Here is a 57,671-nt window from a genome sequence, read left to right as displayed (position 1 = left end):
AGACAAGAGAAAATCTTGGACCCTTTGAACCTGATCTAGTTCGTACTAGCGGAGGGAAGTGGAGCTGGACCTTGTCTTATTCATGATTGAATTGATAAGAAGGCCGCTCCATTTGGGGTGGCTTTTTCATTTATTCAACTGAAGAAGAGGAGGCTTTTTTTATGACATTTTCTACGCAATTAAGGAAAGAAGCAGAACCGTTATTTGAAGCCATTTATCAGCATCCGTTCGTCAGAGGCCTGGCAGCAGGAAAGCTGGAAAAGGAACAAATCATTCATTACGTCAAACAAGATGCAGAATACTTACAAGCATTCATTAAAATTTATGCAGCAGCGCTCAGCAGATGTACAGACAGAGAGGATATTGCGTTTTTTCATCAGCAGATTGCGTTTGTACTAGATAGTGAGACGCACCCTCATCAAAACCTTTGCCGAGTGGCAGGAGTAGCATATGATGAGCTCCAAGGTGCTTCTTTGGCTCCGAGTGCTCATCACTATATTCATCACATGCTGCAAGTTGCGCAAGAAGGCACGCTTGGTGAAGTCATCGCTGTCCTGCTTCCATGTCCTTGGACATATTGGGAAATAGGGAAACGAATGCTTACAGATGTGCAGCCGGACCCGTCACATCCGTTTTACGAGTGGATCACGTTTTATGGAGGATTAACCGATTCTGTCACAGGTGAGCTTTGCAAGCGGCTCGATCAATTGGCGGAAGCAGCAAGTGAGAAGGAAAAGGAAAAAATGAAACAGCATTTTATCTTAAGCTGCCAGCTCGAGTACAAGTTTTGGGAAATGGCCTTCACTGTTGAAGAGTGGCCAGTTCAACTGGAGGTGCATTCATCATGACATGGAAGATGAAAGAAGTCGTCCTTGCGGTGATTTTATCCGTTGCATGCGGTGTGATCTATTTAGGATGGTCCACGCTATACTTACCGATTACAGCACTTGTTGGCCCAGCAGGAGGCAACATCATGTTTGGAATATGGGTCATTGCCAGTCCAATCGTTGCATATATCATTCAAAAGCCGGGAGCTGCTCTGATTGCGGAAACAGCCGCCGCTGCTGTGGAATTATTGACAGGAAGCCACTTTGGACTTTCAGCTCTGCTGATTGGTGTATGCCAAGGGCTTGGGGCAGAAATCGCCTTTGCTCTTTTTGGTTATAAACGGTATCGCATGTGGACACTGATGCTCTCTGGTGCCTTTGCCGCTATCGGAGCGATGTCTTACAGTCTCGTGGCAAATGGCTTTGGATATTATACGCCTCAAGTTTTACTTATGACGCTTGTGACTCAAATCATTAGTGGAATGATACTTGGCGGCTGCCTTGCGAAAGTGGTGGTGGACGCACTATCCAAAACAGGTGTACTGAATCAATATGCCATCATGAAAGAAAAACGAAACAAAGGTGAACAGCATGAATTCATTTCTCGCGTGCAATGAACTCTCTGTCCGTTTTTATGAACAGCCTAAGCCCGTTTTGCATCAAATCTCCCTTACGATTCAAAAAGGGGAAAAGGTGCTTATTTTAGGACCGAGCGGAAGCGGGAAATCCACGCTCATTTCGGTTCTGGCTGGAATCATTCCAGAGCATGTGGAAGCAGACATGCAGGGTGAAGTGGTGCTGCAAAGACATACAGGCGTCATGTTTCAAGATCCAGACTCTCAGTTTTGTATGCACCGCGTCAATGAAGAAATTGCTTTTAGCTTAGAGAACCGTTCCGTCCCTCGTGAAGAGATGGATGACATCATTCAGCAGCTCATGCAAAAAGTCCAACTGAATGTCGATCCGCATACAGAGATTCACACTTTATCTGGCGGCATGAAGCAGCGATTGGCACTTGCTTGTCTACTCGCATTACAGCCGAATGTTCTATTCTTTGATGAACCGACCGCACAGCTTGACCCGGCAGGTAGAATGGACATATTTCAACTGCTGCAGCAGCTTGCAGCCGATCAGCATCAGACCATGATTGTTGTAGAGCATGTGCTTGATGGTGTCATCGAATGGATGGACCGGGTGATTTTATTAGATGATCAAGGCAGCATTTTAGCAGATGGAGCTCCAAATGATGTGCTCGCGGCATATGAGGAAGAAATGAAAGAGGCAGGAATTTGGCGGCCCAAATTATTTCCCGAGAAATGGTCCACGATCATTCAAGATCCATTTCATCCACTGGGTCAAACCTTTATGCAAACCTTTAAAGCACGAAAAGAGCAGCGAGAAAAAGTGCCATCAATCGAACGAAAGACAATGATTCGTACAGAAAATCTTCAATTAAGCTACGGGAAAAAAAGGATTATGAGTGATCTCCAGCTTGATATCAAATCAGGAGATTGGGTGGCGATCATTGGGGAAAATGGAAGTGGAAAAAGCACACTTCTCAAACATTTGGTTCGTTTAGAGCCAACGAAAAAAGGCCACATTTTCTTAAAAGATACACTCCTAAAAAAGTGGTCAGACCGAGAACTATATGAAAAAGCAGGCTTTGTGTTTCAAAACCCTGAGCTTCAATTCATACAAGACACAGTATTCGATGAAATTGCCTTTGGCGGCAGACAGCGAAACTGGCCAGAATCAGTCGTCCAAGAAAAAACGGTTCAGCTGCTGGAAGAGTTCGGTTTAGAGAAGCATGCAAAAGCACATCCCTTCACCTTAAGTTTAGGGCAAAAAAGAAGATTGAGTGTTGCCACGATGCTCCTCTTTGATCAAGATGTATTGCTGTTAGATGAACCGACTTTCGGGCAGGATGAAAAAACGGCGAAGGAATTAATGAGGCGTTTAAAAGAGCGTCAGCGCCAAGGCACTACCATTGTGATGGTCACACATGATATGGAGCTTGTCGATGAGTGTGCCGATCAAGTGCTTCTGTTTCATCAAGGGAAGCATGTGTATGATGGCACCCCTTATGATTTATTTTCAAATCAGGAACTTGTTGATACTTATCGGCTAAGAGCTCCTTTGCATTATCGCTATGTGGCAGAAAGAAAGGACGTGCTGACGATTGCAAAGTAATCACTCCTTTCTTTCTACTGTGAATCCAGTCATGAAATTACTCGCTCATCTGCTTGCGATGTGCTGTCTTATGGCGATTTCTGACCCTAAAACAACCTTTATCATTTGGCTGTTTGCTCTTGGCATTGGAGTTGTTTTAGGTGGATGGAATATGAAGTATCTCGTTACAAGGCTTGTCCCTTATCTGTTCTTTTTTATTCTCGTGTTCTGGATGATGGCGGCCTTCGGCAAGGGAGATCATACCGTTTGGAAGTGGGCGTGGTTTCATATCACAGAGGAGAGTTTAAGAAATGGGCTCACCATCGCTTTTAGAATGCTTGGATTTGTGACATTTGGTCTCCTTTTTACGTCCACAACAGATTTGACGGCATTTATGATGAGTCTGATTCACCAATGCCGAATGTCCCCAAAATGGGCGTATGGCATGCTTGCCGGCTTCCGGTTTATTCCGTTATTTCAAAGTGAATTAAAACAAATGAAAGCTGCACATAAAATCAGAGGCTACAAGCAAAAAAACAGCTGGAAAGCCTTTATGCGTTATGCTTTGCCCCTTTTTACACAAGGTGTACGAAAATCAGAGCGCTTAGCGATTGCGATGGAAGCCAGGGGCTTCACAGGGACGAAAGAGCGAACGTATTATCATAACATCAGCACCTCATGGATTGACTATATGTATCTTTTTCTCATCGGTATCAGTGTCTTCATGTGCATTTACTTTGTTTAAGAAACACCCACATTCTCTTGATAGAATGTGGGCTTTTTATATGTCTTAGGTCATTTGATTGATATTAGTGCACATTACAGGCTGTAATAGATCATATAACGAACCGATAAAGAAGGTGTACTGAGAAATAGAGAGGATGAACGTAAGCGAATGTCACAGAGAATTGATAACATAATAGACGCTTTACCAATCATTGGACTTGCTATGAGAGAGCAGCTAACCTTTTCTGTTTTAGGGAAAGAGAAGGTTCTTTATTATCAGCAGCATGGGAATATTGATTTAGGATTTAAAGCTGGTGATGCACTAGATGCTGGATTCCAAAACTTTGCGATGCTGAAAAATGGGAGAGAACCATCGTTTATCCAAATTCCAAAAGAAGTATACGGGATTCCAATGGATATCGTATCCGTTCCAATTACTGATGAATCAGGTCAAGTGGCTGCTGCCTTCTGTGTGGCCTATGACCAAACGAATCAACAACGATTAGATCACATCATGACGGAGAGCAACGAAGCTTCCGAAAAACTAGTCGCAATGGTACAGCAGGTTGCCGCACATTCAGAGGAACTACAAGCGACAAGTGAACAAATTCTACAAAATACGAAAACCACTGTCGAAAATTCCTCTAAAATCAATCAAGTGTCCAATCTCATCAAAGGTATCTCTGATCAAACGAACTTACTTGGACTCAACGCATCAATAGAAGCTGCAAGAGTAGGGGAAGCAGGAGCAGGTTTTGGAGTGGTCGCAACAGAAGTGAGAAAGCTGTCAACTCACGCGAAACAGGCGACGACTGATATTGAAACAGCCCTAAAAGATGTGCAGGGATCGATCAAAGGAATGGAAGAAGAAATTGCGCAAATTGTCGCTTCCTCTGAGCATCAGGCAGAGCTAGTAGGCACTTTCACAAAAATTATTGAAGGTCTTCACGAAACAAACGAAACGATGAAAGCATTAGCAAACGACTTAGTAAACTATCAAGTGAAATAAAAGAACGACAAAACCTCCAGCTGAATCGGAGGTTTTTTTATCATTTCAAGGTGAGAAACTTGTTAGGATTATGACCGTTTTATCACTGACAGGCAGGATACACTTCTGTATGATAGAAAAAGAGAGACTAGTTTTGTCATTAGACCTATTCATAAGGAGGAAGATCATCGTGACACAATCAGCGAAGCTGAAAGAAATACTTGCACCCTACCGTCCGTTGTTAGATGAAACGGAAAAACCAATGATTCAATTACAGATGAAACAAGGAAAAACAGGACCATACGACAGCAAAATAGCTGGTGATCCTTACTTCCCCAAAAACGACGAATATCCAGTTGACGGCGAAGGACATCCTATGAAACTTTTGGCACAAATTAATTTCGGCCAGCTGCCCAAGCTGAAGGATTATCCAGAAACAGGACTTATACAAGTTTTTATTTCTGTGCATGATGATCTTTATGGAATGAATATTGACCATAAAACAGAGCAAAAAGATTTTCGCATCAAATTTATTGAGGAACCTTTCTTGGCAGAAGAAGAGTTAATGACTGATTTTTCTTTTGTGAAAATTCCAGATGATTTTTATTTTCCTGTGACGAAGGAAGGCGCGATTACAGGTGAATTATCAAGCGAAACGATCAGTGTAGGAGATTTCCGCTTTGAAAAAGTCACAGGAAAGAACAGCTGGGACCTATTCGAAGATGCAGATGGTGTTAATGGCGATGAAGCAGATGCCCTGCTGGATGAATTCTATGAAACAGCGAGTGGCTTTGGTCACAAATTGGGCGGGTATCCAGGGTTTACACAAGAAGACCCGCGTACCTATGTAGATCAAGAACATACCGTTCTGTTATTGCAAATTGACTCAGATGATGAAGTAGATCTGATGTGGGGAGATTGCGGAATCGCCAACTTTTTTATCAAACCAGAAGATCTTAAACGAAAAAATTTCGAGAATGTCGTCTATAATTGGGACTGCTCTTGATTTTGTAAAATACACACTTTAAACACTCTTTTTAGAGTGTTTAAAGTGTGTATTTTTAGACTTTTTTGCCCCTATTTCGTCATTTTTGAGAGGTAATATGTCATTCTTTCTAGTTGACCGTATCAAAAAAAAATGTAAAATCATCTTAAAGTCCTCTTTTTTGAAAATAATAATAACATGACATATGAATCAACGATAAAATGCTCGAAAAAGCGGAATGTACTGGGGGGTATCAATTGATCATTTCTAAAGTAATCAATAATAATGTTGTCAGTGCATATGATGACGAGCAGCATGAGCTGGTCATTATGGGCAGAGGGATCGCGTTTCAAAAGAAAAGCGGAGACCCGATTGACGAAGAACGAATCGAAAAAGTATTTTCTATTCAAAATAAAGATATATCAGAAAAATTCAAAACCCTGCTTTATGATATTCCAATCGAGTATATGCAAGTGTGTGAGGCGATTATTGAGCATGCGAGAACAACCCTTAACAAAAATTTAAATGACAGCATCTATGTGACGCTGACGGATCATATCACCTTTGCCATTGAACGTCATCAAAAAGGAATGGACATCAAAAATGCCTTGCTCTGGGAAATCAAACGGCTGTATAAAGATGAGTTCAGATGCGGTTTAGAAGCTATTCGGATCATTGAGGACAAGCTGAGCATCCATCTTCCTGAGGATGAAGCCGGCTTTATTGCCATGCATATTGTCAATGCAGAGCTCAATGAAGAAATGCCAAACGTTATTCAAATCACCAAACTCATTCAAGACATTTTAAACATCGTTAAGTATCACTTTCAAATTGATTTGGACGAGGAATCATTAAATTATTTCCGTTTTGTTACGCATTTGAAGTTTTTTGGTCAGCGTCTGTTTAACGAAACACAGATGGAAAATCAAAACGAGTTTCTGTATGAAGTGGTAAAAGAGAAAAACACCGCAGCTTTTCAGTGCGCAGAAAAAATTAACGATTATGTTCAAAAAGAATACAACCGAAGTCTCATAGAAGATGAAATGCTATATTTAACTTTGCATATAGACAGAGTAATAAAAAGAAAATAAATTCAAAAAGAAAGCGTTGACATCACAAAATTAACATGATAATTTATAACTATAAACTAAATAACCACAATCTTTTAGGATTGTTACTGGTCAAGCAGGCAAAACCTAAATCATTGTCCCTATCTATGATAAGGCGTGATTTAGGTTTTTTTATATCTAAAGACTTATAAAAATTAAATAACGATCAATCGCTATGAAGGATTGTTACTGGTTAAGCAGGCAAAACCTAAATATCGATTAATGTCTGAATCGCTATTTCTCGGACATTAATGGATGTTTAGGTTTTTTCTATATCAAGATGAAATCAACGATTGGAGGGTAATACAATGAACCACAAACAAACAGCAAAAGAAGTGCTAGAACTTGTCGGCGGTGAAAAGAATGTTAAGCACGTCACGCATTGTATGACAAGACTTCGCTTCAACTTATACGATGAAAGCAAGGCAGATAAAGAGAAGCTGCAATCAACAGATGGCGTCATGGGCGTGAATCAAAGCGGAGGTCAATATCATGTCATTATCGGCAATGATGTCTCAAATGTCTATCAAGCGATGATTGCTGACTCAGGTCTATCATCTGATGTAAAGTCAAGCGGTACAGAAGAAGCGTCAAAGCAAAATGTGATATCAAAGCTTTTCGATTTTATCTCTGGTGTCTTCACACCGATTCTTCCAGCCATCGCTGGGGCCGGTATGATCAAAGGGATTTTGGCACTGATGCTCACATTCCAGTGGATATCAGATAAAAGCAGTACGTATGCGATTTTAACAGCCATTGGAGATGGAGCCTTTTACTTCTTACCGATTCTGCTTGCTGTAAGCGTAGCCAAAAAAATTGGCACAAATCAGTATATCGCGGCTGCCATTGCAGCAGCAGCACTGCACCCGCAGTTAACCGCTTTACTGGGCGCGGGAAATACAGAATTTCTAGGCTTGCCAGTGGTTGCCGTTGTGTACTCTTCATCGGTGATTCCAATTCTGCTCACCATCTGGCTTGGTTCATATGTTGAAAGATTCGCAGAAAAATATAGTCCGAAATCATTAAAAATCATCCTTGTTCCAACAGTCACACTTCTAGTCGTTGTACCAGTTATGCTCATCGCGGTTGGACCGCTTGGCGGGATTATCGGAAGTGGCCTTTCAGGTGGAATTGATTTATTGTTCAAACATGCAGGTCTTTTGGCCGGACTCTTGATCGGCGGCTTCATGTCACCATTGATCATTACGGGCATGCACTATGCACTGCTTCCAATCATGATCAACAACATTACGTTAAACGGTTTTGACTTCATTCTTCCAATGATGTTTGTAGCAAATATGGCACAAGCAGGCGCAGCATTCGGTGTCTTCTTAAGATCAAAAAACAAAACATTTAAATCATTGGCGATGTCTACAAGTATCACAGCATTAATGGGTATTACTGAACCTGCTATGTATGGTGTGAACATGCGATTGAAAAAACCGTTCCTTGCAGCCCTTATTGGTGCAGCAGCAGGCGGCGTGTTCATGTCAATCTTTAAAGTAAAATCATATGTGATATCTGGATCAGCAGGCCTTCCAGGTCTCCCAACATTCATTGGACCAACATTTGTCTACTCAATCATCGGCTTAGTAATCGCCTTTGTCGTAGCAACGATCATGACACTTGTTCTCGGATTCAAAGATGTACCAGTGAAAGATGATACAAAAGCAGACAAACCAGAAGAAAAGAAAGACACAGCAGCACTTCAAAATGAAGTGGTACAAAGCCCGCTTGAAGGTCAACTAAAGCTGCTCAATCAAGTAAATGATGCAACATTCTCTAATGAAATCATGGGTAAAGGTGCAGCCATTGTACCAACAGCTGGGCGTGTTGTAGCACCTTTCAACGGCAAGGTTGAAACCATTTTCCACACAAAACATGCCATTGGCTTGAAGAGTGAACAGGGTACAGAACTTCTCATTCATGTGGGGATTGACACGGTAAAACTTGACGGAAAGTATTTTACAAGTCATGTGCAGTCAGGTGATCTGATTCAAGCAGGAGATGTACTCATTGATTTTGATATCGAGGGCATTCAGCAAGAAGGCTATGATGTCACCACACCTGTAATTGTCACCAACACAAACGATTTTGCACAAGTTGATGCGAAAACAGATGGAACGATCACAGTGAAAGAGACACTGCTTACAGTCAGTGTAGAAGAAAAAGAGGAGGGTATTCAACATGAACAAGTTAGAAAAAACATTTCCTAAAGGTTTCTTATGGGGCGGCGCTGTTGCAGCCAACCAAGTTGAAGGCGCATATAATCAAGATGGAAAAGGCTTATCGACAGCTGATGTATCACCAAATGGTATTATGCACCCATTCGATGAATCAATGAAAGACCTTAACTTATATCATGATGCAATCGATTTCTACCATCGCTATAAAGAAGATATTGCACTCTTTGCAGAAATGGGATTCAAGTGCTTCAGATTATCCATTTCTTGGCCGCGTATTTTCCCAAATGGCGACGATGCGGAACCGAATGAAGCAGGCCTCGCTTTTTATGAAAAAGTATTTGATGAACTGCATAAGCATGGAATTGAGCCAGTTGTCACCATCTCTCACTATGAAATGCCGCTCGCACTTGTGAAAAACTACGGCGGATGGAGAAACCGTAAGCTTGTGGATCTTTATGAAACATACGCGAAAACATTGTTCACCCGCTTTAAAGACAAAGTAAAATATTGGATGACCTTCAATGAAATCAACGTTGTATTACATGCGCCTTTCACTGGCGGCGGACTTGTATTTGAAGAGGGTGATGACGAGAAAAGCATTCAATATCAAGCAGCGCATCACCAATTTGTTGCAAGTGCTTTGGCTGTCAAAGCAGGACACGAAATCATTCCTGATGCGAAAATCGGCTGTATGATTGCAGCGATGACAACTTATCCGTACAGCTCAAGACCAGAAGATATGTTTGCTGCAATTGAGCAAGACCGTAAAACATTATTCTTCTCAGATGTACAGGCAAGAGGTTATTACCCAGGTTACATGAAACGTTATTTCCTTGAAAATGACATCAACATCGAGTTCCAAGAAGGGGACGAAGATATTTTAAGAAACCATACAGTGGACTATATTGGCTTCAGCTATTATATGAGCTTTGTGACAAGTACAGATCCAGAGATTCTTGGACAAGTGACTGGCGGTAACTTATTTGAAGGTGTGAAAAACCCTTATCTAGAAGCAAGTGATTGGGGCTGGCAAATTGATCCGAAAGGACTTCGTACAACACTGAATCAGCTGTATGACCGCTACCAAAAGCCATTGTTTATCGTAGAAAATGGATTGGGTGCTGTCGATCAAGTAGAAGAAGACGGATCCATTCAAGACGATTACCGAATTGATTACCTCAGAAGCCATTTGCTAGAGGCGAGAGAAGCGATTGCAGACGGAGTTGACCTGATCGGTTATACAAGCTGGGGCCCAATTGACCTTGTCAGCGCATCAACGGCTGAAATGAAAAAACGCTACGGCTTCATTTATGTTGACCGTGATAATGAAGGAAACGGTACATTAGATAGAAAGAAAAAGAAAAGCTTTGACTGGTATAAACGAGTGATTGCGACGAATGGTGAACATTTGGATGCATAAAAGAAAAAGACAAACCGCCATACTGCGGTTTGTCTTTTTTTCGTCTCTGAGGGACTACGAAGTCCACACTTGATCTGCAATCTCAATCACATGACGCAGCTTTTCCCATTGCTGCTCTTCTGTTAACAGGTTGCCTTCCTCTGTTGAGGCGAATCCGCATTGTGGACTCAAACAAATTTGGTTAATGTCTACATATTGAGCCGCTTCCTCAATGCGTTTTTTAATCTGTTCAACTGGCTCAAGCTCTCCGTATTTTGAAGTGACAAGGCCTAGTACGATTTGAAGGTTTGGGTTCTTCACATATCGAAGGGGCTCAAATCCGCCAGAACGATCGTCGTCAAACTCTAAAAAGAGACCATCAAGATCTAAGCCGGCAAAAATTGTTTCTGCCGCTGCTTCGTAACCACCTTCAGCTGCCCATGTCGATTTAAAGTTACCTCGGCAAATATGCATGGTGATCACCAAATCCTCTGGGCGTTCGGCAACAGCTTCATTGATTGTCTTCGCAAACGATTCACGAAGTTCATCTTCTTCACGGCCAAAGGCTTTGATTTGTTCATGGCCTTTTTCAGAAAAGAACACTGCCCATGCCGTATCATCCAGCTGCAAGTAGCGGCAGCCTGCATCATAAAAAGCACGAATGGCTTTCTTATACGCTTGTGCCACATCATGGTGGAATTCCTCTAAGCTGTCATACACTCCTTCTTCAAGCTTTCCACGGAAAAAGAGCATATTCGGACTTGGAATCGTCATTTTAGCCGTATGATCACCAGCGATGCTGTGAAGGAAACGATAATCCTCCAGCATTGGATGATCTGTAAAATCGATCTTGCCTGTTACCTTGATACCTCTAGCTTTTGTCGTTGTGTTATGGAATTGAATGCCTTGATCTGCTTCAAATCCTTCAACTCCATCGAGTCCTTCAAGAAAGTCAAAATGCCACCATGCACGTCTGAATTCACCATCTGTGACAACCTCTAACCCAATTTCTTTTTGCTTCTCTACAATACGTGTAATTTCTTCGTTTTCAATTTGTCGGAGCTGCTCTGCTGTCAGCGTACCGTCTGCTTTTTGCTTGCGTGCTTCCTTGATGCGCTCTGAACGAAGTAAACTTCCTACTTGATCTGCGCGGAATGGCGGTTTCGTTGTTTTCTTTCCAATGGTTTGTACTTGTGTCATGCTGAATCCCTTCTTTCCTCAGGTTAAAAAATCAAATAAAAAAGCTCTTCCTTAGATAAGGAAGAGCATCATATACTGTGAGAACTCTGCCTTATCTTCAAACAAGCATTTGCTTGCTTAAGGAATTAGCACCATTCTGTTCCTAGGAACAGCGGTTGCCGGGTTTCACAGGGCCAGTCCCTCCACCACTCTTAATAAGGTTACCTTTTGATTCAATTTTCTTAATAAACACAATTATTCAACCTTTTCGAGGAAAAGTCAATGGTTTTATCGTTTAATTTTCAAAATGAACAAATCAAGGGAAACAAACCCGATGTGGAAAAATGAAGAATAATATGGAAAAAATACTTCTTTTGGTTCTTTTGTCATGGTATACTCATCTGGTAATAGACAAAAATGGGGGTTTTTACTATGACAATGAAAAAAGGCCTAACGATCAGCCTGCTCATTTTCTCACTGATTGTTTCCTTGTTTGCGCCAGTTGGATCTGCGGATGCCAAACAAGCAAAAAAAGCAAAAGTAAGCACACACTATTATAAAAAGAAAAAAACGTTCAAATATGCACAGGTGAAAAACCTCAGCAAGGCGCATATGAAAACCATCAATCGTGATTTAAAAGAAGATATTGCCTTCTCTTATTCTACGTACTTGTTTTTAAAGGACGAAGCGAAAAAGGAAGGCTACGGGAAGGTCACGTATGAGAGAACGTATAAAACGAAATTTAACAATGGTAAGAAACTGAGTATCTTAAACTATGATTACATGTATAACGGTGGAGCGCACGGAGACACAATGGTTTCCAGCATGAACTATGTGTTAACAAAGAAAAAAACAAAGCAGCTGTTCTTGACAGACGTTGTGAAAACAAAGAAAAAGCGTACGAAAGTAAGAGATTATATTTATAACTACACAAAGAAACATAAAAGCAAATTCTACGCGAACTTGAAAAAAAGCGACATTGAAATCAACTACAACACGCAGTATTACTTCACGAAAAAGGGAATTGCTGTTGTCTTTCAGCCATATGAAATTTCACCTTATTATGTTGGAATTCCTATGATTCAAGTTCCTGCTAAGGTATATAAATAAAAAGAAAAACGACCACTGAATCTGGTCGTTTTTTGCTGTTTATGCAAACAAAAAAGAGCCCCTCATGAGGCTCTTTTATTTGGATTTATACTTGTTTAGGTGCATCGTTTAGTGGGTGACGGCGTTTTCCGTTGTAGTGGCGGCGCATACGAAAGATTTCAAACTCCGAAAGCTCTGCGCTTTTTCTTTTTTGGGTGCGGTTATCTTTTTTGAAAGAGAATAGTAAGTAGCAGCAAAGTGAAGCGATAATCAATAAAATCATCATATGACATTCCTCCAATTCATCCTATTCTTTAAGTGTAGACAGGGTGAGTGATGTTTATAACTGAAAATAAGCAGCAGACTCGGTTTAGTTCTTAAGGTTCATTCGATCTGCTATTTTAGGTCTAAAATACTGGTTGTTTTTAACTATTATATTTCCAGTTATTGCACTCGTCAAGAAGAATTTTTTCTGGGGTTGTCTCTATTAGTACGAATAAGTGTCATAAAAGTTTCAGAAAATTGTAAACTTTTATTAAAAAACCGTTCCCGAACAGGAACGGTTGTAAACATGTCTATGCTTTTTCTTCAAATAAACGGGCAATTTCAACGATAACTTCAGTTGCTTTCACCATGTTTTCAACGGAAATAAATTCATATTTACCGTGGAAGTTTTCACCGCCGGTAAAGATGTTTGGCGTTGGAAGACCTTTATATGAAAGCTGGGAGCCATCTGTGCCGCCGCGTATTGGTTCAATGACCGGTGTTACTGAGCGATTTTCCATGGCTTCATGAGCAATGTCTACAATATGTTTTACCGGCTCAATTTTTTCTCTCATATTATAATATTGATCCTGAATGCTGAGGGTGATGCTGTTTTCTCCGTATGTGGCTTTTAAGTCATTAGCTATTTTTTCAAACAGGGCCTTGCGATTGTTGAATTTCTCTTTATCAAAATCACGGATAATATATTGCAGCTCAGCCTCTTCTACTTCCCCTACAAATTTCGTCAGGTGGAAAAAGCCTTCGTAGCCTTCTGTATACTCCGGAGATTCGTCAGAAGGAAGTTTGTTGTGAAAGAGCATCCCAATTTTCGCAGCGCTGACCATTTTGTCCTTTGCTGTTCCTGGGTGGACATTGTTTCCTTTAATGGATACTTTCGCGCCTGCTGCGTTGAAGCTTTCATATTGCAGCTCGCCAAGCGGTCCGCCGTCAATTGTGTACGCATAGGAAGCGCCAAAGGCATCAACATCAAACTTGTGCGGCCCTCTGCCAATCTCTTCATCTGGCGTAAAAGCGACACGGATTTTTCCATGCTTGATTTCTGGGTGTTCGATGAGGTAATGCATTGCGGTCATAATTTCTGCGATACCAGCTTTGTTATCTGCACCAAGCAGGGTTGTGCCATCTGTAGTGATCAGTGTATGTCCTTGGTACTTTTGTAAATTTGGAAACTGTTGTGGAGATAAAACGATATGTAGATCTTCATTTAAGGTAATGTCGCCGCCTTGATAGTTCTCATGAAGCTGCGGTTTTACATTTTTGCCGGTGAAGTCAGTGGCTGTGTCAATATGAGCCAGAAAGCCAATGGTCGGCACATCTTTGTCTGTGTTAGAAGGGATTGTACCCATGACATAGCCGTTTTCATCCATAGTCACTTCTTGAATTCCGATGGATTTCATTTCTTCAACAAGCTGTCTCGCCAGATTCAATTGTCCTTCAGTAGATGGGCAGCTTTCCTTTTCTGCATCCGACTGCGTATCTACCTTCACATAACTTGTGAAACGCTGAATCATTTCCTCTTTCATCTATACGTCACTCCTTTTGTAGAATACGTCCATTTTATCACGTCTTGAATGCGCTTCATAACAAGAAAGGCTTTCTCTGGCAATTAGAGAGGAAAAAGGCCTACTTTCATTAGGTAATGTGCTGAATGGTTCTTTAGGGTGATTTTTTTGGGTGTCTTTTTATTTATAATGAGGACATATAAAATCATCCATTTGTACGTTAAATTGGGAGAAAGGGGTGCGAAAGTTGGATTCTAGTCAAACGCTGGCACTCGCTCAAAAGTTTCAGGAAGCGGCTGATGAGATTCGGCAGTCCAAGCAGCTGCTGGAAAATCGGCTGAAGGCAGTAGGATCAGGCTGGCAGGGAGAAGCAAGGGATAAATTTGATCAAAGCTTTGAAGAAACAACGGCACGCTACGATCAATTTGAAAAAGATTTGCTTGAAACAAGTCAGGAACTGCGGGATGCAGCGGTCAAAATTGAGGAGCGTAAAGCTGAAATTGCCAGAATGGAAGAGCTTGAGCGAAAGAGACGAGAAGAACGGAGAGAAAGAAACCGAGAAGGGAGATGATGTGATGGCACGTGACATTGTGGTTGATCCAGATCAGCTGACTGGGCTGGCGAATGATTTTGTAGGCGAGCTGTCAGCCATTGAAACGAAGCACCGCGATTTACATAGTGAACTGGACGGGCTGATTTTAGGCTGCGATCCTCGGTATAGAAGCTGTTTTTCTGGTGTCGGGGATGCATGGGGAGCAGGACAGGCATTAATCAGCAAATTGAGCAGTGATGATATTGCCATTCGTCATGCAACGGATAAAATGGTCGAAGCAGATGATATATTGCGGAAATTGTACAGTATTTATGATCAATATGGTACACTCACGAGCTTAGCTGGTATCGTGATGATGCAGGCGAAATATTACGGGCTTGGGATGACGACTTTCATTAAAGAGAATGGCCGATATGCAGCGCAGCATTCAAAGCTGCTGCTTGATCTGACCAGCCGGGTAGAAGGAACGAGATTTGACCGGTTAGCAAGGATTTGGCTGAGTAAAAAAGAATTATTAAAACGATCGAACTGGCCGATGGCTGACTTGGTTCATAAGAAATTCACAAAATTTTATCCTGACGATACAGTTGCGTTCACAAACAGTGTTCGTGATTTTACAAAAGGAAGTATTAATTGGAAGGACACGGCTGCTATTAAGTCTGTTCTGAAAAATGGTGCAAGATTTGCGAAAGGAAATGCCATCATTGCAACAGTTGTCACTGGTGCAACTGAGACGGTTGGCTGTGGATTGAAAATTGCCGAGAACTATGCAGAATTCGGCGATCAGCCAGAAGTTCTTAAGCGTGAAAATGCAAAGGCTGTTGGAAATGCAGTGAACAATACGGTCTTTATCGCTGGCGGTTCTGTCGCAGGTGCCGTTGTCGGCGGTGCTCTTGGCAGCTTTGCAGGTCCGATTGGAACCGTTGTTGGCGGAGCCATTGGTTCAGCAGTAGGTGGATTTATTGGAGAAAAAGTCGCCAAGCTGACATCCGGTTTTGCTGAACAGATGGCAGTGAAATTAAAGGACCCGATTCATGCAGTCGTGGATAAAGGGAAAAAAGCATTCGAACTGGCGGGTCAAGGTGTGAAAGCAGTGAATGATACCATTGATCAGGCAAATCAGGTAATACATAAAGGGATAGAAAAAACAAAAGAAACCGCAGATTCGCTCATAAAGGGTGCAGGCGATTTCTTTAAGGGTGCATTTTCTTTTGGATAAGGAGAGATCAAGTTGGATCAGCTAAGTCTAAGTATTGAGGAACTCATCTTTAGTTTTTACAGTGAAGGCTATTTTGAACAAGGTATGTCCTTAAAGGAGGCTTATTATCCTGAAGTAGAGGACGAGCGCTTGGGGTTTTTATTTGAAATTGCGTGCCGCTCTTTGCTCGCAAAAGGTGTACTGGAATTTCGAAACAGACAATACCGTTATAAAACGGAATACCGTCATTTCATCCAGGCGATGAATGATGCCTCCCACACGATCAAGGCGTCTAGATTTGGAGATTTAGATGAAGAAGTCAGCACCTCTTTTCACACAACACAAGCGGGTGTATATGCGCATCATACGCTTTATGATCAACAAGTACATCAGATTCGCAAACTGGATGGCGATCAGCAGGCAGAGGAGCAAGTGACAGCCTTTTTCAACATACAGATGAATGATCACCCTGAACCTGTCATCAGCCTGCAGGCAGAGGAATTTGAAATGCTATTAGAACAAGCAAGCGAAGCGAAAAATGAGTGGCCATCCTTTCTGAATAAAGCGGAGAATCAAGAGCTCGTGAAGGCATTTGTTTCTGATGTACAGACGAGAAAAGGAAAGATGGACTCCCTCATGAAGGTCGTCTATGACAAAAATAATACGCCTGATGTGGAGTCCATGCTATTTGTGATTCCAGGTGAGAACCAATCGTGGCTTGTATCAGGAATAAAAGAAAATCAATTTCGCATTGAGACGGCTCATCGAGACGGGTTACGTTCTATATTCTAATGGAGAAAAGGAGAATGACACTTGAATCCAAGTGAAGTAATAGAAGTAAGGAGCAGACCTTTTTTAAGAGTATGGGCATTCTTAGCAACGGGCGGCTTCGGTATTATCGGTATTTGGTTATTTTCAGAAGCTCTTACATTTGAATCAAACTATACATTGTTTTTATTTTTAGGCGGACTATTAGGTATTGTCTATGGCTGGATCTCCTTTTTGATGATTTTGCCTGCTTTTACGAAGAGGGGAAATGTGATTTTTCACATTCAGCGCGGAGAGAATGGCGCTGTGCTGCACCGGGAGCGAATGATTCCTTTTCAAGATATTCAATCAATCGACATGCGCAGGCATCGTTACAGTATAAGAGGATTTCTTTTCATGGATGTGCTCATTCGGAAAGTAGATGGGAAATTGATCAAAATTCCGGCGTACAGCATTTTAGATGAAGAAGTATTTGAGCAGACCGTCAAACAGGAGATCTATCCATATTTACATCAGACAGCCCAAGAAAATTGGAGACAGCAGCATGGCCAAGGAGAAGAGAAGACCGACTAAGTTGTTTTTGTCAGAATTCCATAGGATGAGACGCCACTTTTTTGAAGAAATCGTGTATGATGTCAGTAAAGACTGAACACTCGAAAGAGGTGATGAGAGATGGATAAAGAGATGGTAATCGACCTCGTCACAGAACAAATGACACGGATTCGAAAAGAAAAGGATTATACGCAGGATCGTATGGCGGAGGTACTTGGTCTATCGAAACGGCATCTACAGCAGGTTGAAAAAAACAGGCTGCGTCTCAACTGGACGCAATCCGCGGCCGTATGTGCATTATTCAGAGATAGTGACATTTTGAAAGGCACCCTGGGGGATGACCCGCTCGAGATTTTGGAAGTTGTGGCACATGATGAATTGCATCTATCAGTAGAGCGTACGATTGGCGGCAAGGTTTGGTGGAGGACGTCTGTCAAAAAAGGCACGTTTCGCCTTCAGCAAAATGTACTTAGTCAGCATTACCGCATCTTAGATGAGGAGAACTATCGCTATTATAGTTCGTTTAATAAAGAAGAAGCGAAGCGGCGGCTAGAGGAATTAAGCCAGCTGTCTTCCCCATATTGAGATTGCAAAAGGAAAGAGAGGCATCTGTTTATAAGGTGCCTCTCTTTTCTGTGTTTATACTTTTAGAGTGTTTTTCGCCCGAATAAAGGCAACAAGCTGTTTGATTTCTTCTTCATTTAGGGGAACGCCGTCTACATAAATGGTTCCTTCTTTTGCTTCCGTCAGTTCAATTTTGATATCAGAGATTTTGCGTTGTATCTCTGGCTCGTCCGTTCTACCAAGTAAAAAATCAATGGACGTATCATACAAATCAGCCAGCAGCTTCACTGCTTCAAGCGAAGGTCGTCGGTACCCAGATTCGTAACCGGCATAGGTGCTTTTGGCGATACCTAGGCGATCTGCCGTATGCTGGAGAGACCATTTTTTCTTTTTTCTAAGGGTGGTTAAACGATCGAGTATCATACATGAACGCTCCTTTATTTACAACAACAGTATATCATATTTTGACATAGAATGTACGCGTTATGCGTAACAATTTCTTGATTAATTCGCGTTATGTGACTATAATGGCAATGAAGGTACGCGTAAAGCGTATATTATAGAATAGCACAAGCTAGCTTATAATATGTGTGACAAACGAAGTAATTTTACGAAAGAGGTGGACCTGTTGAAGAAATTATTGCTTTTAACGACTGGTGGGACGATTGCATCTGTAGAGAGTGAAAATGGTTTAGCTCCAGGTGTTAAAGCTGAGGATCTTTTGAGCTATTTAAACGAAATTAATGCAGAATATACAATGGACACAAAGTCCCTAATGAGTATAGATAGTACAAATATGCAGCCTGAATACTGGGTTGATATCGCAACAGCCATTTATGAGAATTATGATCAGTATGATGGGTTTGTCGTTACTCACGGAACCGATACAATGGCCTATACATCAGCAGCGCTGTCTTATATGCTGCAAAATCCTGATAAGCCGATCGTGATTACAGGTTCACAAATTCCGATTACTTTTAAGAAAACAGATGCGAAGAAAAACATCACAGATGCGATTCGCTTTGCATGTGACGGTGTTGGCGGCGTGTATGTCGTGTTTGATGGCAGGGTCATCCAAGGAACACGTGCGATCAAACTAAGAACGAAAAGCTACGATGCATTTGAAAGCATTAACTACCCATATATTGCATCAATTGAAAACCATCAAATTGAATACAATAGCAAAGTAAAAAGAACACCAATGAAACCGCTTAAATTAGATGCATCTTTGAACACAGATGTGTGTCTGTTAAAATTGCACCCAGGCCTGAAGCCCGAGTTTTTAGATGCAGTCAAAAGCATGTACAAAGGGGTTGTCATTGAAAGCTACGGCAGCGGCGGAATTCCTTTCGAAGGAAGAAACCTTTTAGAAAAGATTAACGAATTGCTGGAAGAAGGCATTTCTGTTGTCATCACCACTCAGTGTCTTGAAGAAGGAGAAGATATGAGTGTGTATGAGGTAGGACGCAAGATCAATCAAGAATTGGTGGCACGTTCAAGAAATATGAATACAGAAGCTATCGTGCCGAAATTGATGTGGGCACTAGGCAAAACAACAGATCCAAGAGAAGTCAAAAAGATTATGGAAACGCCAATCGCAGAAGATTTAGTTATTTAACTATTCTATAGAAAGCAGGTCATAAGAGATGGTTCAAGCAACTTATCGCTATGAGAAGGATTTTCTTGGTGAAAAAGAAATTCCAGCAGACGTGTATTATGGGGTTCAAACCCTTCGTGCAAAAGAGAATTTCCCGATTACAGGATATCGGATGCACGAGGAACTAATCAGAGCCTTTGCCATCGTGAAAAAAGCAGCAGCTCAAGCCAATATGGAAGTTGGACGTTTATATGAGGGAATTGGAAATGCCATCGTTCAAGCGTCTGATGAAGTCATTGAAGGCAAGCTGCACGAGTACTTTATTGTCGACCCAATTCAAGGCGGCGCAGGAACGTCCATGAATATGAATGCCAATGAAGTGATTGGAAACAGAGCACTAGAAATCATGGGACATCAAAAGGGAGAATACATCCATTTAAGCCCAAACACACATGTGAACATGTCGCAATCAACGAATGATTCATTCCCAACGGCGATCCACATTGCTGTGCTCAAGCAGTTAGATATTCTGCTTGAAACGATGCAAGTCATGCAGGACGTCTTTCAAAAGAAAGCGAAAGAATTCGATCATGTGATCAAAATGGGACGTACGCACCTTCAGGATGCTGTTCCAATCCGTTTGGGACAGGAATTTGAAGCTTACAGCCGCGTGCTGAGCCGTGATATTAAGCGGATCAACCAATCAAAACAGCATTTATATGAAGTCAATATGGGTGCAACAGCAGTTGGGACAGGCTTAAACGCAGATCCTCGTTATATTGAAATCGTGGTGAAGAAGCTCGCTGATATATCTGGTCTTCCTCTTGTAGGCGCAGAGCATCTCGTGGATGCAACGCAAAATACAGATGCTTACACAGAAGTATCCGCCGCTTTAAAAGTATGTATGATGAACATGTCTAAGATTGCCAATGACCTTCGCTTAATGGCATCTGGTCCGCGCGCAGGTCTTGCTGAAATCGCATTGCCAGCCCGCCAGCCTGGATCATCTATCATGCCTGGGAAAGTCAATCCAGTCATGGCAGAGCTCATTAACCAAATCGCATTCCAAGTCATTGGGAACGACCACACGATCTGTCTTGCTTCTGAAGCAGGCCAGCTTGAGTTAAATGTGATGGAACCTGTTCTGGTCTTTAACTTGCTTCAATCTATTAGTATAATGAATAACGGATTCCGCTCATTCACAGATCATTGCTTAGCGGACATTGAAGCAAATGAAATACGTTTGAAAGAATATGTAGAAAAAAGTGCAGGCGTGATCACTGCTGTGAACCCTCACTTAGGCTATGAAGCAGCCGCTAGAATTGCAAGAGAAGCCATTTTAACAGGACAATCGATCAGAGATCTTTGCTTGCAGTACGATGTTTTAACGGAAGAAGAACTTGATATTATCTTAAATCCATTCGAGATGACAAAGCCTGGCATTGCAGGTGCAGAGCTCCTAGAGCGATAATAATATCAAAAATTTTATTTTATTAATATGTGGAATTGCCTGTGAAAAAGAGAAAAACAGGCAATTCACTTTCTTTCGAATTGACACACTTTTTTCACAATATTTTGAAAACGCTTAACGCACGCACAAAGGGAGGAAACAACATTGAAATCACCACGTCTACCATCTATTTTAGAAGTCGTAGCTGTACTTGGCTTGTTTTTAGCGATTGTTTTATCTTTTACTCTTTACTTCAAATTAGATATTCAGTTAGCATTGTTTATCTCATGGTTTATGGTTATTGCTTTAGGTATTCGATTGGGGCATTCATACAAAGATCTTCAAAACGCCATTACAAAAGGGATATCAAATGGTCTAGAGGCTGTTTTGATTTTAATTGCTGTAGGTGCACTTGTTGGAACATGGATTGCCGGCGGAGTGGTACCCACATTAATTTATTATGGACTGGAATTTATTCATCCTAATATTTTCTTACTAGCTACACTGATTATCTGTTCCATTATGTCTGTTGCTACAGGAACATCATGGGGGACAGTTGGAACCGCAGGTATTGCCATGATAGCGATTGGTGAAGGTTTGGGAATTCCATTACCTATCGTGGCTGGTGCTGTTTTATCTGGAGCTTATTTTGGCGATAAGTTATCTCCTTTATCTGATAGTACTGTGCTTGCTTCCTCACTTTCAAAAGTGGACGTGCTCGCACATGTTAGAGCAATGATGGTCTTATCCATACCTGCATTTGTCATAACTGCTATTATGTTTACAATTACCGGGTTTATGTATGGCGGAAAAAATATTGATCAAGGAAAAGTAGAGTTTTTGAAACAAGCACTGCAAGATACATTCACGATTAATATTTGGATGATCATTCCGGCGCTTATTGTTGTGCTATTACTTGTCTTGAAAAAGCCTTCAATGCCTGTTATTGCGATTGGTGCGCTTCTTGGCGCAGTTTGGGCAATGGCATTCCAAGGAATGAATCCAGCCGATGCACTTGGTACAGCTTATAATGGTTTCTCTATTAATTCAGATGTAGAATTCTTAAATACATTGTTAAACCGCGGTGGTATCGTTAATATGTTAGGGTCTCTAGTGGTGATTATCCTGGGACTTGGCTTCGGTGGAGTACTTGAATATTTAGGCGTATTAAAAGTTATCGTCGCGACATTTGAGAAAAAATTACATAATGCAGGGAATGTAACGCTGTCTACACTCGTTGTTGCGTTCTTCGCCAATATCTTTGGCTGTGCGATGTATGTATCGTTAATCCTTACACCAAAAATTATGGAAAAGAGCTACGATAAATTAAAGTTAGACAGACGAGTTTTATCCAGAAACTCTGAGGTCGGTGGTACGCTTACGTCTGGTATGGTTCCATGGTCAGATAACGGTATTTACATGGCAGGAATTCTTGGCGTATCGACATTCTCTTATTTACCATTTATGTGGTTAAGCTTTGTCGCCATTGGTCTTGCGATCATTTACGGATATACGGGTAAATTCATTTGGTACGTGAAAGATCAACAAGAAAGAGAAGAATCGGCCTCATAAGCCGTTTGCAAAAGCCGCTCCTGAACGGGGGCGGCTTTGTTTGTCCTAGGACTGTGAGACTATATGTGGCATATAGCAAACGAACAGGAATTTAGACCTCCAATAAAAGAGGTCGAAAGGGGTGGTGTAAAGCAGAATGAAAGCATATTTATCCCATAAAAAGGGCACAAATCCCTATTCAAACATGAGTCTTTGAACCTTATAATAACAATATTGGAAAAAGTGCTATTCACCTTACGCTCGTTTAGAGGGACTCTAAGCAGCGTTTTTATTTTTGGACAGGAGGAGGAACCCATATGAGCTTATCGGATATGCTGTCTGCCCTTAACGGTGGCATTTCAAATAAAAAAGCAGAAATTGAAGAGAAAATTGCTCGACTCAAAAAGGCGAAAAGCAAGGTTGAACGTGAACAAGATGCGGCAGAAACAGATTTAAAGCAAATCAAGCAGCCAAAGCTTGGGACCTCTTGGAAAGGTGAGCGAAGCCAGGATTTCAAAACAGACCGAAATGAAGCACATGATGCGCTGCAAACAATCGTGAACGATAAATACCCACGCTACGTGAGCCGCATCGAATTCAAAATCAGTACATTAGAAGCAGAACAAGCTGCGTTATCCTTTGCCAGTTCCTTAGCTGGAGACGCCGCACGTCTTGCTGAAAAAGGAGAAGACGCAGTAGAGGACGCAAAACGCTTGATCTCAAAAGCATGGAGCAGCTTGTAAGAGAGCGTCATGCTGAACAAATCTGGAGGAAATCACAATGGGACAAATTAAGTTAAACTACCAAACAGTCATGGATAAACTAGATGAAGTCTCCCAAGCCGTAGAAGCTTTAGCGATGAAAAAAGCAGCAGATAAAGCGGGTGAAAACAGCCTTGAATTTGTAACTAAGTGGACGGCACGTGAAAGAGAAGTGAGCGAAATGGTCTCAAGCTTTAAAGAAGCCTTAATTAAAAATGTTCAGGATACACGTTCTAACGTGAAAACATTAAAAGAACAAGACGAAGCGATTGCTGCAAAATAATCAGCACACTCGCTTTTATTTATAGGTACATTTAACGCGGTGTATAATTATAGTCTTAAAGACTCATATTAAATAAGGGGTGTAAGACCTTGTATTATTCCGTTTTTCTTCCAAACGCGTCACTAAAAGGACACCTTTTCCCTATTTAAGGCTGAGGCTTTTCGCCTTATACTATACTTAATGAAAGCAAAACGATAGAAATGTCAGGATTGGAAAAATCATGTGATTCGATGGTTTCCAAAGGCGCTCAAGCCATGCTTTCGTATGAGGTCAGATAGAGGTGGATGACATGAGTTTATCCGAGATGCTGCACCATCTGCATATGGGAATTGAGAACAAACGTGCAGAATTTGACGAAATGATCTCTCGGTTAAAGACAGCCAAAAGCAATATTCAAACAGAGCAAGATCTTGCCCAGTCAGATATCAAAGAAATCAAGAAGCCTGCACTAGATTCGTCATGGAAAGGCGAGAGAGGGATCGACTTTCATCGCCATCGGAAAGACGCTTACAGCGTGATGCATGACATCGTCAACAATGAATATGAAAAATATATAACAGAGATTGATCAAAAAATCTTACACTTTGAATTGAAAAAAATGGAGCTTGCCGTAGCCAGTAATTTTGCAGGAAGAGCTCAGGACGTGATGGAAAAGGGCGAGGATTTTGCAAAGGATGTTAAACATTTGATTGAACGGGGCTGGAAAGCTCTTTAAAACCATAAATGAAACAGCCGACTCATAAAAGGGCGGCTGTTTTTTTGTTTAATCACATCCACCACCGCCGCTGTCACCTGAAACACTCCCACAGGAGGCATCAGAAGCGTGATGGGTATACGAATCAGTATAAGTGCTTGTCGTTGAGCTATGATGTGCAGAACGCTTAGCAGATACACGTTTATCCTTTGGTGTGAACAAGCTGGCAACGATGGCTCCTAAAGAAGCTAATATGATAATGACTACAAACATAAAAGTACCCATAATGCATCCCTCCTCTAGTTTCATATTCATACGAATGAGCCATATCAAGGTTCCCGATTTGAAAGAAATACTGGGCAAAGAGTTCTATTTTCGTTTATGATGATAGGCAAAAGTAAATGCCAAGGGAGGAGAGCCCATGCTATCTCTACGTCAGGAGGAGCTTTTGAAACGATTGATGCAAGCGGAGCAGGAACTGACAAGTGAAGAAATTGCCCGTGTGATCGGAGTCACATCACGAACTATTCGAACAGATATGAAAGCGCTTAAAGAGATCTTAGAAGAACATGGTGCCGCACTGCATATTAAACGCGGGGCAGGGTATACATTGAGCGTTGAAGATTATGGAGCATTTCGTACATTTTTGAAAACCTCACTGAGAGAAAGGAATGAGAAAAAGGAACCGTTCATTCCCAATCAGCCTGAGGACCGTGTGGCTTATCTATTGAAAAGGCTGCTTCTGTCAGAAGACTATATCAAATTAGAGGGATTGGCAGAGGAATTATTTGTGAGTGAATCTACAGTGAAAAATGATTTGAAAGCTGTCAGGCACTTGTTTTCATTGCATGGACTTTCTATATCGCACCGGCCTAAATATGGAATGCGTCTGACAGGCGATGAAATGAAATTAAGATATTGTATGGCAGAGCATGTGTTTCAGCAGGAGCACGCGAACGCTGCACTGTTACCTGAAGAAACTTATCAATTGATTCAGGACATCGTGCGTTCACGTACAAAAGCCACCGGACTTCATCTATCAGAAATCGGTTTAAGTAATTTAGTAACCCACATTGCTATCGCATGCAAACGAATTGAAGAAAAAAAGCTGGTCAAGATGCCAGAAGCGGAATTGAGAGAAATTCAAGTGCAGCCAGTTTTCCAGGTAGCTCAACAAATGGCTGAAGATATTCGCTGCGTATTATCGATTGATTTTCCGCTATCAGAAATGGCGTACATCGCGATTCACTTAATGGGGGCAAAGATGATGGCATATGGAGAGGCAGGCCATACGCTATTTCATTTGCTGGACGAAGATCATTTTCGTTTCACTCACCAATTGCTTGCTTATGTAGAGGAGCACATGTCACTTGATATTCAGTTTGATAAGGAGCTGATCGTTGGTTTAAGTCTTCATTTGCGTTCAGCCATTCATCGTTTTAGATACGATATGAACATCCGAAATCCTTATTTACCAGACATTAAAAGGTATTATCCCATTGCGTTTGAGGCGGGTGTTTATATGGGCAGATGGCTGAAGGAAAAAGAGGGTGTTGAGATTCCTGAGGATGAAATCGGATATTTGGCACTTCATATTGGGGCTGCAATCGAGCGGACAAAATCACAGCATGTGAGAAAGACATGTCTTATTGTGTGTGCGACGGGTGTCGCCAGCAGCCAGCTTCTTCTTCATAAACTCACGGCAGCTTTTAGCGGAAGGCTGGAGATCGCTGGAACTGCAAGTGTCGGGGAACTTCCTTCGTATGATTTAAGAAGCATTGATTTTATTATTAGTACCATTCCGCTTCAGAATACATTGCCGGTGCCAGTAATTGATGTACATACGATTCTAAGTGACGATGATATTGTACGGCTGAAACGATTTGTGAAGAATTCACAGGATACAGGAGTTTTGCGGTATGTGAGTCCGGCGCTGACATTTTTTCAGCAAGATCTCCAATCAAGGGAAGAGGTTCTTCAATTTTTTGTGAACGTTCTAAAGGAGCAGCATCGAATCCCAGACGAGTTTGAACAATTATTGCTAGAAAGAGAGCAAGTGTCACCCACATCTTTCGGTCATTTGGTTGCGATTCCTCATCCAATTAAGCCGGCAACAGATGACACATTTTGTGCGATCTGTACGTTGAAAAAGCCGGTGCTGTGGGGAGAAGATCGAGTACAAGTCGTATGCTTGTTAAGCATCCAGAAGACGTATCAAAAAGAATTACAGTCGCTTTATCAATTTCTTGTGAGGCTGACAGAACGGAAGGAAGTGGTGGAACAGCTCATCAAAGCCGCTTCATTTGAAGAACTGACAGCTGCGCTTCAAGTATTGGAGCATCCAAATGAAAAAACGCGGCACCCATTTCCGCATCTGTGAGGAAAAAGATTAGATGTTAATGAAAGCGCTTTTAAAATAACATCAAAAAGGAGGATGATCACGAGTTTTTGCAAAGGGGGAGACGGATCATGAGCTTCAAGGAGAAAGCGGCAGATGTCATGGGGCATGTGGCTTATCGCATCACCAACCAGAAATATATTATGGCGATTAAACAGGCATTTGTCACACTGATGCCGATCATCATTACAGGAGCTTTTGCTGTACTGGTGGCGAATATGATCATGAGCCCGGAAACAGGGCTTGCTCATTTTGAGATATTCAGGTTTTTAGCAGAGCTTCAGCCTATTATGAAGGCAATCAATTATGCCACACTGAACTTTTTAACCATTGGGGCTGTGTTCCTCATTGGGATTGAGCTTGGGAAAATCAACGGTCACAAGTCTCTGTTCCCAGGATTGATGGCATTGATTTCATTTATATCTGTTATTCCAACGACACTTCTTCTTGAAGTCGATGGATCGATGCGTGAGGTTGTTGACGTGTTGGCAAGACAATTTTCTGATCCAAAAAGCTTATTTTTAGGGATGATCATTGCGATCGTATCTGTGGAGATTTTTTGTAAGCTGACCGAGGTGAAATGGCTGCAAATCAAGATGCCGGATTCGGTTCCGTCGAATGTGGCAACGTCTTTTTCGTCACTTTTCCCATCGATCATTACAATTACAATCATTAGCTCATTTGGCTTTGCATTTCACCGGTTGACAGGCATTTATCTGCATGAAGCAGTGTATAACGTGGTGCAGCGTCCGTTAGAAAGTGTTGTACAGGGGCTGCCTGGGATTTTAACGTTGATGTTTGTGGCGCAATTTTTCTGGGTGATCGGCATTCATGGCAACCAGATGATTAAGCCGATCCGGGAGCCGCTCTTATTAGGATCGATTGCAGTGAATATGACAGCATTTCAAGAGGGAAAAGAGATCCCGAATATCATCACGATGCCGTTTTGGGATGTGTATATGAGCATCGGTGGTTCAGGTGTGACCATTGGTCTTTTGATTGCGATTTTTATTGCTGGGAGAAGGGAAGAGATGCGAAGCATTGCCAAGCTCTCATCTGGACCCGGACTGTTCAACATCAATGAACCCGTTATTTTTGGATTACCTGTGATGCTAAACCCTGTGATGGCGATCCCATTTATCGTCACGCCCCTTGTGACAGGTACGATTGGGTATATTGCGACGGCTACAGGATTCGCTGGAAAAGCGGTCGTGATGGTGCCATGGACGACACCGCCGCTTGTAAATGCATGGCTGTCCACCGCTGGCAGTATGGGCGCTGTCATCACACAGCTTATCTGTATTGTGGTTGCTGTTTTCATCTATTTACCGTTTGTTCTCTTGTCTAACCGCAAGCCAGAAGCAGCACCAGATTCAGAATAAACATTCAGACGAAGAAAAGGGAGGCGGCGACATGAACAGAATTGAGATTCCAAGTGATTTTATCCTAGGTGCTGCGGCTTCTGCTTGGCAGACCGAGGGATGGAAGGGAAAGCGGGCGCATCAGGACTCGTACATCGACTTATGGTATAAGGAAGGATATCACGTGTGGCACGAAGGCTATGGTCCTGCTGGTGCGACAAACTTTTACGAGCGCTACCCTGAAGATGTAGCCTTAATGAAAGAGATTGGGCTGACACATTACAGGACATCGATCAATTGGTCGAGGTTTCTCATAGATTACGAGAATGGGATAGTGGATGAGGCCTATGCTCGTTACATTGATGATCTGATCAATGAATTAATCGCAGCAGGTGTAGAGCCGATGTTTTGCTTAGAGCACTATGAACTTCCTGCTGTTTTGCTTGAGAAGTACGGCGGATGGTCATCAAAGCATGTTGTCGAGCTGTTTGTTCTCTATGCAGAAAAGGTGTTTGAACGCTACGGAGACCGAGTCAAGCATTGGTTTAGTTTTAATGAACCGATTGTTGTTCAGACACGTGTTTATCTAGATGCGATACGATATCCGTTTGAGCAAAATACGAAGAAATGGATGCAGTGGAACTATCATAAAGCGCTGGCAACAGCAAAAGTGGTGAAGCTGTTTCAGGAGATGGGTTTGAAGGAATCGGCAGGAGCCAAAATCGGCGTGATTCTCAATCCAGAAGTGACGTATGCAAGATCGTCTGCTCCCCATGACCAAGAAGCGGCACGTATGTATGACTTGTTTTTTAATCGAGTGTTCCTAGATCCTTTCATCAAAGGGGAGTATCCAGAGGAACTGATCGATGTGTTGAAAAAGCATGATATTCTTTTCGATTCCACAGAGGAAGAGCTTCAGATCATCAAGAATCATACGGTGGATGTTGTTGGGCTTAACTTGTACTATCCGCATCGTGTCAAGGCACCGAGTAAGGCTTGGAACGAAGGGACGCCTTTTCATCCATCCTATTATTACGATATGTTTGAGCTTCCAGGGAGAAAAATGAATCCTTTCAGAGGCTGGGAAATCTACCCGAAGATTGTCTATGATATGGGGATGAGAATAAAAGAAGAATACGGAAATATTGAGTGGTTTGTGGCCGAAAATGGCATGGGTGTAGAAAAGGAAGAACGGTTTAAAACTGAAGACGGTATCATTGATGATCAGTATCGCATTTCATTTATCAGCCAGCATTTGAAACGGGCACTTCAAGCGAAAGCAGAAGGATCAAATTGCACAGGCTATATGCTTTGGGCATTTACAGACAATGTATCGCCGATGAATGCCTTTAAAAACCGCTACGGATTAGTCGAAATCCAGCTGGAGAATGAACGAAATCGTCAGCTGAAAGCATCTGCGTATTGGTACCAGACATTAATCAAAACAAGGGAACTGCAGGTTGAAACAGAAGTCATTTATCAATAGGAGTGATGAGAAATGAAACGAATCATTCTCGCTTGTGCAGCAGGAATGTCAACGTCTATTGTGGTGTCCAAAATGAAGGCTGCCGCAGAAGCTAAAGGGCTGGATTACTATATTTATGCTATACCTGAAGGAGCCATTGCAGATGAACTAGAAGAGCATGGAGAGGATGTACAGGCGATTTTACTTGGACCGCAAGTAAGCTTTATGAAAAAAGCAGCTGAAAAAACGGCGGCACCCTATCAAATACCTGTCGATGTCGTCAATGTAAGATTATACGGAACAGCAAACGGAGAAAAAATTCTAGAGCATGCACTGAAACTAGCAAATGAATCTTGAATAATTGGAGGAGAAGCAGATGACGGTATTAGAGGAAATGCAGGGAGCAGCCTTTCAAATCATTGCCCATGCAGGCGAGGCAAGAAGTCATTATGTAGAAGCGATTCGTCTAGCAAGAGCGGATGATTTTGAAAAAGCGCAGCAGTTGATCGAAAAAGGGGAGGAAGCGTTTCGAAGCATCCACAACCTGCATCTGTCGCTGATTCAAAAAGAAGCGGCAGGTGAACAGCTTCCTTTTTCTTTACTGCTCATACACGCAGAAGATCAAATGCTCACAACAGAGACCATTCATCTGCTCGCCATTGAAATGATCGAAATGTGTAAAAAAATGAATACCCTGTCAAAATAGTTGTCAATGAATAACCAATTTCTGTTATAATCATTCGGTAGATAAAGAGAAAGCAGGATTGGTGAATGAAGAAAACATGTATGCTGATGACGATTGGTCTTATGCTGCTGCTCATTTCGGGCTGTATGGGAATGAAGGAGCAGGCGGGAGGAAGCCAGCAAGTCATCAAAGAGGAAAAGGGTCGAATACAAACAAAAGACATTCAGCAGAAAAAAGAAACGGCAGTGATAGAGACAAAAAACTGGATAAAGCAAAAGGAGCCGGTCGAGCTTCCGATTTTGATGTATCATAGTATCTCAAGCGGCAACTCGTTACGTGTGCCAAAGAGCGAATTTGCAGCTCATATGAAATGGCTGAAGGACAACGACTATGTCACACTGTCGCCAGAAGAGGTGTACCGCGTTTTCACAACAAATTCGATGCCAAGTAAGAAGAGTGTCCTCATTACATTTGATGATGGATATACGGATAACTATACAAAGGCATTTCCGATTTTAAAGCAGTATGAAATGAAAGCAACGATTTTCATGATTGAGCAATCCATTGGCCGTCCAAATCACTTAACGGATGAGCAAATGGACGAGATGATGGCACATGGGATATCGATTGAGAGTCATACGATTCATCATTTAGAGCTCAATCGATTATCAAAGCAGCAGCAGGAAGAGGAGTTAAAAGGATCAAAGACATTCTTCGATCAGCGATTTTCTCAGCGTACGAGAATGGTCAGCTATCCTGTCGGGCGCTATAATGAAGAGACGTTGAAGCTGGCGAAGGAAGCCGGATATCAAATGGCTGTCACCACTGAACCAGGACATGCGAAGAAGGAACAAGGCATGATGTCATTGCACCGCGTCCGTATTTCACCGGGACTTTCACCAGAAAGCTTTGGCAGGCTGGTAGAAGGGAAGTAACGATCAATGTTTCACATGAAACATTTTTCGACAAGTTTCACCAAAATGAATCACCGCCCATACACCTTGACATGATATGTCTTGGTTTCAACTGTTATTACAAGACACTTAGATAGACAGAACTTTCATTATCAGGGGAGTTCTGTTTTTTAAATTGTCATTCAAACCCTACATCGTAAGAAACACCTCAATGAAAAACTCAAAGATCAAGCCCGCCAATGAAGTAACAAGTAAATTTTCTCAGCATCGCAAAAACTTAAGACACACTATATAGAAAAACCAATTGAGAAAAGAAAGGGAGAGGAAATATGTCAAACTTTTTTGGAATCGACCATGTTCAACTAGCTGCCCCAAAAGGAAGTGAAGAGAAAGCTCGTTTGTTTTTTGGTGAAATTTTAGGGATGAAAGAAATACCTAAGCCTAGTAATTTAGCTAAACGCGGAGGTGTCTGGTTCCAATGCGGTCATCATCAGCTTCACATTGGCATTCAGGAACATTTTCAAGCTGCAAAGAAAGCTCATCCGGCTTTTCTTGTAAGGAGTCTATCGGAATTAAAAGAGGCATTATTGAAGTATCATATTCGTATAAGTGAAGATGAGCCATTGGAGGGAGCCAATCGGTTTTATGTAGAAGATCCTTTTGGGAATCGAATTGAGTTTTTAGAGAGAAGAGACTAGAAGACAAAAAGAAGGCTGTCGAGATTTTCTCGACAGCCTGTTTGTTATTGATAAACGGGATAGCCCGTCATTTTGATATCTTTTCCGAGTGGTTCCACGGTGAGTTGATCCAGTTCAATGGCATCACTCATGAGGCGTATGCCTTCGCCTCCGAAAAAGGAAGGGGAAAGTCGTCCTCCAATGAGCTTAGGCGCCATATAGATGACGAGTTTATCTACAAGCTGCTGCTCTAAGAATGAGGCGTTAATCTGGCCGCCGCCTTCAATCATGAGAGAGGAGATATTTTTTTCTCCCAGCACTTGAAGCACTTCTTTCAGGGGCACCCGCGTGTCGCTGTCTGTCATGAAGACACGGACGCCAGCTTCTTCTAAAGCCGCTCGTTTTTCCTTATCGGCTTGCTTTGTTGTAAAGATCCATGTAGGTGCCATCTGATCCGTGACGATCTTTGCTGTCAGTGGTGTTGACAGCTTAGAGTCTAAGACAATTCGAATCGGATTATTCCCATTTGGAATCCGCGCAGTTAATGAAGGATCATCGTGAATGACGGTTTGAGCACCGACCAAAATCGCATCATTGATACTGCGGATATGGTGAGCGTCATAACGGGATGTCTCAGATGTAATCCACTTGCTGTCAGACGTGGCAGAGGCGATTTTTCCATCTAAGGTAATGCCTGCTTTGAGCGTCACAAAAGGTGTTTTTTTTGTAATAAAGTGATTAAATACTTCATTCATCAGAATGGATTCTTGTTCAAGTACGCCCGTGATGACTTGAATGCCTGCGTCTTGTAAAATGGCAATCCCGCGGCCAGCGACAAGCGGATTCGGATCAAGTGCTGCCACGACAACAGTTTCGACGCCGGCTTTTACAAGTGCTTCCGCGCAAGGGCCTGTGCGTCCATGGTGGGAACAAGGCTCGAGGGTCACATAAATAGTGGCTCCTTTTGCTTTGTCTCCGGCCATGTTGAGTGCATGAATTTCAGCATGTGGTTCACCGGCTTTCATATGAGCACCGACTCCAACAATTTCATTCTCTCGCACAATCACAGCCCCGACGAGCGGGTTCGGAGATGTCTGACCTTTCATTGCCCGTGCATTATCAAGGGCTAGCTTCATATATCGCTCATGATGTGGCAATCGTACGCACCTCTTGCTCCGCCTTCATGTGACCTGAGCGGTTGATTTTTGTCTGCAAGTATTTTTCGTTAAATTCAGAGACATCTCCCCAAAGCGGAATGCGTCCAGAAAGAGATAAGCCTGCATGGCTGATCGCATCTGTCTTTTTCGGATTATTGGTAATGAGTCTGACTGGCTTTGTACGAAGTGTTTGAAGAACGGCAATGGCTTCTTCATATTGACGTGTGTCATCTTCAAAACCAAGTGCTTCGTTCGCTTCTACTGTATCGTAGCCGTTTTCTTGAAGAATATAAGCCATGGCTTTACTGAAAAGACCAATGCCGCGGCCTTCATGATTGGCTAAGTAAAACAGGGCTCCTGCCCCATTGTCCTCGATCATTCGCATAGACTGCTTCAATTGGAATCCGCAGTCGCAGCGCTTGCTTCCGAAAATATCGCCAGTGTGGCAAATGGAATGCATGCGGATAAGGGCTTCGTCAGCTTGCTCAAAATCCCCGTATACTAGAACGCTTGACTGCTGATGATCAGCAAGCTGGCGGGACGAGAGGCTTTCAATTAAAGCTTCATCTGACAATGGCTCTTTTCCATCGTCTTTTAACCATGAATACCAGTTGAACATGACGGTTCTGCCGTCTAAATTCACTGGCAGTTTAATGGGTCCAGTGATATATATATACCCGTCTTCTTGCTGAACTCGTTTGATTTTATCTTTTAATATGGCTGTTTTAAGCTCTGTGTGTTTGTCCATATTCTGCACCTTCTTTTTAGTCTGTTTCTTCAATCTGTAAACGAACGAGAACGCCAAATGGATCAACAAATTCGCTGCTTTTTCCTGTCGTGTTGACTTGAGTGCCTGCTTTTGTCAGGCGTTCGATGACGGATTGTCTGTCTGCTTCTTCTGGGAAAACCAGTGTATAGCTTCTAATTCCTGAAAAACGTGGATCAATGGCTCCTTTTCGTCCGCGTCCCCATGCATTAAATGCAAGGTGGTGGTGGTACACACCAGCAGCGATAAATAGGCTTGCTGGTGGAGCCATTCGGATATGAAAACCGAGCGTATGGACATAAAAGGAATCTGCTTCTTCTGGGTTGAGATGGAAATGCAAGTGTCCCATCACTGTACCCGCAGGGAGTCCTTCCCATGTGGTATCAGCGGCTTCCTGAAGGAGACCATCTCCATCAAGCGGTGCATTTCCGCCACCTTTCAGTTCTCCATGCTCACCTACCCAAATGTCCTCAGGACGGTCAGCATAAATTTCTACGCCAATGCCGTCAGGATCACTTAAATAAATGGCTTCACTGAAAAAGTGATCGCTTGCTCCAATTAAAGGATAGCCTTTTTTGATCACATGTGCCAGCCATGTGCCCAGGTTTTTTCTGGTAGGTAATAAAACCGCAAAGTGATAAAGTCCTGGCTCATGATCAGGCTTCTCTTTGAGCTGTGCATCTTCTTTTAACAAAAGAATCGGTTCCTTTGCATTGCTGCCAAGTGTCACCGTGGAATCTGTTTTTTCTAATATAGTAAATCCTAAAATGTCTGTATAAAAAGGTAAAGAACGATCAAAGCTGGACACATGTAATTCTGTCACACCCAACCTTAGCTGCTCAATTGTCTTCAAGCTCGGTCATCTCCTTCATGATATATGCATCGGCATGTTCAAATGTTTTTGAAAATCTATAAAAAATGAATACCTTGTTACTTTTAGTAACTAAACTATATAATAGTTAGTGACTTATTTCAAGTAATTAATTGTGTTATAATGAAAAAAAGAGAAAAAAGCAGGAGGGAGTAAGATATGGCTCAAGTAGATGGCTGCCCAATTACAGATGCCATGGAGATTCTAGGCAAGAAGTGGGTCATTCTCATCATCAATCAGCTTCTGACAGGGCCTAAGCGTTTTTGTCAGCTTGAAAATGAAATGAACATCAGCGGAAGATTACTATCAGAAAGGCTGAAGGATTTAGAAGCTGAGGGACTTGTTGAGAAAAAAGTATATCCCGACATTCCAGTGCGGATAGAATACGAATTAACAGTGCAAGGGAAGAAAATTGAACCGATTATTCGTGAAATGTATGCTTGGTCTTTAGATCGTAAAAACAGCAAAATAGAGGAACATGTTCCTTCTTAATCGATTTCGATCAGTGTGTCTGATCGAAATTTTTTTGTGTGATTTTCCAGAAAACTAAGACAATAGTATGAAAAATGATATTGACAATTATTTCACCCATTATATAATATCAAGGAGAAGAGGGTTCTTTTCCCTGTAATGGAATGGAGGTTATGCCATGGTATTATGAATGGGACAGATTGCCTAAAACTCTTATCCATCCATCATTTAGAAGCAGACATCTTTGACTTTAGGAAGCAAAGATTTATTTTTTCAACTCAATTGATAATGATTATCATAATCATCTATAAGTGTGTTCCAGCACTTATGAAGGTTATTTTTTTTATTGTCTATTGAGAATAATTATCAATATCATTTAGGAGGGCTCACATGAAAGTCATTCGTTCAACGTCACCCGTATTATTATTCCTTAGTTTTGTTCTATTATTTGCTCTAGCTCCTGTTAGCTCAGCCTCAGCAGCTGGCTTAGCAGATGGTCAATATTCAGCGCAATATGTGGTATGGAAAGCTGATAGCGATTCGACTTCAACAGCGAATACGTATTTCGAAAAACCAGCCAAGCTTGTCGTAAAGGATGGAAAAATCAAAGCGCAAGTCACGTTAACGAATAGCTCTTGGATCACAAGCTTTAAAACGCTCGATCAAGGTGTCTATAAAGATGCGAAGGTGATCAGTACAAATACAGCTGCTAATAAGAGAACAGTAGAATTCAATGTGAACAGCCTGACTGAGGCCGTACCAGCAAAAGTGAGTGTGACTGTACCGGCTATCGGATATACAGGAAATTACGACATTCGCCTCAAGTTTGATGCGGCATCTGTTCAATAGAAAGGGAGGAAATTCGCTTGATGAAAAAAAGAATGAGGCTGTCAGTCTTCATGGCGGTTTTTTTACTGGCACTTATGCTGCCTTTTTCAAACGCACAGGCTGCCGCATTAAAGGATGGTACATACTCCGTCAATTATACAGTGCTGAAAGCTGAAGGAAATGCGGTCTCAATGGCAAATGATTACTGGCTGAAGCCAGCAAAAGTGATAGCGAAAAATGGGAACCTGACAGTGCAAATGACGATTAAAAATAGCAGCTGGGTAACGGAATTTAAAGTACCGGGAAATGGCGGCTATGTCGATACAACCGTTCTCTCAACAAATAAAAAAGCCAATACAAGGCTCGTTCAGTTCCAAGCTCAAAGCTTGTCTAAACCAATCAAGTCAAAAATTCATGTCACTGTGAAATCTGCTGATTATGATCATGATTACACCATTCAGCTGAAATTTGATGAGAGCAGCATCAAGTCACTTTCGTCTAACAATGCAAATCAATCAGCAGGTGCAGCAGAAAGTCAGCAGCCATCAAAAGAATCAACGAACAAAGCTGATTCATCCACAACGAAACAAGAAGAAAATCCTCAAACTGGTGATACAAGCCAGACAGGGTGGCTCCTTGTGCTTGTCTTATGTTCAGGCGGGTTTTTAGCAAGAAAGTGGATCATCAAGCATTAACGGAAGGAAGTGTCACCATTTGAAACGTCTTTTTCATCTAAAGGCAGCCATTCTGCTCGTTTTATTCAGTTTGTTGACTGCGTTTCAGATTCCTCAAGGAACAGCTCAAGCGGCATCATTCGTTGATGGTGAATACACAGTTGGATTCACCGTTTTAAAAAATGGCAGCACAGAAGCGTCCATGATGGATACTTATACAGAAAAGCCAGCTAAGCTGATTGTGGAAAATGGCAAGAAAACAGCCTATGTCACACTGAAGCAAAGCAAAGAAATAACAGATTTCAAGGTCGAACAAAATGGTGCTCTCGTTACCACTGAAACGGTCAGTGAGGACGAAACAGCCAATACACGTGTGATCAAATTTAATGTCGACGACTTATCAGCGAAATTAAACGGCTGGGTGAAAATTTACTGGGATTTAGGCGGCTTTATTTATGACGAAGCATATGACGTACAGCTTGCATTCGATCAAAGCAGCCTCACACTCGTTACGCCTGCAAAACCAGATGATAACGAAACAAAACCGGATGACCAAAACGGTACAAAGCCAGACGATAACGAGACAAAACCGGATGACCAAAACGGTACAAAGCCAGACGATAACGAAACAAAACCGGATGACCAAAATGGTACAAAGCCAGACGATCAACCGACAACACCGGGCAATAATAATGGCACAAAACCAGATGATTCCGCGCAAAATCAATTAAAAGATGGCGTATATCGTATCAATTACAGTGTGCTAAAAGGGGATACGGATGAGTCATCTCGAATGAGTGATTACTTCTCACATCCTGCATCCTTAACTGTCAAAAATGGAAAGCAAACCATTTCCTTTACGGTGAAGGACCATAAGTCTGTCGCTTCTTTGAAAACAGAGAAAGACGGTTCTTATCAAGAAGCCAAAACAGTCAGCAAGGATGAAGCAAAGAACACAAGAGTGGTTTCATTTGATGTAGGTGATTTGAAAAACGAGATCAAAGGAAAAGTACACATTGTAGTAGCAGCCGCTAACTATGACCAAACCTACGATATTCGTTTTCAATTTGATTCAAAGAGTATCGCTCCAGTGAAGGACGGGCAGGTGGTAGAGGAAGAAACACCAGCTGCACCAGAAACACCAAAACCAAACACACCAACAACAGAAACAAATAACGGCGAAGCAAATCAAGAGACGGCTCAGCTAAAAGATGGTGTATACAAGCTTCCTTTCTCAATGAAGAAAGCAGACAAGGATGAGCTTTCTCGTATGAACGATTACGTTGTGAGTCCTGCGACACTGGTTGTAAAAAATGGCCGCCATTTCGTTTCATATACAGTGAAGAACAGCTCAGCGATCACGTCATTCCAAGTAGGAACAGGCGGAAAGTTTGAGGAGACACTTGTCGCGAAGACAGATCAAAAAGCAGATACACGCGTCGTTCAATATGAAGCAAAAAGTTTAAGTGGAGCTCAGGCTGCACGCGTAAAAATTGATATTCCAGCTGCGAACTACCATGAGCAGTACGATGTCAAACTCGTCTATGACACAAAAGGAATCGCTCTCGGTGAGGGAAGCGGAATTTCAACGGTCATTGGAGACGATGAGAGTATCGGCTTTATCAAAAATCCAAATGATCACGATTCTCAAACGAATCAACTTGAGAATGCAGTACCTGAGGAAACGGGTGCGGAGCAGATGACATTTACGCCATCAGATGATCAAACCAAATCTGAGTCTGGACAGCTGAATCCGAAAACGGGAGATACCTCTCTTCTTTGGGTATATATTCTTTTATTCGGCGGTTCGTTATTCGTACTCGTCAGAAAATATCAAACACGGACAAGATAGACTGTTTATTTTATGTGAGATGCGCCATTTATGCTGGCGCATCCACTCTCTTTTTTCGAAAGGAGGCTTCTATTTTTGAAGCATCGAATATTATGTACCTTGATCGCTGCCTTCAGTGTGTGCATGATCTTATCGGGCTGCTCACAGTCAGCTGAAAGCTCAGCAAAAGGCAAAAAAAGCGCTGAATCAAGTGAACGCATTGTAGCAACGACTGTAGCTGCTGCGGAGATCATGGATGCTTTAGAGGTGGATCTTGTCGGGGTGCCAACAAGTCAAAAATCCTTGCCAGCTCGTTACAAAGGACTGCCGGAAGTCGGCAACCCAATGAGCCCGGACATGGAAATCATCCAATCACTTCAACCGACAGATGTCCTGTCTGTCACAACCCTTCAATATGATTTAGAGACACCCTTTCAGCAAGCAGGTGTCCCTGCCATATACCTAAATCTCGAGAGCATGGCTGACATGGAGAAGGCCATCACGAAGCTTGGAGATCAGTATGACAGAAAGAAGCAGGCTGAACGCATTGTGTCTGAGTTTGAGCAAAAAAAGAAAGACATTCAAGAGAGGACGAAAGGAAAACGCAAGCCGTCCGTTCTGGTTTTGCTTGGTGTGCCAGGCAGTTATTTGGTGGCGACAGAGAATTCATATATTGGTGATCTTGTGCGTATCGCAGGAGGAAAGAATATTGTCAAAGGCGAGAAAATGGAGTATTTGGCATCCAATACGGAGTACTTACAAAAAGCCAATCCAGATATCATTCTCCGGGCCGCACATGGGATGCCAGACGAAGTCGTTCAAATGTTTGATGAAGAATTCAAAACAAATGACATCTGGAAACATTTCAATGCGGTCAAACAAGACCGGGTGTATGATCTCGAAGAAAGCTTATTCGGGACAACAGGCAATTTAAAGGCAGCAGAAGCATTAGATGAATTGACTCGTATGTTGTATCCGTCATAAGCGGCGAATCTTAATGATAAAAGGACGTTCAAGATGAAAAAAACAGGGATTTTATTTCTGATAGTCAGTCTCTTACTGGTCTGCGTATTTATTTATTCAGCCATTACTGGGAGCATTCATGTCACCCCATTTGAATTATTAGAAGGGCTCATCACCGGTCAACATGCACAGGTAGAAATCATTAAAGATTTGAGAATTCCCCGCATGCTTATCGCGATGTTTACAGGGGCCGCCTTATCTGTCTCCGGTGTACTGCTGCAGTCGGTCATGAGGAATCCGTTAGCTGATGCCGGCGTCATTGGCATTTCATCAGGAGCCAGCTTCTTTTCATTAATGGCGATTACAGCGCTTCCTCAATTTTATTTCTACTCTCCTTTATTTTCGGTTTTAGGCGGGGCTATTGCGTGTTTCCTCGTGTACGTTCTGTCTTGGAAGGGTGGTTTAAGCCCGATCCGCATGATCTTGGTTGGGATCGCCATCAATGCCATGTTTACTGGGATGGCTGAAGCATTTGTGACCATTTGCAGCTATTTCAATATCACAATTAATCAGTCAGGGCAGTCGAATCTCACGATGAAAACGTGGGGAGATGTCCGTTTAATCGGTGTCTATGGTGTCGCCGGCCTTGTCGTTGCACTCTTCTTCAGCAGATGGTGCAACCTCCTGGCTCTTCAGGACAAGACAGCGAAAAATTTAGGATTGCGTGTGACCAGAATGCGCCTTTTGATTTCCATCACAGCCGTTTTACTTGCGGCGGTGACAGCTGCAGTAGCGGGCGTGATAGCCTTTGTCGGCTTGCTCATTCCGCATATTTCAAGAAGACTCGTCGGCTCGGATCACCGGGTACTGATTCCATTTTCTGCGTTAAGCGGGGCTTTGCTTATTTTAACGGCTGATACGCTCGGCAGGACGCTTGTGGCGCCAAATGAGATTCCTGCTTCTACGATCATGGCCGTGATAGGCGGGCCGTTTCTGATCTTTTTATTAAGAAGGGGGGACCGTCTCCATGGACATTCGTGAGGTGTCATTCTCATATGATCAGCAGAAGGACATTGTTCAATCGGTCACAACACAGATTGAAAAGGGGAAAATCACAACCATTATCGGTCCAAATGGCTCGGGAAAATCCACACTGCTTTCCTTAATGGCGAATAATCATTGTCCAAATAAAGGGCAAATTCACTTAGACGGGCAAACGCTGCATACGTTCAAGCCAAAGGAGCTGGCAAAAAAGCTCGCTGTCGTCCATCAGCAAAATGAAGCGCCGCTTGATTTAACGATCGAACGGGTCGTGGCATTCGGCAGAACGCCGTACCAGACGATGCGCGGAGGAGACAAGGAAGAGGATGAGAGAGCCATAGAGTGGGCGCTGTCCAGTACAAAGCTAACTGACAAACGAAAGGTGCCGCTCGCCTCTCTGTCAGGTGGAGAGCGGCAGCGTGTATGGATTGCGATGGCGCTTGCGCAAAAAACACCAATCCTTTTCTTAGATGAACCGACAACTTATTTGGATATTTACTATCAATTTGACATTCTTGAGCTGATCCGTGAACTGAATGCCGTGCATGGATTAACGATTGTCATGGTCCTGCACGACATGAATCAGGCTGTCCGCTACAGCGATATCATCATAGCGATGAAGGATGGACAGGTTATCAGTGAAGGACAGCCAAACGATGTGTTAACAGAGGAAAACGTGCGTCACATTTATGATGTGTCCGTCACGATTAGACAGGATGCAGAAACAGGGATGTATATTGTGCCTGTTGGTATATAAGCTGTGCAAAAAGCAGGTGAGACAGTGTGAAACGAGGAAAACGGCTCTGGCAGCGGATGCTGACGATTGTTTGTTTAGGCGTGTTTATTTATAGCGGTACAGCCATCGGCTTCGAACTTTTCGGTTATTATCAAAATCGCCAGGTGCTTGCAAAGGCCCAAACGATGTATGGACATCAAGAAGAAATGACTGAAAAACGGGAGCCGGGAAAGATCCGTTCGTCATTTGATGAGCTGCGGAAGGTGAATGAGGACATTGTCGGCTGGATCAATATGAAGGACACGATGATTCAGTATCCGATCGTTCAATCTCGCGATAATGCGTTCTACTTAACTCGCAATTATTTAAAAAACGACACCCGGGCAGGCAGTATCTTTATGGATTATCGTAATGATGTCCTGCATGAAAGCCCAAATACAGTCGTGTACGGCCATCGGATGAGGGATGGATCCATGTTCGCTGGACTCACAAACTATCTAAAAAAAGATTTCTTCCAAGAGCACCGGACATTTCAGTACGATACGCTGTATCAAAGCTATGAAGCGGAGATTTTTGCTGTGTATGAAACGACGGTGGACTTCGACTATATTCAAACCGATTTTCAAGACCTTGGCGAATATGCGCACTACTTGCAAGCTGTGCGGAAGAAATCAATCTATCAAACGAAGACAGACGTGTCCACAGATGACCTCATCTTCACCTTATCGACCTGTGATCATGTGCTTGCACCTAAAAACGGGCGTCTCGTGGTACAGGCAAAGCTAAAGAAAGTTTACTAGAAAAGGAGAGACAGGCGGTTGAAATTTTCACATGTGATCTTGGCGGGACTCGTCTTGATGCTTCTCCTCGGCGGATGCAGTCAGGCAGCACCTGTAGAGAAAGGGAGCGGGCAAGGAGCACTGAAGATAAAGGATTTTACCGGAAGAACGCTGTCGTTTGATGAATCCCCTCAGCGTATCGTCGCTTTGTCGTCTGGGGACATGAGTATTGTGTATGCTTTAGGCGGTGAGGTGGTCGGCCGGCCAACTGCCGAGTTACCAGACAGCTTACAAAAGGCAAAGTCCGTACAAACGATTGGCACAACGCATCAATTTGATGTAGAGCTGATCACAAGCTTAAAGCCTGATGTTGTGCTTGGAAATGAACAATTAAACAGCAAGGACATCTCTACAATAGAAGGAATTGGTTCACAGCTTCTTTTGACAAGCGCCAATTCAGTGAAGGACATCCAGCGTCAAATGACGTTATTTGGGGAGTTACTTGGGAAACAGCAACAGGCTAAGGCACTCAATGATCAAATTGATGAGCGGAAAAAGCAGGTCAAGCAGCCTGAGAAAAAAGTGAAAACACTCGTTGTGTACGGTGCACCCGGCACATATATGGCGGCGCTTCCTCAATCCTTAAGCGGAGATTTACTGCATATCGCAGGGGGTGCAAACATCGCTGAGAATGAACCGGCACTCGAAAAATTCCCTCAATACGCCCAAATCAATGCAGAAAAGGTGATCGAAGCCGATCCTGATCTCATTCTGCTCATGACACACAGCAATCCTGAAGATGTGAAAGCAGGTTTTATGAGTGAAATGAAACAGAATGCAGCATGGCACGATGTATCTGCTGTCAAGAATGGCCGCGTGGAGGTTCTGCCTAGTGATCTATTCGGGACGAATCCAGGCGCAGACGTCATAAAGGCGATTGATGAACTAGAGAAGAGATTGAAGCGATTGTCATCATGAAGATGAATGCAGAGTTAGATTTTCAAAAAAGACAGTCGAGACGAAGATGGCTGATACCGGGACTGCTTCTTTCGCTAGGTGTGGGCATTTGTTTAGGGCTTGCCTTAGGTTCTGTTCAATTATCGCTGCCAGATTTAATCGCTGCTTTGACGGGATCAGGCCAGCCAGTCCATGAAAAAATCGTCATGGATTTACGCCTGCCGCGCGTTCTCATAGGTTTCATCGTCGGGGCCTGTCTCGCAGCATCAGGGGCCATTTTACAAGGAGTCGTCCGAAATCCACTCGCTGACCCCGGCATCATCGGAGTGACCGCCGGCGGCGGATTAGCTGCTGTACTCAGCATGATTGTGTTTCCGCAATTCACATATCTGCTTCCAGCGGCTGCCTTCCTTGGCGCTTTATTAGCGGCACTTGTTGTGTATATGTTGTCGTTTGATCAAGGGGTTTCACCACTGAAATTGATTCTGGCAGGAGTGGCAGTCAATGCCCTGCTTGGTGCAGTCATGAATGGATTTATGGTGCTTTATAGTGAGCGTGTGCAGGCTGTTCTGCCTTTTTTATCAGGAGGATTAAATGGACGGAGCTGGCATCATCTGAGCTTTGTGTCACCTTATGCGATTGCTGGATTGTGTCTTTGTTTTTTTGCGATCAAGCCGGCAAATCTCCTTTTGCTAGGTGATGAGTCAGCGCAGCTGCTAGGACTTAGAGTCGAGCGAACCCGATTTTTCTTAATTGCACTGGCGGCGCTTTTGGCGGGTGCAGCTGTAAGCGTGAGCGGATTAATTGGATTTGTCGGTCTTGTCGTCCCTCATTTTATCCGCCTTTTAATTGGAGATGACTACCGGTACCTGCTGCCGATCTCAATGCTTGGCGGCGGCGTACTTGTGGTCTTTGCTGATACAGCAGCACGGGTATGGTTTACACCGGTTGAACTGCCTGTGGGGATCCTGCTTGCCTGTATCGGTGCACCTTTCTTCCTCTATTTATTAAAAAAGAAAGGGAGGGGTTAAGTTGGATGTGATTGCGATGGATGACGTGAGCCTCAGTCAAGGAGGCTTTCGGCTGTCTTCTATTTCAGCAGCTGTGCCTAAAGGAAGTGTAACAGGCATTATTGGACCGAATGGGTCAGGGAAGTCGACGTTTATTAAAGCGGCCGCACGTCTTACGACGATTGAAAGCGGCATGATTTATATTCACGATATCCCGCAAAAAGAAATGACAGCACAGGAGATTGCACAGGAAATCGCCGTTCTGATGCAGACGAGAACGGCCATCCCATCGATGACAGTACGTGAGCTGGTCGCACTTGGACGCAGTCCGCATCGTTCGATCTGGAAAAAGAGCTCGAAGACAGATCAGGAAGCGGTAGAGTGGGCGCTTGATGTGACAAATAGCCGCGTGAATGAAAACAGGATGCTGCATACATTGTCAGGCGGAGAAAGGCAAAAGGCGTATATTGCAATGGCACTGGCTCAGAAGACAGAGACGATTATTCTGGATGAGCCTACCACTTACTTAGATATTGCGCACCAGCTTGATTTACTAGAGCTGCTCAAACAGCTGAATGAAACACATGGAATCACCATTTTAATGGTACTTCATGACCTGCAGCAGGCAGCAAAATATTGTGACCGCCTGATTGCGATGAAGCGTGGTCAGGTTTACCAAATAGGGACACCAAAGGAAGTATTAACAGAAAACTTTTTCAAAGAGGTATTTGGGATTCAGGCAGAGGTTCACCTAGATGGAGAGCATCCGCTCATTATCCCAATCGCTTCGATCCAACAACAAAAGGGAGATGAACCAAACATGATCATTGTAAACAACCAGGTTAGAGTAGAAAAAGGCAGTGCAGACCACCTTGTTAAGCGTTTTAACAAGCAGGGACAAGTAGAATTCATGGAAGGATTTTTAGGCATGGAAGTCTGGGTCACGCAGCAGACAACTGATTACGATGAGGTGACCATTCATACCCGCTGGAATCGAAAAGAAGACTTTGTGAACTGGACAAAATCTCAGGCATTTGGAGATGCACACGCTCACGGAAAAGCGAAACCTGAAGGCCTATTAAAAAACAAAATTACGTACTATGAAGTCCAAGTGACAAGACCTGCTTTACAGAAAAAAGCCTAAAAAGAAACACAGCGCTGCGGCCCACATGCAGCGCTTTTTTTTGCGATTTTTTATTTTCCGTCACATATTTTTGACAAAGTATACAAACAACTGACACAATACCATCCAATTTTTAGGTAAAATTTACTTTATTTTTGAAGCGTATGGGTGTAAAGTACAGGTATAAATAACTAACCGAATGAAAATCAAGAGTAAAATTTCACCTAGCGAACCATTTCAAATGGACTTTTATTTGTGAAACATTGAACAAATGGTGAATATTTTGTGAAGTGGTGAGCATGAATCGTTCGGCATGTGAAAGTAAGGGAGGATGTAAGGCTGTGAGTGAGCTGTTTTTAGCAAGATTTCAATTTGCTTCAACGACATTATTTCATTTTATTTTTGTTCCTATGTCAATAGGTTTGGTGTTTATCGTCGCATTGATGCAGACCCTTTATGTCGTCAAGAAAAAAGACATCTATAAAAAGATGGCGAAGTTTTGGGGTCACCTGTTCTTACTTAACTTTGCAGTAGGTGTGGTAACAGGGATTCTGCAGGAATTCCAGTTTGGGATGAACTGGTCAGATTATTCAAGGTTTGTCGGTGATGTCTTTGGTGCACCGCTTGCCATTGAAGCACTTTTGGCCTTTTTCCTTGAATCTACATTTATTGGACTTTGGATATTCGGCTGGGATCGTCTGCCGAAGAAGATTCATTTATTGTGCATTTGGCTTGTTTCCCTTGGTACGATCTTTTCGGCATTTTGGATTTTACTCGCTAACTCATTTATGCAGGAGCCAGTTGGATTTGCCATTAAAAATGGCCGTGCAGAAATGAATGATTTTGGCGCTCTTGTGACGAACCCGCAGCTTTGGGTTGAGTTTCCGCACGTTCTATTTGGTGCACTGGCAACAGGAGCTTTCTTTATTGCAGGAGTTAGTGCCTATAAAATGATCAAAAAACAAGAAATCGCCTTTTTCAAAAAATCATTCCAGATTGCGATGGTCCTCGCTTTAATTTCTGGCTTAGGTGTAGCGTTTTCTGGACATGATCAAGCGAAACACTTAATGAAATCACAGCCAATGAAGATGGCAGCAAGTGAAGCCCTTTGGAAGGATAGTGGAGATCCAGCAGCTTGGACACTATTTGCCAACATTGACACAGATAAAAAAGAAAACTCTGCGGAGATCAATATTCCGTTTGCTTTAAGTTATTTGGCGTATCAGAAGTTCAGTGGAGATGTTCCAGGCATGCTGACACTTCAAAAAGAATATGAAGCAAAGTTTGGCCCTGGAGACTACATTCCGCCAGTGAAAACAACATTCTGGAGCTTTAGAATCATGGTCGGTGCTGGAATGCTGATGATTTTTGCTAGTATGATTGGCTTATATTTGAGCTTTAGAAAGAAACTAGAAACGAACAAATGGTTTTTACGCTTCATGGTAGGGATGATCGCGTTTCCGTTTATTGCGAACTCAGCCGGCTGGATCATGACTGAAATTGGGCGTCAGCCGTGGACCGTCTTTGGTATGATGACGACGGCGCAATCGATTTCACCGAACGTATCGTATGGCATGCTGTTATTCTCAGTCATTAGCTTTACGGCGATGTATCTGATTCTTGCCATTTTGCTTGCCTACTTATTCATTCGAGAAATTAAAAAAGGTGCACATTCTGAAGAGGATACAGATCAAAAGGATGAAACGGACCTGTCTACAGATCCATTTGATGGAGGCGCATATCATGGCATATCTTAACGAGATTTGGTTTATTCTTGTCGCAGTATTGTTTGTTGGATTTTTCTTCTTAGAAGGATTTGATTTTGGTGTCGGGATGTCCATGCAGCTGCTTGGAAAGGACGCGCACGAGCGCCGCATTTTAATCAATACGATTGGTCCTTTCTGGGATGCGAATGAGGTCTGGCTGATTACAGCTGGCGGTGCTATTTTCGCTGCATTTCCTCACTGGTATGCCACGATGTTCAGCGGATACTATATTCCGTTTGCGGTTCTCCTCTTAGCGCTCATTGGGCGCGGAGTCGCCTTTGAATTCCGAGGGAAGGTTGAGAAAGCCTCTTGGATTAAGGCGTGGGACTGGGTGATCTTCTTTGGCAGTCTGCTTCCGCCGTTTTTGCTCGGTGTGTTATTCACGAGTATTTTACGCGGGATGCCAATTGATCAAGACATGAACATGTACGCTGGATTTACGGACTTTGTGAATCTTTACTCAGTGATCGGCGGGTTAGCTGTGACGGTTCTTTGCCTGCTGCATGGCTTGATTTTTGTCACACTTCGTACAGAGGGTGACTTAAGAGATCGTGCAAGAAAACTGGGCCAGCGTGTCCTGCTCATTGCCCTCCCTGTTCTTGTTATATTTGTCGGTGTGTCCATCATTGAAACAGATATTTATACTGTACGCCCGATCATCACCATTCCATTAACTGTGCTGATTGTGGTTTGTTATGTAGCTGCCCTTGTTTTGATGAGAAAAGAACGTGATGGCTGGACATTCTTATTCACAGGCGCAGGCATCATGGTGACGGTGTCCATGCTGTTCACTGCATTGTTCCCGCGCGTCATGATTAGTTCAATCAGTCATTCATTTGATCTCACAATTCAAAACGCTGCATCTGGATCTTATTCACTGACGGTCATGACGATTGTTGCTGTTTCTTTGCTGCCCTTTGTGCTTGGGTATCAAATTTGGAGCTATTACGTCTTCCGTAAACGTGTAAGCGGTAAGGAGCCAATGACCTACTAATGGATAAACGTTTGCTTCAATTAAAAGGAATGAGAGGGCTTCTTGCCCTCTTAGGTATTGTGTCACTCATCCAAGGAGCAAGTATTATTTTCCAAGCACAGTGGCTGGCACATGCCATTACAACGCTGTTTGACGGGAAAAGCCTCTCGCAGGCAACGCCTTATGTCATGCTGTTTCTTGCTGCCTTTGTTGTGCGGCACGGTCTCACCTTGATTCGGGAGAAGGTCATGTTTACCTACTCTTCCCGAATTGGAGCAGACGTCAGAAAGCAGCTGTTAGACCAACTCTTTCGATTAGGGCCTGCCTTCGCAAAGAAAAAAGGGACAGGAAAGCTTGTCACATTAGCAATGGAAGGAATTGCTCAATACCGTCAGTATTTACAGCTGTTTTTGCCGAAAATGGTGAACATGGCAGTGATTCCGGCGATGGTCCTTATCTATGTGTGGACATTAGATGAAACATCAGCCGTCATTTTAATTGTGACGCTGCCAATTTTAATTATTTTTATGATTTTGCTAGGCCTTGTTGCTCAGCGTAAAGCGGCCAAACAATGGAGATCGTATGAGAAATTATCCAATCATTTTACTGACTCTCTCCGGGGCCTTGAGACGCTGCGTTACTTAGGTATCAGCAAAAAACACTCCCGTCATATTGCGGAGGTGTCAAAGCGATATCGAAAAGCGACCATGAGTACACTGAAGGTCGCCTTTCTGTCATCGTTTGCCCTCGATTTCTTTTCCATGCTATCAATTGCAACCGTCGCTGTTTTTCTTGGCTTACGTTTAATTGAAGGAGAGCTTCTGTTATTGCCGGCTTTGACGGCGCTTATGCTGGCGCCGGAGTATTTTCTGCCGGTACGTGAAGTGGGGAATGATTATCATGCGACGTTAAATGGAAAAGAAGCGAATGAAGCCATGCAGGTCATTTTAGAAGAAAAAGGCTTCCGCGCCCAGGAGACAAAATCTGTGCAGCTGAATAAGTGGGATGAACAATCCGTGCTCACGCTGCAGGATGTTTGTGTTCAGCATGACGAACATGCCCCTTATTCCATTCAGGATGTAGATCTCACTGTCAAAGGGAAGAAAAAAATCGGCATCATTGGTGCCAGTGGTTCAGGGAAATCGACGTTAACCGATGTCCTCGGCGGTTTTGTTGAGCCGTCTTCGGGTCAAATCACGCTAAACGGTCAACCGCTCGGTCATTTACAGATGAAGGAATGGCAAAAGGAAGTTGTCTATATGCCGCAGCACCCCTATTTATTTCACATGACATTAAGAGAAAACATTCGTTTTTATGAACCAAATGCAACAGAGGAAGAAGTGGAAAGAGCGGTGCATGAAGCTGGCTTATCTCAGCTGGTTACACAGCTGCCAAATGGGCTGGACGAAGTCATTGGAGAACAGGGAAGAGAGCTAAGCGGAGGACAGGCGCAAAGAATTGCGCTTGCTCGAACTGTGCTGGGCCAGCGGTCCATTATGCTGTTAGATGAACCAACGGCGCATCTCGATATTGAAACAGAGTATGAACTGAAGAAAACAATGCTTCCACTGTTTGAACATAGACTTGTGTTCTTAGCGACACACAGACTCCATTGGATGCCGGACATGGATGAAATCATTGTCATGGATCAAGGAACCGTCGCAGAAATGGGGACACATGAATCATTAATGCAAAGAAAAGGCGTGTATTATCAATTGGTACAGGAGCAAATGGGGGCGGTCACACATGGTCAGTAAAGGCTGGTTTATACCTTATATCAAGGAGAATCAAAAGCTGTTTGCCTTGGTTTTATTTTTAGGAGCCATTGCGGTATTCTCTGCTTCTATGCTAATGTACACATCGGGATTTCTCATTTCAAAAGCTGCGACAAGACCTGAGAATATACTCATGGTCTACGTTCCAATTGTGGCGGTACGTACCTTTGGTATTTCGCGCTCTGCTGCCCGTTATGCAGAAAGGCTGGCAAGTCATCAGCTCATTTTGACAATGATTGAAAAAATGCGTGTACGCCTCTATGACATGGCTGAACGAAGTGCCAAACAGACAAAGCTTGGGACAGGTGAAATGCTTGGACTCTTGTCAGATGATGTGGAGAGATTGCAGGATGCCTATTTAAAAACCATCTTTCCATCCATCGGTGCACTGCTTTTATATGCCGCATCCATTGGAGCACTTGGCCTTTTCTCATGGCCTTTTGCTGGACTGATGCTGCTTTATATGGCACTTCTCGTATTCGTTTTCCCATACGTCACAGTGCTTGTGAACCGGGCAAGACAAATTCAAATGAAAAAAGGCAGAAATGAACTGTACAGCCATTTAACAGATGCAGTCATGGGCGTTAGTGACTGGCTGTTCAGCGGCAGGCAGAAAGATTTTGTGGATGGATATGAACAAAAAGAAGCGCAGCTGTTAGCGCTTGAAGCAGCGAAACACCGATTTATCCGCGTGCGTCAATTTTTGGCACAGCTCTTGATTGGAGGAGCTGTCGTGCTTGTTGTTTATTGGAGCGGCTCCGTCGTTCAGTCAGGATCCATGTCACACACACTGATTGCAGCCTTTGTACTTGTGCTGTTTCCGTTAACAGAGGCTTTTCTTCCGCTGTCAGATGCGGCAGGTGATATTCCCGTCTACCAGCATGCTGTCAGCAGATTACATCATTATGAAAAGCAGTCATATGAAGGAGAAACTGAAAGCGAGGCAGTGAATCAGTCAACCATTTCTCAAGATGAAGCTGTCTGTTTTGATCAAGTGTCCTTTCGGTATGACACGCATCAATATGTCCTTCAAGACCTGTCATTTTCTCTGAAGCAAGGGGAATCACTCGCGCTTTTAGGAAAAAGCGGTGCAGGAAAATCGACCATTTTGAAATTGTTAGAAGGGGCAGTTGTTCCAAATCAAGGGGCTGTCAGCATTCAAGGAAAACCGGTTCAAAGCATTCAAGAGAAGGTGTCTGCCTATGTATCTGTGCTGAATCAACAGCCATATTTATTCGATACGTCTGTTTTAAACAATATTCGTTTAGGATCTCCAGAGGCAACAGAAGAGCAGGTACAAGAAGCAGCTAGACAAGTGCAGCTGCATGATGACATCGAGTCTTTGCCAGAAGGTTATCACACAGGTGTTCAGGAGACAGGGGTTCGATTTTCAGGTGGAGAAAGACAGCGTATGGCGTTAGCTCGAATTTTGCTTCAGGACACGCCGGTTGTTGTATTAGATGAACCCACCGTCGGGCTTGATCCACGGACAGAGCGTGAATTGCTTGAAACCATCTTCCGTGTGTTAAAAGGGAAAACAGTTATTTGGATCACCCATCATCTGACTGGCTGTGAGGCGTGTGACCGCATCATGTTTATTGAAGACGGACGCATTGAGATGCAGGGTCAGCATCAGGAGTTACTAAAAGAAAACAAGCGTTATCAAAAGCTGTATGAAATGGATCGCCCGTTTTCTACAATATAAATGGATGAAATGACAAAAACGTTCGGACAGGAAATCTCTGCCCGAACGTTTTGTGGTTTAAGGGTTTACTTTACCAACACCTGCATTTGATATCACTTCTGATTTCACATTGTTCACGTTAAGCAAAGAGTAGTTATAAGGAGGGTTATACGTACCTGTTGAAGACGTTGGCAGACTGCCTGTGCTGTTAATATACGAGTTGTTGATGACATGCCATGTACCAACTTGACGGCTGTCCCAGCTTCCAATGGCATTTGTGGTGTTTTCAAATACGTTGTGTTCAATTCTCATTTTCGCGCCCATACGTGAGTTAATCGCTGTTGTGAGGATGTTTTTATAATAGTTGTTATAGACATGTCCTTCCCCGAAGCGCATAGACGGTACACGAGAGTTTAGGTTTTCAAAGCGGTTGTTGTGGAACGTAATTTTTCGATTGTAGTTATCGTTATCGGAGCTGCCCATGAGCATTGTTTTCCAGCTGTCATGTACATAGTTCCACGAGAAGGTAATGTAGTCAGAGTCATTTTTTACATCAAATAAACCATCGTAATCATCCTTCCCGGAATTCAATGTGTTGTACAATTCATTATGATCGACCCATATGTTTTTAGAACCGCCTTCGATCCCGATGGCATCCTTGTCACCGATTTTGCTGTGGTGGATTTTCAAGTTGCGGATGATGATGTTATTGGCACGCCATACTTTAATGCCAATTCCATTCAATTCGCCGTTCGTCCCTTTACCGACGATCGAGACATTATTTGTATCTTTCACATCGATTTTATTGGCTGCTGTATTAGAAGGGGTAATGGTCCCGTCTACAACAATTTTTAATTTTTCGTTTGTTCCTTTATTTTTGAGGGCAGCCAATAGTTCATTTCCAGTTTTGACTGTGACGGTTTTACCGCCTTCACCGCCTGTTGTGCCGCCATTTAATGTGGAGAAGCCTTGTTGATTAAAGTTGGCCATAATAGAAGGGCTTTCTGGATATTTGGCTGCTGCCTTTGCCTCCCCGTTTGGTGCAAATAATGAAGTGACGAGACCAACAGCTAATACACCGGCTAACATTGGAATTTTTCTTTTCAAACTCAACATCTCCATTCTATTTTATTTTAATGAAAACGTTTCCAAAATAAGCTGTGATTCAACCACTCCTCCTTCCTTCACAAGCATTGCTTCTTTCGGAATGTAGGATGAGCATAGCATGCAAAAAGGTATCATCGGCTAAGGATAGGCGCAGCGTATTCCATGATTTTCTAGGAAGCTAAGCCAATGATTATTTCATTTTCATCTTCATGAGATAAGGACCATTGTCGATAGGTATGAGGATGACATCTTGATTATGGAGAGGAGGCTCTCCGTTTGGTAGAAAATCAAGATGATTATAAACGCATCATTTTGTTAGAGAAGAAGGAATGCCATAATCATTACATAAGAAAAAATTGGATAAGAAACGAGAATCATAGAAGATATGCTAAAAAATAAGGTCCATTTTAAACGATATTGTCATCCGTGTCGTCTTATGAGTAAGAGAAGAAAAGGAAGGAGGGGCGTGCTTGGAGCAGACAGAAGAGACATTATTGATTCAGCGGGCAAAACAGGGAGATGATGCCGCGTTTACAGCCCTTTATCGGCATCATTATTCATTTCTTTACCGATATATGTTGAAGCTGACCCTTCAACAAGAGCTGGCAGAGGAAATCATGCAAGAAACGATGCTGAAAGCGTATATGAAACTTTCTTCATTTAGAGGAGATGCCTTATTTTCAACCTGGCTTATTTCGATTGCATCTAGGCAATTTTTAGATCACCAGAAGAAAAGAAAACGTGAACAAATGAGAGAAGGAAAAGCAAATCAGGAAGCCATACGCCGCTTTAAATGGGACGTTCAGCAAAAGGGGAACACATGGCATGACATGTGGGATGCTTTAAATGAATTAAAGGCTGAGGAGAGAGCACCGATTATTCTGCACTATTATTATGGATTTACCTACCCAGAAATGGCTTCAATGCTTGGAATGAGAGAAGGCACTGTGAAATCGAGGGTTCATCATGGATTAAAGAAAATTCGAAAGGAGTGGGATTTATGAAGGAAGATCGTTTGACCGAACGTTTAAAAGAAGAGCTGCAGCAGCTAGACGAACAAATTGAAGTGGAAAAGCCAAGTGAGCAGGCTGTCATGATGATGCTGAAACAGGCGAAGGAAAAAGAGAAAAGGCGTTTTAAACAAGAAGTGCTGGCATACGTTTTGATCAGTTTGACCATTCTAGCACTCTTTGCAGCTGCCATTACCCATTTGCCTATCATCTTCATTCTTCTCCAAATAGTGAGCGTCCCCATCTGCTTTGTTGTTGGCTACAAGGAATATCAACATATCAAAGGAGGGTCTTCCGTATGAGTCAGTCGGAAATGATCATCTTATTGTGCGTCTTGCCGTTATTGTTTGCACAGGGCTTTCTTTTATTTATAGATGCAAAGAAAAGAGGGCGTTACAAGTGGTTTTGGGGCATTGTCGGTCTCATTAACTTTCCATCGTCTTCTATTTTATATTGGCTCTGTGTCGTGTTACCTGATCGAAAAAGAGGCGGGAAGCCCCGAAAAGATTGAGTGCATCCGATCAAACTTTTGACCCTTTTTTCAATGGAAAACCAGCTAGAAATTCATCATGATTCATGTATTTGTCAAAGAAAACGGGACGAGAAATATCCGCTCGTTCGTTTCTAGCACATTAGTCATTCCTTGAGCGCTTATTTTTAAAAACAATCGCTGCGGCTGCTTGATCTATCTCAATTCGGCATCATTTTCATCTGTTATCAATATTGATCAGATTTTACAATTGGTGTTAAATTAATCTCAATATGCGTTAGAAAATCTAACAATTAAATGTGTGGAGATATCTACAAGGAGGCAGATGCGACATGTTGACCTTAGATCGAGCAGCACAAACAGCACAAAGCTACATCCACCGTGTGTTAGAAGAGGTGGAAAAACGAAATCCCGGCGAGGAGGAGTTCCAGCAAGCCGTAAAAGAAATTCTGGAATCACTCGTCCCAGTTTTTGCGAAGCATCCAGAGTATGAAAAACAAGGCATTTTAGAACGGCTCATTGAGCCTGAGCGGCTTGTGGTATTTCGAGTGCCATGGGTAGACGATGAGGGCAAAGTACAAGTCAATCGAGGGTTTAGGGTTCAATTCAATAGTGCCATCGGTCCTTATAAAGGAGGCATTCGTTTCCATCCAACCGTCAATGCAAGCATTATCAAGTTTTTAGGGTTTGAACAAATCTTTAAAAACGCACTGACTGGTATGCCGATTGGCGGAGGGAAAGGCGGATCGGATTTTGATCCTAAAGGGAAGTCTGATGGAGAAATCATGCGTTTCGTTCAAAGCTTTATGAGTGAACTCGGCCGATATATTGGACCTGATCAAGATGTGCCAGCAGGTGATATTGGTGTAGGAGCACGCGAAATTGGCTATATGTTCGGACAGTACAAGAAAATGCGCGGTGCTTATGAAGCAGGTGTACTCACGGGGAAAAGCCCTGGATTCGGAGGCAGCTTAGCGAGAAAAGAGGCGACAGGCTACGGACTGGTGTACTTCATGGAGGAAATGCTGAAAGCACATGGGCTCCAATTTGAAGGACGTTCTGTTGTTGTGTCGGGCTCAGGAAATGTGTCTATCTATGCAATGGAAAAGGTAATCGAATTAGGCGGTAAGGTTGTGGCTTGCAGTGATTCAAGCGGAGCGATTTATGATCCTCAAGGGATTACACTTGAGACGATCAAACAGCTCAAGGAAGTCGAGAATCAGCGGATTGGGGCATACATAGACATTCACCCACATGCTGAATTAATTGAAGATTGCGAACAAATTTGGTCCGTTCCTTGTGATATTGCGCTGCCATGTGCAACACAAAATGAAATATCAGAGGCGCATGCACAGCAGCTTGTGGCAAATGGTGTCATCGCTGTAGGAGAAGGAGCCAATATGCCATCCACTCTTAAGGCGGTCAAAGTATTTGAAGAGAATCGTATTTTGTTTGCGCCGGCAAAAGCGGCGAATGCTGGCGGAGTAGGTGTATCAGCATTGGAAATGGCACAAAACAGTGCAAGAATATCTTGGACATTTGAAGAAGTAGATGCTCAGCTGAAACAAATGATGCAGTCTATTTATCGTCAGTGTACAGAGACAGCAGACGAATATGGACACTCAGGAAACATCATGGTTGGAGCAAATATTGCAGGATTTCGTAAGGTGGCAGATGCCATGATCGCACAAGGCGTGATTTAACTCCTGCTCTCCCGCACCTGTTTATTTCATGACAAGATGGGGAATCGTCCTTTAAGAATGACAATAAGGAGGCGCGGGAGAAATGAAAAAATGGCTGAAACAAATTGTCAAATGGGCACCTGTGATTTATCCAGTGGTGAGAAAAATATATAAAGAGCGAAAAGCATCTAAACGTCGTAACGTATCAGCCGGATAATCCGGCTTTTTTTTTTGCAAACATACAGAGCCTGTGTTGTAAGAAAAAAATAATAGAATCGAATGATCTATTTTCTCCCTCTCTCCGTTAAGTACATAACAAACGGAAAGAGGAGGAAATAAAAGATGAACATGAAGAAAGCAATGTTAACCATTCCACTGAGCGCAGCGTTATTATTCCCAGCGGCTCATATCGCAAGTGCACACGAAGGACATATGCATGGGGAGGCGAAGAAGACGTCTTCGTCACAAGAGGTGTCAAATAAAGCCACAGATCTTCGAGCAGCACTAGATCAGTTGTTTTCAGAGCATGCCTATTTAGCAGTGATCACAATGCAAAAGGGAATTGACGGCAGTAAAGACTTCGATCAAGCAGCGGCGGCTTTAAATGACAACACGAATGACTTATCAGATGCAATTGCCTCTGTGTATGGAAAAAAAGCAGGCAAACAATTCAAGGACATTTGGTCAAGTCATATCGGCTACTTTGTTGACTATGTACAAGCCACAGCGAAAAAAGATAATGCAGGTAAAAAGAAAGCGATGAAGCAGCTTGATCAATATCGAATGAAACAAGCCGATATGCTCGATCAAGCAACAGACGGCAGACTGAAAGCAAGTGAGCTTGAAGAAGGCTTGAAGATGCATGTGAATGAACTGCTAAAAGCGTTTGACAGCTATACTGAAAAGGATTTTGATACGACCTATGAAACGGTTAGAAAATCCATTCATCATATGTTTGAGGTAGGAAAAGGCGTGTCATGGGCCATCACAGATCAATTTCCTGGGAAATTTGATCAAAAGTCAGTGGATACACCAGCAGCGGATCTTCGTGAAGATTTAAACTACTTGTTCTCAGAGCATTTGGCACTCGCGGTAGTTGCCATGCAAAAAGGAAATGATGGCAGTAAGGACTTTAAACAGGCAGCAGCGGCTTTAAATGAAAACACAAATGATTTATCTGCTGCGATTGCATCTGTTTATGGTAAGGATGCAGGCAAACAATTCAAAGATATTTGGTCAAGCCATATCGGCTATTTAGTTGATTATGTCAAAGCGGATGCATCAGGGAATCAACAAGCAAAAGAAAAGGCTGTCAAAGATTTAGATGCGTATCGAATGAAGCAAGCGAAATTCCTAGATCAAGCGACAGATGGACGTTTAAAGGCAGCTGATTTAGAGGCTGGTTTGAAAACACATATTGATGAGCTGATCAAAACATATACGTCTTACCATAATGGCGAATATGATCAGCTTTATCCGACAGTGAGAGAGGCTTATGGTCATATGTTCATGGTTGGTCAGGATGTCGCAGCAGCGATTGTTGATCAGCATCCTGAGCTGTTCAAATCCAATATGCCTAATGAAATGCCGAAAACAGGTATGGGAGGCACAGCCGGTCCTTTAGGCATGTCCTATGAAGCATTTGCGGGTATGATCGCAAGTTTAATTCTAGCAGGCAGTGCATTTTTCCTCATTCGCCGTAAGGCATCAAATTCTAACTCATAAAGACAGATGGGAACGTGCACAATCGTGCCGTTCCTTTCTTCAAAAGGAGGCCGGCTTAGATGAAGAATTGGCTGCTCAGTATTCTTTCGCTTCTCATCATCACAGGCTGTTCATCACCGTCAAAGGATGATTCGTCATCCTCAAAAAACATATCTGCTTCTAAGGAAATGACTACACATCAAGCTGAGAAACAGAACCACTCACACGATACATTAAAAGACGAGCCGTCTGGCATTGTACCAGCTGAAATCGCCATTCCCGCTATTGATGTCAAAGCAAAAGTGGAGAAAACATCTTTATCAAATGATGGCAGTATGGGTGTTCCTCAGGATACAGA

The 57,671-nt window shown here is 42.8% G+C and carries 59 protein-coding genes and 2 riboswitches (2 of these 61 only partly in view); of the genes, 50 read left to right on the top strand and 9 right to left on the bottom strand.

What is annotated here, in order from left to right; translation table 11 throughout:
- A riboswitch (TPP riboswitch) is annotated at positions 1 to 74 on the top strand; it begins 30 nt to the left of the window's first position.
- Positions 75 to 161: 87 nt separating this feature from the next.
- The 9 genes from tenA (at position 162) to NSQ25_RS17995 (ending at position 10,410) form a co-directional block, all read left to right on the top strand.
- A complete protein-coding gene (tenA, locus tag NSQ25_RS18035) occupies positions 162 to 848 on the top strand; it encodes a thiaminase II (protein ID WP_326135936.1) in 687 nt (228 codons plus the stop codon).
- A complete protein-coding gene (locus tag NSQ25_RS18030) occupies positions 845 to 1,444 on the top strand; it encodes an ECF transporter S component (protein WP_061110279.1) in 600 nt (199 codons plus the stop codon). Before tenA ends, NSQ25_RS18030 begins: the two co-directional genes overlap by 4 nt.
- Positions 1,419 to 3,017 (top strand): energy-coupling factor transporter ATPase, encoded by a 1,599-nt coding sequence (locus NSQ25_RS18025; protein ID WP_326135935.1) that lies wholly within the window; start codon positions 1,419 to 1,421, stop codon positions 3,015 to 3,017. The genes NSQ25_RS18030 and NSQ25_RS18025 overlap by 26 nt, the downstream gene beginning before the upstream one ends.
- A complete protein-coding gene (locus NSQ25_RS18020) occupies positions 3,007 to 3,741 on the top strand; it encodes an energy-coupling factor transporter transmembrane component T (RefSeq protein WP_326135934.1) in 735 nt (244 codons plus the stop codon). The genes NSQ25_RS18025 and NSQ25_RS18020 overlap by 11 nt, the downstream gene beginning before the upstream one ends.
- Positions 3,742 to 3,891: 150 nt before the next feature.
- Complete coding sequence (locus tag NSQ25_RS18015) at positions 3,892 to 4,731, top strand: methyl-accepting chemotaxis protein (protein WP_041118274.1); 840 nt, start codon at positions 3,892 to 3,894, stop codon at positions 4,729 to 4,731.
- 169 nt (positions 4,732 to 4,900) lie between these two features.
- Entirely contained in the window at positions 4,901 to 5,716 is an 816-nt protein-coding gene (locus NSQ25_RS18010) for a YwqG family protein (RefSeq protein ID WP_326135933.1), read from the top strand.
- 236 nt (positions 5,717 to 5,952) lie between these two features.
- Positions 5,953 to 6,786 carry a PRD domain-containing protein gene (locus NSQ25_RS18005; RefSeq protein ID WP_034281373.1) on the top strand — a complete coding sequence of 278 codons (834 nt, stop codon included), beginning with the start codon at positions 5,953 to 5,955 and terminating at the stop codon, positions 6,784 to 6,786.
- Between the two features lie 326 nt (positions 6,787 to 7,112).
- Positions 7,113 to 9,020, top strand: coding sequence for a beta-glucoside-specific PTS transporter subunit IIABC (locus tag NSQ25_RS18000; protein ID WP_326135932.1), 1,908 nt, complete (start codon positions 7,113 to 7,115; stop codon positions 9,018 to 9,020).
- The gene (locus NSQ25_RS17995) at positions 8,992 to 10,410 is read left to right on the top strand and encodes a glycoside hydrolase family 1 protein (protein ID WP_326135931.1); all 1,419 of its coding nucleotides are present in this window, start codon (positions 8,992 to 8,994) and stop codon (positions 10,408 to 10,410) included. Before NSQ25_RS18000 ends, NSQ25_RS17995 begins: the two co-directional genes overlap by 29 nt.
- 54 nt (positions 10,411 to 10,464) lie before the next feature.
- Here the strand turns inward: NSQ25_RS17995 and NSQ25_RS17990 are convergent, their stop codons facing one another.
- Entirely contained in the window at positions 10,465 to 11,589 is a 1,125-nt protein-coding gene (locus NSQ25_RS17990) for a 5-methyltetrahydropteroyltriglutamate--homocysteine S-methyltransferase (RefSeq protein WP_285604314.1), read from the bottom strand.
- Positions 11,590 to 11,677: 88 nt separating this feature from the next.
- A riboswitch (SAM riboswitch) is annotated at positions 11,678 to 11,790 on the bottom strand.
- Between the two features lie 210 nt (positions 11,791 to 12,000).
- On the opposite strand from NSQ25_RS17990, the gene NSQ25_RS17985 reads away from it, so the two are divergent.
- Positions 12,001 to 12,678, top strand: coding sequence for a DUF3298 and DUF4163 domain-containing protein (locus NSQ25_RS17985; protein ID WP_041118266.1), 678 nt, complete (start codon positions 12,001 to 12,003; stop codon positions 12,676 to 12,678).
- 85 nt (positions 12,679 to 12,763) lie between these two features.
- Here NSQ25_RS17985 and NSQ25_RS17980 read toward each other — a convergent pair whose 3' ends face one another.
- Positions 12,764 to 12,943, bottom strand: coding sequence for a hypothetical protein (locus NSQ25_RS17980; protein ID WP_008345664.1), 180 nt, complete (start codon positions 12,941 to 12,943; stop codon positions 12,764 to 12,766).
- 289 nt (positions 12,944 to 13,232) lie between these two features.
- Positions 13,233 to 14,465, bottom strand: a complete 1,233-nt coding sequence (gene pepT / locus NSQ25_RS17975) for a peptidase T (RefSeq protein WP_070326191.1) — start codon at positions 14,463 to 14,465, stop codon at positions 13,233 to 13,235.
- A 226-nt stretch (positions 14,466 to 14,691) separates the two neighbouring features.
- On the opposite strand from pepT, the gene NSQ25_RS17970 reads away from it, so the two are divergent.
- The 5 genes from NSQ25_RS17970 to NSQ25_RS17950 all read left to right on the top strand — a co-directional run bounded on the left by NSQ25_RS17970 (position 14,692) and on the right by NSQ25_RS17950 (position 18,100).
- Positions 14,692 to 15,015, top strand: coding sequence for a WXG100 family type VII secretion target (locus tag NSQ25_RS17970; RefSeq protein WP_024427532.1), 324 nt, complete (start codon positions 14,692 to 14,694; stop codon positions 15,013 to 15,015).
- A 4-nt stretch (positions 15,016 to 15,019) separates the two neighbouring features.
- Positions 15,020 to 16,216, top strand: a complete 1,197-nt coding sequence (locus NSQ25_RS17965; protein WP_024427531.1) for a glycine zipper domain-containing protein — start codon at positions 15,020 to 15,022, stop codon at positions 16,214 to 16,216.
- Between the two features lie 12 nt (positions 16,217 to 16,228).
- Entirely contained in the window at positions 16,229 to 16,987 is a 759-nt protein-coding gene (locus NSQ25_RS17960; RefSeq protein WP_034281364.1) for a hypothetical protein, read from the top strand.
- Positions 16,988 to 17,008: 21 nt separating this feature from the next.
- Positions 17,009 to 17,536 (top strand): YfjD family protein, encoded by a 528-nt coding sequence (locus tag NSQ25_RS17955; protein WP_070326190.1) that lies wholly within the window; start codon positions 17,009 to 17,011, stop codon positions 17,534 to 17,536.
- Positions 17,537 to 17,635: 99 nt separating this feature from the next.
- Positions 17,636 to 18,100, top strand: a complete 465-nt coding sequence (locus tag NSQ25_RS17950) for a helix-turn-helix transcriptional regulator (RefSeq protein WP_120207975.1) — start codon at positions 17,636 to 17,638, stop codon at positions 18,098 to 18,100.
- A 54-nt stretch (positions 18,101 to 18,154) separates the two neighbouring features.
- Here the strand turns inward: NSQ25_RS17950 and NSQ25_RS17945 are convergent, their stop codons facing one another.
- Positions 18,155 to 18,502 carry a helix-turn-helix transcriptional regulator gene (locus NSQ25_RS17945; RefSeq protein ID WP_065214960.1) on the bottom strand — a complete coding sequence of 116 codons (348 nt, stop codon included), beginning with the start codon at positions 18,500 to 18,502 and terminating at the stop codon, positions 18,155 to 18,157.
- A gap of 205 nt (positions 18,503 to 18,707) precedes the next feature.
- Between NSQ25_RS17945 and NSQ25_RS17940 the strand changes: the two genes are divergently transcribed.
- The 6 genes from NSQ25_RS17940 to NSQ25_RS17915 all read left to right on the top strand — a co-directional run bounded on the left by NSQ25_RS17940 (position 18,708) and on the right by NSQ25_RS17915 (position 24,436).
- The gene (locus tag NSQ25_RS17940) at positions 18,708 to 19,697 is read left to right on the top strand and encodes an asparaginase (protein ID WP_024427527.1); all 990 of its coding nucleotides are present in this window, start codon (positions 18,708 to 18,710) and stop codon (positions 19,695 to 19,697) included.
- A 28-nt stretch (positions 19,698 to 19,725) separates the two neighbouring features.
- Positions 19,726 to 21,147, top strand: a complete 1,422-nt coding sequence (aspA, locus tag NSQ25_RS17935) for an aspartate ammonia-lyase (RefSeq protein ID WP_024423908.1) — start codon at positions 19,726 to 19,728, stop codon at positions 21,145 to 21,147.
- 144 nt (positions 21,148 to 21,291) lie between these two features.
- Complete coding sequence (nhaC, locus tag NSQ25_RS17930; RefSeq protein ID WP_034281362.1) at positions 21,292 to 22,698, top strand: Na+/H+ antiporter NhaC; 1,407 nt, start codon at positions 21,292 to 21,294, stop codon at positions 22,696 to 22,698.
- A 296-nt stretch (positions 22,699 to 22,994) separates the two neighbouring features.
- Positions 22,995 to 23,420 carry a DUF5082 family protein gene (locus NSQ25_RS17925; protein WP_041118256.1) on the top strand — a complete coding sequence of 142 codons (426 nt, stop codon included), beginning with the start codon at positions 22,995 to 22,997 and terminating at the stop codon, positions 23,418 to 23,420.
- Between the two features lie 37 nt (positions 23,421 to 23,457).
- Positions 23,458 to 23,721 carry a YwqI/YxiC family protein gene (locus NSQ25_RS17920; RefSeq protein WP_034281361.1) on the top strand — a complete coding sequence of 88 codons (264 nt, stop codon included), beginning with the start codon at positions 23,458 to 23,460 and terminating at the stop codon, positions 23,719 to 23,721.
- Positions 23,722 to 24,010: 289 nt separating this feature from the next.
- Entirely contained in the window at positions 24,011 to 24,436 is a 426-nt protein-coding gene (locus tag NSQ25_RS17915) for a DUF5082 family protein (RefSeq protein WP_061110269.1), read from the top strand.
- A 48-nt stretch (positions 24,437 to 24,484) separates the two neighbouring features.
- On the opposite strand, the gene NSQ25_RS17910 is transcribed toward NSQ25_RS17915, so the two are convergent.
- Entirely contained in the window at positions 24,485 to 24,700 is a 216-nt protein-coding gene (locus tag NSQ25_RS17910; RefSeq protein WP_231122805.1) for a hypothetical protein, read from the bottom strand.
- A 136-nt stretch (positions 24,701 to 24,836) separates the two neighbouring features.
- Here NSQ25_RS17910 and NSQ25_RS17905 point away from each other — a divergent pair, with 136 nt between their 5' ends.
- From NSQ25_RS17905 to NSQ25_RS17875, 7 genes are all read left to right on the top strand, one after another.
- Positions 24,837 to 26,795 carry a BglG family transcription antiterminator gene (locus NSQ25_RS17905; protein ID WP_326135930.1) on the top strand — a complete coding sequence of 653 codons (1,959 nt, stop codon included), beginning with the start codon at positions 24,837 to 24,839 and terminating at the stop codon, positions 26,793 to 26,795.
- Positions 26,796 to 26,884: 89 nt separating this feature from the next.
- A complete protein-coding gene (locus tag NSQ25_RS17900) occupies positions 26,885 to 28,195 on the top strand; it encodes a PTS transporter subunit EIIC (RefSeq protein ID WP_061110267.1) in 1,311 nt (436 codons plus the stop codon).
- A 31-nt stretch (positions 28,196 to 28,226) separates the two neighbouring features.
- Entirely contained in the window at positions 28,227 to 29,660 is a 1,434-nt protein-coding gene (locus tag NSQ25_RS17895) for a glycoside hydrolase family 1 protein (RefSeq protein WP_326135929.1), read from the top strand.
- 12 nt (positions 29,661 to 29,672) lie between these two features.
- Positions 29,673 to 29,996, top strand: coding sequence for a PTS sugar transporter subunit IIB (locus NSQ25_RS17890; RefSeq protein WP_024423899.1), 324 nt, complete (start codon positions 29,673 to 29,675; stop codon positions 29,994 to 29,996).
- Positions 29,997 to 30,015: 19 nt separating this feature from the next.
- Positions 30,016 to 30,345, top strand: coding sequence for a PTS lactose/cellobiose transporter subunit IIA (locus NSQ25_RS17885; protein ID WP_024423898.1), 330 nt, complete (start codon positions 30,016 to 30,018; stop codon positions 30,343 to 30,345).
- 80 nt (positions 30,346 to 30,425) lie between these two features.
- Positions 30,426 to 31,259 carry a polysaccharide deacetylase family protein gene (locus NSQ25_RS17880; RefSeq protein WP_231122813.1) on the top strand — a complete coding sequence of 278 codons (834 nt, stop codon included), beginning with the start codon at positions 30,426 to 30,428 and terminating at the stop codon, positions 31,257 to 31,259.
- 308 nt (positions 31,260 to 31,567) lie between these two features.
- Positions 31,568 to 31,936 carry a VOC family protein gene (locus NSQ25_RS17875; protein ID WP_326135928.1) on the top strand — a complete coding sequence of 123 codons (369 nt, stop codon included), beginning with the start codon at positions 31,568 to 31,570 and terminating at the stop codon, positions 31,934 to 31,936.
- A 44-nt stretch (positions 31,937 to 31,980) separates the two neighbouring features.
- Here the strand turns inward: NSQ25_RS17875 and ribD are convergent, their stop codons facing one another.
- From ribD to NSQ25_RS17860, 3 genes are read right to left on the bottom strand one after another with little or no spacing between them, the layout of a single operon-like run.
- The gene (ribD, locus tag NSQ25_RS17870) at positions 31,981 to 33,072 is read right to left on the bottom strand and encodes a bifunctional diaminohydroxyphosphoribosylaminopyrimidine deaminase/5-amino-6-(5-phosphoribosylamino)uracil reductase RibD (RefSeq protein WP_061110264.1); all 1,092 of its coding nucleotides are present in this window, start codon (positions 33,070 to 33,072) and stop codon (positions 31,981 to 31,983) included.
- Complete coding sequence (locus tag NSQ25_RS17865; RefSeq protein WP_061110263.1) at positions 33,059 to 33,820, bottom strand: GTP cyclohydrolase II; 762 nt, start codon at positions 33,818 to 33,820, stop codon at positions 33,059 to 33,061. The genes ribD and NSQ25_RS17865 overlap by 14 nt, the downstream gene beginning before the upstream one ends.
- A gap of 16 nt (positions 33,821 to 33,836) precedes the next feature.
- A complete protein-coding gene (locus NSQ25_RS17860; RefSeq protein ID WP_065214953.1) occupies positions 33,837 to 34,691 on the bottom strand; it encodes a VOC family protein in 855 nt (284 codons plus the stop codon).
- Positions 34,692 to 34,868: 177 nt separating this feature from the next.
- Between NSQ25_RS17860 and NSQ25_RS17855 the strand changes: the two genes are divergently transcribed.
- From NSQ25_RS17855 to cydC, 15 genes are all read left to right on the top strand, one after another.
- Complete coding sequence (locus NSQ25_RS17855; RefSeq protein ID WP_024427514.1) at positions 34,869 to 35,201, top strand: helix-turn-helix domain-containing protein; 333 nt, start codon at positions 34,869 to 34,871, stop codon at positions 35,199 to 35,201.
- 369 nt (positions 35,202 to 35,570) lie between these two features.
- On the top strand, positions 35,571 to 36,029 hold the full coding sequence (locus tag NSQ25_RS17850) for an NEAT domain-containing protein (protein ID WP_034281350.1): 459 nt from the start codon (positions 35,571 to 35,573) through the stop codon (positions 36,027 to 36,029).
- Positions 36,030 to 36,049: 20 nt separating this feature from the next.
- Complete coding sequence (gene isdC / locus NSQ25_RS17845; protein ID WP_034281463.1) at positions 36,050 to 36,703, top strand: heme uptake protein IsdC; 654 nt, start codon at positions 36,050 to 36,052, stop codon at positions 36,701 to 36,703.
- Between the two features lie 19 nt (positions 36,704 to 36,722).
- Positions 36,723 to 38,534 carry an NEAT domain-containing protein gene (locus tag NSQ25_RS17840; RefSeq protein WP_065214949.1) on the top strand — a complete coding sequence of 604 codons (1,812 nt, stop codon included), beginning with the start codon at positions 36,723 to 36,725 and terminating at the stop codon, positions 38,532 to 38,534.
- Positions 38,535 to 38,609: 75 nt separating this feature from the next.
- The gene (isdE, locus tag NSQ25_RS17835) at positions 38,610 to 39,497 is read left to right on the top strand and encodes a heme ABC transporter substrate-binding protein IsdE (protein WP_326135927.1); all 888 of its coding nucleotides are present in this window, start codon (positions 38,610 to 38,612) and stop codon (positions 39,495 to 39,497) included.
- A gap of 33 nt (positions 39,498 to 39,530) precedes the next feature.
- Complete coding sequence (locus tag NSQ25_RS17830; RefSeq protein WP_041118234.1) at positions 39,531 to 40,517, top strand: iron ABC transporter permease; 987 nt, start codon at positions 39,531 to 39,533, stop codon at positions 40,515 to 40,517.
- Entirely contained in the window at positions 40,504 to 41,274 is a 771-nt protein-coding gene (locus NSQ25_RS17825; RefSeq protein ID WP_041118232.1) for an ABC transporter ATP-binding protein, read from the top strand. The genes NSQ25_RS17830 and NSQ25_RS17825 overlap by 14 nt, the downstream gene beginning before the upstream one ends.
- A 26-nt stretch (positions 41,275 to 41,300) precedes the next feature.
- Positions 41,301 to 42,053, top strand: a complete 753-nt coding sequence (srtB, locus tag NSQ25_RS17820) for a class B sortase (protein WP_326135926.1) — start codon at positions 41,301 to 41,303, stop codon at positions 42,051 to 42,053.
- 18 nt (positions 42,054 to 42,071) lie between these two features.
- Positions 42,072 to 43,010, top strand: a complete 939-nt coding sequence (locus NSQ25_RS17815) for an ABC transporter substrate-binding protein (protein ID WP_268481218.1) — start codon at positions 42,072 to 42,074, stop codon at positions 43,008 to 43,010.
- On the top strand, positions 43,007 to 44,020 hold the full coding sequence (locus NSQ25_RS17810) for an iron ABC transporter permease (RefSeq protein ID WP_061110257.1): 1,014 nt from the start codon (positions 43,007 to 43,009) through the stop codon (positions 44,018 to 44,020). The genes NSQ25_RS17815 and NSQ25_RS17810 overlap by 4 nt, the downstream gene beginning before the upstream one ends.
- Positions 44,021 to 44,027: 7 nt before the next feature.
- Positions 44,028 to 45,143 (top strand): heme oxygenase, encoded by a 1,116-nt coding sequence (isdG, locus tag NSQ25_RS17805; RefSeq protein WP_326136001.1) that lies wholly within the window; start codon positions 44,028 to 44,030, stop codon positions 45,141 to 45,143.
- Positions 45,144 to 45,463: 320 nt separating this feature from the next.
- Entirely contained in the window at positions 45,464 to 46,879 is a 1,416-nt protein-coding gene (locus NSQ25_RS17800) for a cytochrome ubiquinol oxidase subunit I (protein WP_076840525.1), read from the top strand.
- Positions 46,866 to 47,882, top strand: a complete 1,017-nt coding sequence (cydB, locus tag NSQ25_RS17795; protein WP_041108365.1) for a cytochrome d ubiquinol oxidase subunit II — start codon at positions 46,866 to 46,868, stop codon at positions 47,880 to 47,882. Before NSQ25_RS17800 ends, cydB begins: the two co-directional genes overlap by 14 nt.
- Positions 47,882 to 49,618, top strand: a complete 1,737-nt coding sequence (cydD, locus tag NSQ25_RS17790) for a thiol reductant ABC exporter subunit CydD (RefSeq protein ID WP_326135925.1) — start codon at positions 47,882 to 47,884, stop codon at positions 49,616 to 49,618. The genes cydB and cydD overlap by 1 nt, the downstream gene beginning before the upstream one ends.
- Positions 49,608 to 51,341, top strand: coding sequence for a thiol reductant ABC exporter subunit CydC (gene cydC, locus NSQ25_RS17785; RefSeq protein ID WP_268436768.1), 1,734 nt, complete (start codon positions 49,608 to 49,610; stop codon positions 51,339 to 51,341). Before cydD ends, cydC begins: the two co-directional genes overlap by 11 nt.
- A 57-nt stretch (positions 51,342 to 51,398) precedes the next feature.
- Here the strand turns inward: cydC and NSQ25_RS17780 are convergent, their stop codons facing one another.
- Entirely contained in the window at positions 51,399 to 52,436 is a 1,038-nt protein-coding gene (locus NSQ25_RS17780) for a pectate lyase (RefSeq protein ID WP_326135924.1), read from the bottom strand.
- Positions 52,437 to 52,897: 461 nt separating this feature from the next.
- Here NSQ25_RS17780 and sigY point away from each other — a divergent pair, with 461 nt between their 5' ends.
- From sigY to NSQ25_RS17745, 7 genes are all read left to right on the top strand, one after another.
- Entirely contained in the window at positions 52,898 to 53,431 is a 534-nt protein-coding gene (gene sigY, locus NSQ25_RS17775; RefSeq protein ID WP_041118218.1) for an RNA polymerase sigma factor SigY, read from the top strand.
- On the top strand, positions 53,428 to 53,739 hold the full coding sequence (locus NSQ25_RS17770; protein ID WP_034281336.1) for a YxlC family protein: 312 nt from the start codon (positions 53,428 to 53,430) through the stop codon (positions 53,737 to 53,739). Before sigY ends, NSQ25_RS17770 begins: the two co-directional genes overlap by 4 nt.
- The gene (locus NSQ25_RS17765) at positions 53,736 to 53,948 is read left to right on the top strand and encodes a hypothetical protein (protein WP_034281335.1); all 213 of its coding nucleotides are present in this window, start codon (positions 53,736 to 53,738) and stop codon (positions 53,946 to 53,948) included. Before NSQ25_RS17770 ends, NSQ25_RS17765 begins: the two co-directional genes overlap by 4 nt.
- 311 nt (positions 53,949 to 54,259) lie before the next feature.
- A complete protein-coding gene (gdhA, locus tag NSQ25_RS17760; RefSeq protein WP_326135923.1) occupies positions 54,260 to 55,630 on the top strand; it encodes an NADP-specific glutamate dehydrogenase in 1,371 nt (456 codons plus the stop codon).
- 82 nt (positions 55,631 to 55,712) lie between these two features.
- Positions 55,713 to 55,826, top strand: a complete 114-nt coding sequence (locus tag NSQ25_RS17755; RefSeq protein WP_223250414.1) for a hypothetical protein — start codon at positions 55,713 to 55,715, stop codon at positions 55,824 to 55,826.
- 125 nt (positions 55,827 to 55,951) lie between these two features.
- Positions 55,952 to 57,334 (top strand): copper amine oxidase, encoded by a 1,383-nt coding sequence (locus NSQ25_RS17750; protein WP_267527869.1) that lies wholly within the window; start codon positions 55,952 to 55,954, stop codon positions 57,332 to 57,334.
- 59 nt (positions 57,335 to 57,393) lie between these two features.
- Positions 57,394 to 57,671: the 5' portion of a class F sortase gene (locus NSQ25_RS17745; protein WP_041118214.1), read on the top strand. The gene runs 337 nt beyond the window's last position; only the first 278 of its 615 coding nucleotides appear in the window; the start codon lies at positions 57,394 to 57,396; its stop codon lies off the right edge, out of view.

The organism is Bacillus sp. FSL R5-0512, assembly GCF_038593295.1.
GTDB classification, from domain to species: Bacteria; Bacillota; Bacilli; order Bacillales; family Bacillaceae; genus Bacillus; species Bacillus safensis.
This window is presented reverse-complemented; position numbering and strand designations above follow the sequence as displayed.

Excerpts from the sequence above, each read along its gene's own strand:
- NSQ25_RS17865 (WP_061110263.1), bottom strand. The coding sequence starts at position 33,820 with ATGGACAAACACACAGAGCTTAAAACAGCCATATTAAAAGATAAAATC.
- gdhA (WP_326135923.1), top strand. The coding sequence starts at position 54,260 with ATGTTGACCTTAGATCGAGCAGCACAAACAGCACAAAGCTACATCCAC.
- NSQ25_RS17890 (WP_024423899.1), top strand. The coding sequence starts at position 29,673 with ATGAAACGAATCATTCTCGCTTGTGCAGCAGGAATGTCAACGTCTATT.
- NSQ25_RS17920 (WP_034281361.1), top strand. The coding sequence starts at position 23,458 with ATGGGACAAATTAAGTTAAACTACCAAACAGTCATGGATAAACTAGAT.
- NSQ25_RS17910 (WP_231122805.1), bottom strand. The coding sequence starts at position 24,700 with ATGGGTACTTTTATGTTTGTAGTCATTATCATATTAGCTTCTTTAGGA.
- NSQ25_RS17900 (WP_061110267.1), top strand. The coding sequence starts at position 26,885 with ATGAGCTTCAAGGAGAAAGCGGCAGATGTCATGGGGCATGTGGCTTAT.
- NSQ25_RS17980 (WP_008345664.1), bottom strand. The coding sequence starts at position 12,943 with ATGATGATTTTATTGATTATCGCTTCACTTTGCTGCTACTTACTATTC.
- NSQ25_RS17885 (WP_024423898.1), top strand. The coding sequence starts at position 30,016 with ATGACGGTATTAGAGGAAATGCAGGGAGCAGCCTTTCAAATCATTGCC.
- NSQ25_RS17830 (WP_041118234.1), top strand. The coding sequence starts at position 39,531 with ATGAAAAAAACAGGGATTTTATTTCTGATAGTCAGTCTCTTACTGGTC.
- cydB (WP_041108365.1), top strand. The coding sequence starts at position 46,866 with ATGGCATATCTTAACGAGATTTGGTTTATTCTTGTCGCAGTATTGTTT.
- NSQ25_RS17780 (WP_326135924.1), bottom strand. The coding sequence starts at position 52,436 with ATGTTGAGTTTGAAAAGAAAAATTCCAATGTTAGCCGGTGTATTAGCT.
- NSQ25_RS17945 (WP_065214960.1), bottom strand. The coding sequence starts at position 18,502 with ATGATACTCGATCGTTTAACCACCCTTAGAAAAAAGAAAAAATGGTCT.
- NSQ25_RS17925 (WP_041118256.1), top strand. The coding sequence starts at position 22,995 with ATGAGCTTATCGGATATGCTGTCTGCCCTTAACGGTGGCATTTCAAAT.
- isdC (WP_034281463.1), top strand. The coding sequence starts at position 36,050 with ATGAAAAAAAGAATGAGGCTGTCAGTCTTCATGGCGGTTTTTTTACTG.
- NSQ25_RS17895 (WP_326135929.1), top strand. The coding sequence starts at position 28,227 with ATGAACAGAATTGAGATTCCAAGTGATTTTATCCTAGGTGCTGCGGCT.
- NSQ25_RS17880 (WP_231122813.1), top strand. The coding sequence starts at position 30,426 with ATGCTGATGACGATTGGTCTTATGCTGCTGCTCATTTCGGGCTGTATG.
- NSQ25_RS17985 (WP_041118266.1), top strand. The coding sequence starts at position 12,001 with ATGACAATGAAAAAAGGCCTAACGATCAGCCTGCTCATTTTCTCACTG.
- NSQ25_RS17755 (WP_223250414.1), top strand. The coding sequence starts at position 55,713 with ATGAAAAAATGGCTGAAACAAATTGTCAAATGGGCACCTGTGATTTAT.
- NSQ25_RS17875 (WP_326135928.1), top strand. The coding sequence starts at position 31,568 with ATGTCAAACTTTTTTGGAATCGACCATGTTCAACTAGCTGCCCCAAAA.
- NSQ25_RS18015 (WP_041118274.1), top strand. The coding sequence starts at position 3,892 with ATGTCACAGAGAATTGATAACATAATAGACGCTTTACCAATCATTGGA.
- pepT (WP_070326191.1), bottom strand. The coding sequence starts at position 14,465 with ATGAAAGAGGAAATGATTCAGCGTTTCACAAGTTATGTGAAGGTAGAT.
- NSQ25_RS17965 (WP_024427531.1), top strand. The coding sequence starts at position 15,020 with ATGGCACGTGACATTGTGGTTGATCCAGATCAGCTGACTGGGCTGGCG.
- NSQ25_RS17770 (WP_034281336.1), top strand. The coding sequence starts at position 53,428 with ATGAAGGAAGATCGTTTGACCGAACGTTTAAAAGAAGAGCTGCAGCAG.
- NSQ25_RS18030 (WP_061110279.1), top strand. The coding sequence starts at position 845 with ATGACATGGAAGATGAAAGAAGTCGTCCTTGCGGTGATTTTATCCGTT.
- tenA (WP_326135936.1), top strand. The coding sequence starts at position 162 with ATGACATTTTCTACGCAATTAAGGAAAGAAGCAGAACCGTTATTTGAA.
- NSQ25_RS17850 (WP_034281350.1), top strand. The coding sequence starts at position 35,571 with ATGAAAGTCATTCGTTCAACGTCACCCGTATTATTATTCCTTAGTTTT.
- NSQ25_RS17825 (WP_041118232.1), top strand. The coding sequence starts at position 40,504 with ATGGACATTCGTGAGGTGTCATTCTCATATGATCAGCAGAAGGACATT.
- cydC (WP_268436768.1), top strand. The coding sequence starts at position 49,608 with ATGGTCAGTAAAGGCTGGTTTATACCTTATATCAAGGAGAATCAAAAG.
- NSQ25_RS17990 (WP_285604314.1), bottom strand. The coding sequence starts at position 11,589 with ATGACACAAGTACAAACCATTGGAAAGAAAACAACGAAACCGCCATTC.
- NSQ25_RS17750 (WP_267527869.1), top strand. The coding sequence starts at position 55,952 with ATGAACATGAAGAAAGCAATGTTAACCATTCCACTGAGCGCAGCGTTA.
- cydD (WP_326135925.1), top strand. The coding sequence starts at position 47,882 with ATGGATAAACGTTTGCTTCAATTAAAAGGAATGAGAGGGCTTCTTGCC.
- NSQ25_RS18025 (WP_326135935.1), top strand. The coding sequence starts at position 1,419 with ATGAATTCATTTCTCGCGTGCAATGAACTCTCTGTCCGTTTTTATGAA.
- NSQ25_RS17950 (WP_120207975.1), top strand. The coding sequence starts at position 17,636 with ATGGATAAAGAGATGGTAATCGACCTCGTCACAGAACAAATGACACGG.
- NSQ25_RS17905 (WP_326135930.1), top strand. The coding sequence starts at position 24,837 with ATGCTATCTCTACGTCAGGAGGAGCTTTTGAAACGATTGATGCAAGCG.
- NSQ25_RS18000 (WP_326135932.1), top strand. The coding sequence starts at position 7,113 with ATGAACCACAAACAAACAGCAAAAGAAGTGCTAGAACTTGTCGGCGGT.
- NSQ25_RS17915 (WP_061110269.1), top strand. The coding sequence starts at position 24,011 with ATGAGTTTATCCGAGATGCTGCACCATCTGCATATGGGAATTGAGAAC.
- NSQ25_RS17765 (WP_034281335.1), top strand. The coding sequence starts at position 53,736 with ATGAGTCAGTCGGAAATGATCATCTTATTGTGCGTCTTGCCGTTATTG.
- NSQ25_RS17810 (WP_061110257.1), top strand. The coding sequence starts at position 43,007 with ATGAAGATGAATGCAGAGTTAGATTTTCAAAAAAGACAGTCGAGACGA.
- NSQ25_RS17995 (WP_326135931.1), top strand. The coding sequence starts at position 8,992 with ATGAACAAGTTAGAAAAAACATTTCCTAAAGGTTTCTTATGGGGCGGC.
- aspA (WP_024423908.1), top strand. The coding sequence starts at position 19,726 with ATGGTTCAAGCAACTTATCGCTATGAGAAGGATTTTCTTGGTGAAAAA.
- NSQ25_RS17855 (WP_024427514.1), top strand. The coding sequence starts at position 34,869 with ATGGCTCAAGTAGATGGCTGCCCAATTACAGATGCCATGGAGATTCTA.